Raw genomic sequence first — 54,681 nt, forward strand, 5'->3', positions numbered from 1 at the left:
TCACCTTCATGCTGGGTGGGACCCCGGCGGTGATGAACAGGTCGGAGCCGCCTTTCTGTACCATCAGTTTGAGGAGCTCTTCGAATTCCATCTGTGTTCTCCTCGTTAGATTGAGTCCGGGCTCTTGGCTTTTTCCCGGGCTATGTCGCGGGCCACGAGGCCTTTATTGACCAGCCCCTGCAGGCACTGATCCAGTGTCTGCATGCCCAGCGCGCCGCCGGTCTGGATGGCCGAGTACATCTGCGCCACCTTGTCTTCGCGGATCAGGTTACGGATCGCCGGAGTGCCCATCATGATTTCGTGGGCGGCCACCCGGCCGCCGCCGTTTTTCTTCATCAGGGTCTGGGATACCACCGCCTGCAGGGATTCCGACAGCATGGAACGGATCATGGATTTTTCTTCGGCGGGGAATACATCCACCACCCGGTCAATGGTCTTGGCAGCGGAGGTGGTGTGCAGGGTGCCGAATACCAGGTGACCGGTTTCCGCGGCGGTCAGCGCCAGGCGGATGGTTTCCAGATCCCGCAGCTCGCCCACCAGAATAATATCCGGATCCTCCCGCAGGGCCGAGCGCAGGGCTTCGGAGAAGCCCAGGGTATCGCGGTGGACTTCCCGCTGGTTGACCAGGCATTTTTTCGATTCGTGCACGAATTCGATGGGATCCTCAATGGTGAGGATGTGCTCGTAGCGCGAATCGTTGATGTAGTCGACCATGGCCGCCAGGGTGGTGGACTTACCGGAACCGGTGGGGCCGGTAACCAGCACAATGCCCCGGGGCATGTCGGAGATTTTCTGGAACACCTTGCCCATGCCCAGGTCTTCCATGGTCAGTACTTTCGAGGGAATGGTCCGGAATACCGCACCGGCACCGCGGTTGTGGTTGAAGGCATTCACCCGGAAACGGGCCACGCCGGGCACCTCGAAGGAAAAATCCGTTTCGAAGAATTCTTCGAAATCCTTGCGCTGCTTGTCGTTCATGATGTCGTAGATCAGCGCGTGGACTTCCTTGTGTTCCATGGCCGGCAGATTGATGCGGCGCACGTCGCCGTCCACGCGGATCATCGGAGGCAGACCGGCGGACAGATGAAGATCGGACGCGCCGTTTTTGGCGCTAAAAGCGAGCAGCTCGGTAATATCCATGGGTTTCTACTTGCGTTGTCTGGTATTGAAAGGGAGCCCGAAGCCCCCTTTTGTTATTATGGCGAGCGCCGGAAATTGGCTTCCTCAGAAATTCGTCGCATGCCTAAAGTAACCCGACCTCTTGAGCCGTTCAATAATGACAGACTCCAAAAGCCCACTGATAGAGATCAATGCGCAAATTAGTGCATTTTGTGAGCAATCCGGCCGTAATTCCGACAGTGTGCAGCTTTTGGCGGTCAGTAAGACCCGCACACCGGACGAGTTGGCCCGCCTGGCTGACCAGGGGCAGCGGCATTTCGGCGAAAACTATCTGCAGGAAGCCCTGGACAAGATAGCGGCACTGCAGGGCCGCGGCCTGGTGTGGCACTTCATCGGGCCGATTCAGTCCAACAAGACCCGCGATATCGCCGCTCACTTTGACTGGGTGCACTCGGTGGACCGGCTAAAAGTGGCTCGCCGCCTCAGTGAGCAGCGCCCGGCGGATCTGCCCCCGCTGAATGTCTGTATTCAGGTGAACGTGGACGACGAAGACAACAAGAGCGGTATTGCGCTGGAGGCGGTGCCCGCCCTGGCCGCCGAGATCGTCACTCTGCCCAACCTTCGTCTGCGTGGCCTGATGGCCATTCCCCGGGCGGGCAGTGAGGACAGCAGCCGGGGGGCTTTCCGACAGCTCGCCATGACACTGTCACAATTGCGCAATACAATGCCGTCCCTCGATACGCTCTCCATGGGCATGAGCGCGGATTATGGCGTGGCCATCGAAGAAGGCGCCACCATCGTTCGGGTGGGCACCGCCCTGTTTGGTCCGCGCACCGCCTGACGACACCTGCAAGTATCGTCAGCGCATCGAGACACCGTACGCGTTACAACACAAGACAAGGATTGCGCAGTTATGGCACAGCAAAGCATCGGATTTATCGGCGCCGGTAACATGGCCACCAGCCTGGCCGGCGGCATGGTGGCGAAAGGAATTCGCCCCGCCCGCATCTGGATGAGTGACCCCTCCCGGGATCGCCTGGAAGAAGTCTCCCAGCTGCACCGTGTGCACGTGAGCACCGAGAACCGTGATGTGGCCGGCCGGGTGGATGTGCTGGTGCTGGCGGTGAAACCGCAAATGATGCAGGCCGTGTGTGAAGATCTGCGTGACCTGATTGCCGATCGCCAGCCGCTGGTGATCTCCATCGCTGCCGGTGTCACCGTGGCCAACCTGCGCAGCTGGCTGGGGGAGACGCCGATTGTGCGTTGCATGCCCAACACGCCGTCGCTGGTCCAGGCCGGTGCCACTGGCCTGTATGCTGCCGAGGGCGTGAGCGATGAGCAGAAAGCCATGGCCAAGGACATCCTCGGCTCCGTGGGGCTGACCTTCTGGTTTGCCGAGGAAAAGGAACTGGATGCGGTCACCGCCGTCTCCGGCTCCGGCCCGGCCTACTTCTTCCTGTTGATGGAATCGTTGATCGAAGCCGCCAAGGCGCAAGGGCTGGACCCGGCCACGGCCCGCCAGATGGTGCTGCAGACCGCCTGGGGTGCGGCGCAACTGGCTATCGCCAGCGAAGCGGGCCCGGATGTGCTGCGCCAGCAGGTCACCAGCCCCGGCGGCACCACCGCTGCGGCGCTGAATGTCTTCGAGGAAGCGGGCTTCCGCGAACAGGTCCAGGCCGCCGTCGCCGCGGCGCGGGAGCGGTCGGAAGAGCTGGCGGGGTAAGAGCAGCTACAAGCTTCAAGCTACAAGGCGCGTGAAAGGTAGTCAGGTCTTGGCATGCTGTGCCCGCGTAGGTCGTTTGAGCGCGGGCACGGCCTTGTTGAAAAGAGGGGATATGACGTGTTGCAGCTTGCAGCTTGTAGCTTGCCCCTCGCAGCTTGATTTTCCTGTCCCAAGCCCCAAACTCTTCCCCTGTTGCGAACCACGGAGTAATCCATGAACCCCCAGGGCGCCCTGTTTTTCCTGCTGGACTTTGTTTTCAGCGCCTACATCTTCATCGTACTGACCCGCTTTGTGCTGCAGCTGGCCCGGGCGGATTTCTATAATCCCATCTCCCAGTTCGTGCTCAAGGCCACCAACCCGCTGCTCAAACCCCTGCGTCGGGTGATTCCCGGTTACGGTGGGCTGGATATTGCCGCGCTGGTACTGGTGGTGGTGCTGATCATCCTCAAGACGGTGATCCTGTTGAGCATCCAGGTGGGAGGCTTCCCCAGCGGTATCGGTGCCGCCCTGGTGCTGCATGCCTTGCGGGAACTGGCCAGCCTGATTCTCAATTATGTGTTCTGGACGGTGCTAATCCGCGTGCTGCTCAGCTGGGTGGCCCCGGACCCCTATAGTCCGGTGGTGCGGGTGATCGTGCAGATCACCGAGCCGATCATGGCGCCGGTACGCAAATTGCTGCCGCCCATGGGAGGCTTCGATTTGAGTCCGCTGTTTGTGTTGCTGGGCATCCAGCTGTTACAGATCCTGTTCCAACTGCACTAAGCATAGGGATCCAAGAAGGCGCCTCATGGCGCCTTTTTCATGTCTGCATAAGAAATATTGTGCAAGGTTTTTACTTGCACCTGACAAGCGTATAAATAACGTCTGCGAAAATGTTGCCTGGAAAAGGAACGATGATCATGGAAGAGGGGGTGGACCTGCGTCTGGTGGGCCTGAAGGAACTGCATCGGTTGTCATTGCTGGATGGTGCGGATAGCCGCGAGTTGTATCGACAGTATCTGGAAGTGGGTTGCCGCCTGCTGGGGTTGTCTGTCGGCATCATCAGTCGCGTGCAGGGCCAGGACTATCAGGTGCTGGCGGTGCAGTCTGGCAACGACGCCATCCGCACCGGTGACCATTTCGCCCTGGGCGATACCTATTGTGCTGAAGTGCTGGAAAAGCAGGGCTCAGTGGCGCTTTTCGATGTGGGCGCTCTGGAATCCATGCGCTCTCACCCCAGCTATACCGGCTTGAACCTGCAGGCTTATATCGCCACACCCATTCGGGTACAGGGTGACGTTGTCGGCACCCTGAACTTCAGTGACACCCGGCCCCGTCCGGAGCCCTTCAGCATGGAGGAAATGGAATTCCTGGAACTGATGGCCCTGTCTCTGGGCCATGGCCTGGAACGTTCCTGGCTGGAAACCCAGCGGGTGCGGGCGGTGGAAGACATGGAAACCAATGTGGCGCTGTTCGAGGGGGCATTCCGCCACGCCGCCATTGGCATGGCCATCGTCGCTCCCAATGGCCGCTGGTTGCGAGTCAACGAGGCGGTGAGTCAGATTGTCGGCTACAGCGATAGCGAGCTGCGCGAGATTGATTTCCAGGCCATCACCCATCCGGATGACCTGGAAAAGGATCTGGAGTATGTGGACAGCCTGCTGCGTGGCGAAGCCACCACCTACCGGATGAAAAAACGTTATACCCACAAGGATGGCCGCGAAGTGTGGGTATTGTTGGCGGTCTCGCTGGTGCGCAACAGTGATGGCACTCCGCGCTATTTCCTCTCCCAGCTCGAAGACATCACCGCCCAGGTGAACGGCGAAATTGCCCTGCGCGAGCAGCGCGACGAATTGGAACAGCTCAACCGCGAACTGGCCGGCCTGGCCCGCCAGGATTCACTCACCGGCCTGAGTAACCGCCCGGTGATTCTGGAGCAGCTGCGCCAGCATCTGAAGCTGGGCCTGCGAACCCGCGAGCCCCTCTCGCTGGTCCTGGTGGAAGTGGGCAACCTGGACCAGCTGAACCAGCAGCATGGCCATGCTGCCGGCGATGATGCCCTGGTGGCAGTATCCGAGGCGTTGGACACGCTGGGTGGAAATCATGCCTGCCTGGGGCGCTTCACGGGTAAACAATTTCTGATGCTGCTGCCGGAGGCCGGTCTCAATCAGGCGGAGAGTGTGGCAGAGGATTGTCGCCAGACGGTGTTGTCTTTGCCCGAGGTGCCGGTACCCCTGACGGTGAGTCTTGGTGTGGCTACCCTGATGCCGTGTGACGCGGATCAGGAAGACTACGGCTCTACGGACACTGCCCTGCAGGCGGTGGAGACCGCCCTTGCCGCCGCCCGTGAGGCGGGCAGGAACTGTTTCCGGACGGTGACGTTGTAGGGCGAAGATCAGCTACTAGCTGCGAGTTGCGAAGAGCAAACCGGTTTTGCCTTTCGCTTCTCGTAACTCGCGAAACCACCTGCGTGAAGTCTCAGCCCTTGATGGCGGGGCCATCCCTTTCCGATCCCCCTTTCTGTTTTTTTGCCTGATCTGTTCCTGCCGTTCGCCGGGATACGCCCTGTATCATATTGTAAGTTCCAAAAAGGAACCTACAATGACTGGCATTCCCTACCTAAGGCAAACAGGACATTCCCATGAACATTGCGACTCTGACCGGCCTGGAAATCATGCAGGCCTTCGCCGCCGGCAAACTGCCGCGCCCACCCATCTCCGAGACCATGCCCATGGAACCGGATCGGGTGGAAGAGGGCCGGGTGGTTTTCCTCGCTACCGCGGATGAACGCCACACCAATCCCCTGGGGGGCGTGCACGGCGGCTTTGCTGCCACGGTGCTGGACTCGGTCACTGGCTGTGCCACCCACACCGTGCTGGCCGCTGGCGAGAGTTACGGCACCACCGATCTGAACATCAAGATGTGTCGGCCGCTGCCGTTCAACAAGACCCTGCGCGCGGAAGGCCGGGTGATCAATGTGGGCCGCAGCCTGGTGATCAGCGAAGGGCGCATCGAAGACGAAGACGGCAGACTCTATGCCCACGCCACCGCCACCTGCATGGTGATCCGCCAGCGCTGAGTGCCCGCCCCCGGGTTGTCTCTGCGCCTCGGCGGTGTAGCCTGAAGGCAGGGTCCGGCGACCCTGCCGGGCTTGTACCGGAAGGAGGTGCTATGGAGACACAGTGGTTTGATCAGGGCTGGGGCCGTCTGGAGGACGATGGTCGGCTGGCCCGGGAAATGGAGCTGCGCAGCCGTCTGCTGATGAACCTGCAACAGGGCATCACCGACAAGGGCTGGAATCGGGATCATGCCTGCCGCTGGCTGGATCTGCCCGGCACCCGGGTGGACGCGCTGCTGGCCGGCAAGATCGGGGCCTTCAGTCTGCACGAGCTGGCGACACTGATGGAGCAGGCCGATATCCACTGGCGGGTGTCAACGCGGGATCGCGCCCTGCTGGATCACCTGATCCGCGAGCAACAGGCCGGTGTCGGCGCCTGATCCGAGCCTGCCTGCAGGCTCCTGTGGGGCTGAATAATAAGGTCGCTAGTCGGCTGGTGCGGGTCTGCCACTGTCACCACAGGCAGGGCGTCTTGCCCTGTTTCTCCTGGGAGGCCATCCAGTCGAGGATGCGCCCGCCCAACGGGCGTTGGGTGGCGTCGGCGGCCAGTGCCACGGCCTCGCGCAGGCCTTCAATATCGATGCCGGTGTTCAGGCCACAGCTTTCCAGCAGGTAGACCAGGTCTTCCGTGGCCATATTGCCGGTGGCACCTGGCGCGAAGGGGCAACCGCCCAGGCCGCCCACCGAGGCATCGAATTTTCTTACCCCCAGATCCGCGGCTTCCCAGGCCATGGCGGCGGCCAGCCCGCGGGTGTCGTGCAGGTGCACATAGAACCGTTCGGCCCCGAAGTCGCGAATCAATGGCGTCATGATGGCCTTCATCTGCTGCGGGTTGCCGGCGCCGATGGTGTCGGCAATGGCCACCTCGTCACTGCCGGCGGCGAACATGCGCTCGGCCAGCTGCCGGGGCAGGCTCTCGGGCACCGGGCCGTCGTAGGGGCAGGCGAAGGCGCCGGAGATATAGGTGCGCGTGGCAATGCCGTCTTTCCTGGCCGCCGCAATGATGGCCTCGCAGCTCTGCGCCGCCTGTTCCAGGCTCATGCGCAGGTTGCGTTCGTTGAAGGAATCCGTGGTGGACAGCACCAGCGCCACCGTGGGGTAGCCTGCTTCTTTGGCAAGCTGGTAGCCCTTCAGGTTGGGGACCAGGGCGGTGTAGTGCAGGTGGTCGCCCTGCGGCAGCAAGGGGGTGAGCGCGGCGGCGTCGGCCATCTGCGGAATGGCCTTGGGGCTGACAAAGCTCACCGGTTCCAGATAGCGCATACCGGCATCCACCAACAACCGGGCCAGCCGGGCCTTGGTGTCCGTGTCCACGGTCACCGGTTGGTTTTGCAGGCCGTCGCGGAGCCCTACTTCGTTGATGATTGCCTGGTCTGCCATTTGCGTTGCCGTGCTGCCAATTAAGGGGCGGACAGTTTGCCATCGTCGCCGGTCTGGCGCGAGTGGCCAGAACTGACAGGTTCTTGGTGGTTTCGGTTTTCAGTTCCCGGCCAGCCTGTGACAACAATAGCCCCCGAATACAAACAACAATCGGGAGCCAACCATGAGCAGCCTGCCGGATTGCGCCATGCTCAAGCATGTGCACCACAGCGCCTACCGCTGCCGCGATGCGGAGCAGACCCGCTGGTTTTACGAGGATGTACTTGGCCTGCCGCTGACCCTGGCCATGGTCTTCGATGAAGAGCCGGGCACCGGGCGCAAGATCGACTACCTGCACCTGTTCTTCAAAATGGGTGACGACAACTTCATCGCCTTCTTCGATGCCCCGGAAGGCGCCGACGAAAAACTGTTCCGCCCGCGCAGCGCCTTCGACCTGCACCTGGCCTTTGAAGTGGACACCCGGGAAGAGCTGAAAGCCTGGCGTCGCCGCATCAACCAGGCCGGCCGCCCCTGCTTTGGGCCCATCGACCACGAGTTCATCCATTCCATCTATTTCTTCGACCCCAACGGCATCCCGCTGGAAATCACCATCAAGGACGCCAGCTATGAGGAAGTGGTGGCGGAAGACGCGGCCAACGCCCACAGCGTTCTCAAGGCATGGACCGAAAAGACCCGTGCCCTGAAAGAGCAGACCTTCGGTGCCGACGCCCTGGATCTGCGCGGTATCGACATGAGCAAGACGGACTTTTCAAAACTGAAGGGCTCCAGCAACAAGGACGCGCCGCAATGAGCAAGCATTATGACCGCACCCCCTATCTGGTGACCTTCACCGAACCATCCCGTTTCAAGGATACCTACGCCGGCCCCATGGATATGGTGGCGCTGGAGTCCCACCTGCTTACCCCGAAAAGCGGCCCGGGTAACACCGTGGTGATCTTCATGCACCCGGTGGGCGGCGGCGCCTACCTGCCCATGGTTTCGGCGCTGGCGAAAGCGGGGTTGTCGGTGATCTATTGCAACAGCCGCTACCGGGGCGCCGACAGCGCCCTGTTGATGGAAAAGGTAGTGGCGGACCTGGGCGCCTGCGTGCGAAATGCCAAAGAGCGACTGGGCTTTGAAAAGGTGGTGCTGGCGGGCTGGTCCGGCGGTGGCTCCCTGAGCCTGCTCTATCAGGCGGAAGCGGAAGACCCGCAGATCACCGAGACCCCGGCCGGTGACCCCTATGACCTGACCGCCCGGAAACTGATTCCCGCCGACGGCATCATGCTGCTGGCCGCCCATGTGTCCCGGGCCATCACCATGACCGAATGGCTGGATCCGTCCGTGCTGGATGAGAACAACCCGGAGCAGCGGGACCGGGACCTGGATATCTACCATCCGGACTGCCCCAACCAGCCGCCCTACAGCGAAGATTTTGTGGCCCGCTTCCGCCAGGCGCAGATCGACCGCAACCGGCGCATCACCGACTGGGTGAAAAGCAAGCTGGCGGACTTTCGTGCCCGGGGCCTGGCCAACGAGGAGTACGGCTTTATCGTCCACCGCACCATGTGCGACGTGCGCTGGCTGGACCCGCAGCAGGACCCTAACGAGCGTACCCCCGGCACCTGTTATCTGGGCGACCCGCAGACCGTCAACAACGGCCCGGTGGCCCTGGCCCGCTTCAACACCCTGCGCGGCTGGCTGAGCCAGTGGAGCTATGACGATTCCCGCGCCAACGGCCCGGCCTGCGCCGGGCGCATCCGCGTGCCCGCCCTGGTGATTGGTAATACCGCAGACAATGCCTGCACCCCCAGCCATACCCGTCGGCTCTTCGACGGGTTCCAATCAGGTCAAGCCACCCTGCGCGAGGTGGCCGGGGCTAACCACTACTACTTCGGGCAGAACGACAAACTGGTTGAAGCGGTGGAGCACTGTACGACCTGGCTGCAAGAGCAGGGGCTGCTTTCCTAGCCAGACAAAGCTCCAACAGGTAAGGGCGCGGCCAATTGTGAATTCTCTTCACACCTTGTCTGACAGTCATACCAGCGCCGCTTCATCCGCCCCGGCACTGGCCTAGCGTCGGTAAAAACAACAACGGAGTAATTACGGGATGGGTCTGATCATTTTTCTTCTGGCACTGGCGGTGCTCACCACGGTGTCCATCACCCTGCTGTTCTATATGTGCTGGTTCTACGACCGTCGCAGCTTTCCCGAGCAGGCACAGCTTCCCGATGAGCAGCCGCTGCGGCTGTTGCCGACAGTGGTGGGCATCATCAAGGAAGCCGCCAGCCTTACCGTGCTGGTGTTCAGCTACCCGCTGCGGCTGATTCACGATGCCTCGCCGGTGCGCAGCCGCCACCACGGGGAAACCCCGCTGATTCTGGTGCACGGCTACGGCGGCAACAGCGCCAACTTCCTGTTCATGCAGTGGCGGCTGAAATGGCGCGGCTGGGGCAATGTGTACTCAGTGAGCTACACCCCCCCGCACATCAACGCCCGCAAACTGGCCCAGCAGGTCAACGATCATGTGGAGCGTATCCTCGCTTCCACCGGCGCGAAAAAAGCCCATATCGTCTGCCATTCCATGGGTGGCCCGCTGACACGCTACGCCCTGAAAAACCTGGGCCTGGCCGGCAAGATCGACCGGGTGATCACCCTGGGCAGCCCTCACTACGGCTCGCGCATCGCCGGCCTGTTCCCGGCCCAGGGTTCTGCCGCGCAGATGCGCTACCAGAGCCCCTTTGTGCAGGAGCTGGCGGAAGGTGGCGGTTGCCCCGGCGGCGCCCGTTTCTTCTCCATCTACTCCAACCTGGACAACTTTGTATTGCCAGTGTCCACCGCTGTTCTGGAGGGGGCGGAAGCCAATATTAACGTGCCGTATCTGGGTCACTGCGCCCTGTTGTACAGCAATCGCGTGCTGGATCAGGTGGAGCGTTGCCTGTTATCGCCGAAGCCGGAGATTTGATCCGTGACAATGTTGCATTAGCGATTGGCTGGGATCATGGTTAAAGCAGGAGAACAGAAAACCGTGATGCAACAGAGGGAGCGAATCATGAGTGAATACGGTGCAACGGTTGCCTGGCATCTCAAGCCGGGCGCGTCGTTCGATTACGAACACTTCAACCGGGAACACGAGTGGACCTTCGCCGGTGGCGAAGTGGTGCAGGCCTCGGCCTCACCGGAATACTTCGGCTGCGGAAACCGGGTGAACCCGGACGAGGCGGTCATTGCCGCCACCTCCAGCTGTCACATGCTCACCTTCCTGTCGATTGCGGCCAAGCAGGGCCTCAAGGTGCTCAGTTACATCGACCAGCCTGTCGGCACTGTGGAAAAGGCCGGCGATGGACACCTGGCCATCACCCGCATCGTGCTGCGCCCGCGGGTGGTGTTCGATGATGGCCAGGAACCGGATGCCGCTGCGATGGACAAGCTTCACGCCAGTGCCCACCGCAACTGTTTTGTGGCCAATTCCCTCAAGGCCGATATCCGCATCGAGCCGATCTGACCTAACCCATCGCTCCTGCAGCGGGAAAGTCCGTTGCAGGAGTGTCTTTAGAAAGGCGCGACGCGACGTTAGCGCCCGGGAAAACGGTATACAGCGGACCGGACAGTCACTCGCGGATGATGTTGCCTTCACACCGTGCCGCTAGAATGTTGGCCATAGTTTCGCTGGCCCCCTGCCCGGGGGCGGCGCCGTTGACCAACAGGACTGTCTGAAATGCTTGATCAAAACGAAATCGAACTGTTCCGCGACAACGTCAAAAAATTCCTCGAAAACGAAGTGGCTCCGCACTACGACCAGTGGGAAAAAGCCGAGATGTTCCCCCGTGAGCTGTGGAACAAGCTGGGCGAGAATGGCCTGCTGTGCGTGGACGTGCCGGAAGAGTACGGCGGCTTCGGCGCCAACTTCCGCTTGTCTGCGGTGATCGTGGAAGAAGCCTCCCGCGCCGGTTACGGTGCCCTGGCCTCCAACATCTCCGTGCACTCCGATATCGTTGCCCCCTACATCCTGCACCTGGGCACGGAAGAGCAGAAACAGACCTGGCTGCCGAAAATGGTCAGCGGTGAAGCCGTGGGCGCCATCGGCATGACCGAGCCAGGTGCCGGTTCCGACCTGCAGGGCATGAAAACCCGTGCCGACAAGGACGGCGATGGCTACAAGATCAGCGGCCAGAAAACCTTTATCACCAATGGCCAGCACTGCGACGTTATCGTGCTCGCCACCAAGACCGACCCCAACGCCGGCTCCAAGGGCATGACCCTGTTTACCGTGGATTGCTCCCTGCCGGGCTTCGCCCGTGGTCGTAACCTGGAAAAAATGGGCCATCACGCCGCTGACACCTCCGAGCTTTTCTTCGAAGACGTGAAAGTGGGCGCCGACCAGATTCTCGGCGGTGAAGGCAAAGGCTTCGCCAACCTGATGAACGAACTGCCCCGCGAACGCCTGATCCTGGCCCTGGGCGCCATCGCTGCCTGCGAAGGCATGATCGAGCGCACCATCGAATACACCAAAGAGCGCCAGGCTTTCGGCAAGCCGATCTCCAGCCTGCAGAACACCCGCTTCGTGCTGGCAGACCTGCACGCCCAGGTGGTGGTTAACCGCGCCTACGGCGAGCAGTGCATCGACCAGTATGACCGTGGTGAACTCACCGCCACCAACGCCTCCATTGCCAAGCTCACCACCACCGAGCTGCAAGGCGTGGTCGCTGACAAGTGTCTGCAGCTGTTCGGTGGTTACGGCTACATGCAGGAATACCCCATCTCCCGCGATTACGTGGATGCCCGCATCCAGCGTATCTATGGCGGCACCAGCGAAATCATGAAAGAAATCATCTCCCGGGAAATTATCGGGCGATAAATCCTCAGGATTTCAGCACCAAAAAACGCGGCCCCGGCCGCGTTTTTTTATGCCTTCTCGTTTCTGTAGGAGCACCTCTTGAGGTGCGAACCTAATGTAGCCAAACCCTGACTACCCCTGTGCTCAACAGATGGCTCTTCCTGGCTTGTAGGATATGTCTTACAGAAAATGCTAACGGGTTGATATAAAGTGGATTTGTAAAGGGGGGGGGGGCTTTGCCAAAAAGCACGCTCGTACTGGCATTATGTCGAACGTTCGCGATTTGTCAGTTGGGATAAATTCTCAACCTGGTGGTAAGTCACTAACCAATATCAAATTATTCGTGGCCAATGTGATAAGCCCAAAATAATTATGTCGAATTGAGTTAAGTCGATTCGTTCGTCCTAATACGCTGTTAATGAGCCTATGAAAAAGTTCAGCTCCAGAAATATGGTTAGTTTCGTATGCGATCATGTCTTTAAGAATGAGAGACCTATCCTTCTCGTAGCCCATGAGGATGGCGATTGGCAGTTTCTGTGTGGTGTTGGAGATGATGATTTCGAGTCACCGGATAGCCTGCATGTAGTCGGTGTGGGGCATTTAATCGACCGAGACCCAAGTATAAATCTGTGTGCTGACTTGCCGAATGGGTATGAGGCAGAACGTAGCGAAATCAACGAGCCCTGGGTACGAACCAAGATCGATGGAGAGGCTCATTAACAAGCGCATGTTGTCGGACTGGTTTTCCGCTGCGCTCCAAATCAGCCGCAAATACGGGCGTTATGTGGTTTAAATGACGATGAATCTACTTTTTGTATGTAGTGAAAACCGCTTGCGAAGCCCTACCGGAGAAGAGGTTTTTTCTAAGTATGAGGGCGTTAATGCAATTGGTGCTGGCACAAATGCCGATGCCGAGACTACGGTAAGTGGAGACCTCATCGAGTGGGCGGACGTTGTCTTCGTTATGGAGAAGTCCCATAGAAATAAGGTCTCAAAGAAGTTCAAAGAGCTTCTCAAAGGCAAGAAGCTGGTGTGCCTGGATATACCTGACAATTACGACAGGATGGACCCTGTCCTTATCCGGCTACTTAAAAACAAAGTGGCCAAGCATGTTCGCTTTAGGTAGGCCACCTGGTATCAATTTTGAACCGTGACAGAAAACATCTTAACTAAGGCTACGACGTGAAAAAGAGAGAATTTCCCGAAATGATGAAGCCTGCGTTACTTCCCCTTATTCTGGCTGTGCTCGTCGGCTGCACAAATGTGACCGGTGATACCCCCAGGACCATTTCCTCACAGGAAGCAGAAAATCTGAGCGCTGTGCGCCTCTTCTCAGTAGCAGATACATTTTTCTCCGAAGCGGGCTATGCGTGCAGTGCTGATGCGGACGCTGGCCAATTTCGCTGTTCCAGAGCACTTCGGGATCTTTATATTCATCAGACAACCGCCGAGGTGAACATTTACCCCGGTGATGAGGGTAACAAAGCCCACAGGATCATCGCGACCCGCTGGGATGAGGGGTTGATTCCCAGTGAGCTGATTTCCAATACCTATGCCAACGATGACGTTGAGGCGTTCTGCGCTTATCTTGCCAGCGCCAAAGTTGCGTTATGTAGTGAATATAAAGGTTAAAGGCTGGTCTCCGATTACTTAATTTCCGCATTTTTTCTGATTGCCCGTTGGCACTCTTCAAGCAACGCTCCAACGGGATCCGGTTGAGTCTTCTGAAAGTGCCGCCCAGGCAAAAGGTCTGTATGAGACTGGGATCGCGCCGCCATTCACGTTATTTGCTGCCTTCACCCTTTGGAGTGACCTTGGTTCGTTGCTCCGTCTCGCTGCGTTTCATCAGGGTAAGTGTGAGCGGCTACGACGTAGCGTAAGGGTCCGCCGGGGGTGATGGCGTCGAAGGGGTAGCAGGTGATCAACAGTAGCTGTTGGTCGTCCAAGGGGATGTGCAGGGGCTGCTTTTGGCTGTTGATGACCTGCTGGGCGGCGACCTGAAACTGGTGTCGTGAGCCGTCGGTAAATTGCACGGTGAGGGCTTCGCCGGTGTTCAGTGTTTCCAGAAAGGCAAAGTGGGTGTCGCGGTGACCGGCCAGGGTGAGGGCCTGGTCGCTGCCGATGCCGCCGGCCAGTCGGCCGGGGCCGAAGGCCAGGGCTTCGCCGCTGGTGCTTTCCAGTACATAGAGGTTTTTTCCGGCGGGGGTGGTGAGCCGCGCCACCGGCCAGGTGTCCGCCCAGGGCCAGGGGCGCTGGGGGGCGCCCTGGTCCAGGGTGGTTTGCCAGGCGTGGGCGATCAGGTGCTGGGCCAGCCAGGCCTTGCCGTCCAGCCAGCTGGCCCAGCCTGCCAGCCCCAACAGGGCGACCAGGCTCAGTACCAGCAGGCCGCGCTCATACCGCGCCATGGGCCTGTCTCCGCTGGCGCAGCCAGAGCAGCAGGGTGACGATCAGCAGCACGCCGGCCAGCCGCCATAACAGGGGCGCCGGGGTGGCGGTGCCGGGCCAGGCGGTGCTTTGTTGAGTGCCATGGGGTGCCTGGTTGCGGACGGTGTCGTGCAGCAGGGGTTCATGGGCCGGGCGGGAGACGGTTTCTTCCACGGCGATAAAGCTGGTGTAGCGGCTGACCAGTTGATGGCGCAGGGCCACCTGGGTGACCAGAGGGGCGATATCCGTTTCCGGGGCGCCGAGGGTGATGCGGTCCATCAGGTCGGCGATCTTGCGACGGGCCCACAGGCTGGCGGTGCCCGGATGGTTGCTGTTGTTCGGCAGGGTGACCGGCTGTTGCCAGTGTTTGTCACTGTAGCCGCTGACGGTGATCTGGTCCGTGGGGCCGGAGAGTTTCATGGCCACCAGCAAGGGCTCACCGGCGTACAGATCTGGCAGCTTTTGTGGCCAGCGTTCAGCGACGATGCCCTGCGGCAGTTGCACCTGCAGGTTGCGCATCAGCGGAGATTCCAGGCGGCGGAACAGGGTGTCCATGCCTTGCTGTACCTGGTTCTGGTCGTTGATATAGGTAAAGCTGCCGCGCCCGAATTGGGCGGCGCGGGTCATGAAGTGGCTGTTGGGGGCGGAGCCGATGCCCACGGTGAACAGGCGCGCTTCGCCGAGCTGTTGATGCAGGGCCCGGAAGATGCCGTTCTCGTTACCCACGGCGCCGTCGGTGATAAAGATCACCTGGCGCAGGTAACCGTCGCTGGCGGGTTGGCTCAGGGTGGCGCTGAGTGCCGGTAGCATGTGGGTGCCGCCGCTGGCCTGCAGGCTGTCCACGAAACCCTGGGCCTGTTGGCGACTGCTGTCGTTGACCGTGGCCGGCGCTTCAAACAGCAGGGTGTGCTGGCTGTCGAAGTCGGTGATGTTGAAGCGGTCGCCGGGCTTCAGGCGTTGCAGGGCCAGTTGCAGGCTGGCCTTGGCCTGGCGCATGGGGGCGCCGCCCATGGAGCCGGAGCTGTCGATGATGAACAGGGTTTCCCGGGGCAGGGCGCTCGCTTGCTCGGTTTCCGGGGGAACCACCATCAGCAGGGCATAGTGCTCGCCGTCGATTTCCTCATAAAAGCTGGTGGCTAGCGGTTCGCCGGTGTCTTCCAGTTCCCAGTTGAGCAGCAGATCCCGGTCCATGGGCACGGGGCCGGCTTTCGGGGTGATGGTGTAGCGTCGACCGTGGCGTTGCGAGTGGATGGCATGGCTGGGGCTGCCCAGGGTTGCCAGGCGGTTGCCGGCGTCCAGATCAATATGGATGGACGCGGTGCCGGCCTCGGCGGTGCCGCCGGGGTTCGCCACCGTATTGCGCAGCAGGGAATCCAGCGGATGGGGCGTTTCCGTAGCTGGGGTGAAGCGAGGCGTCAGGGTAAGCGGCAGGCGCAGCTGGAAGCGGCGTCCGTCCACGTCCAGAGTCTGCTGGTAATGCAGCTCCACCTGAATGGTTTCGCCGGGGGCGATATTGGCCACGGCGGTGGTGAACAGGTTGGGGCGCTGCTGGCTGACCAGGCTGGCTTTCTTGCCGCTGGCGCGGGCCTGCCGATACGCCTGTTCCGCTTCGGCTTTCTTGTCGATGCGGCCGACAATGCGCCTTTCTCCAATGGTCAGCACCATGCCGTCCACGGCGGCGTTTTCCGGTAGAGGAAACAGGTAGCGACCCTCACGAAACTGCTGGCTGGCATTGCGAAAGCGTTGCGTCAGAGTGACCCGCGCCAGAGGTCCACTGGCGGTGATGTGAGCGTCAGTGTCGAGCAGGGTGGCGGCGGAAATATTTCCCCGGTCATCCGCCAGCAGCAAGGCGCCGGTGGCGGCTTCGTCCTGCCAGTCCGCCCGGGCGGTGAATGTCAGTAGCAGTAGCGAGAAGAAAAGCGTCAGTTTCATGGTGGCCTCCTTGTGATGAGGGCCAGCATGGCAAGGGGAGAAGGGGGCTTTGTGGGGATTGTGTGGGGAGGAACCAGTGAACAGTTAATAGTGGACAGTTAACAGCGCGCGACCGGTGTTGTGTCTGGTTTTAAACGTGGAAAGCCGCGCTCAGGGGCTTGGGCGCGGCTTTCAATGCTGGCAGTTGGCTGAGAAATCAGTTCGCGAACTATTAACTGTTCACTGTTAACTATTCACTGCCTATTAAGCTGCGTTGCGGCGTTTAGCGATGGCGCGCAGGACGATCTGGCACTGGTTTTCGCCGTATTCGCGAATGTCTGCTTCGGCATCAGCGGTGTTGCGGCCGACCACGTTGATCAGCAGGCGCTTGAACAGCTGCAGGGAAACGTCGAACTCGGAGGTGTCTTCCTGCAGGGCGATAAACGTATAGCGCTTGAGCAGGGGGATCAGGTCGACAATGTCATCGGCCAGGTAGCGGTTGTTGGCGAATCGTTCGGTGGCGATTTCCACAAAGCGGAAGGCCAGCTGGTGGGCGGCGGGCAGGTCGTTGCCCTGATAGTGCTGCTCCAGTTGCGGCAGCATTTCCACCATGTCCTCGATCTGGCCGGGCATCCAGTTGCTGGCAGCCTGGCCTGCCAGTCGCGACAGCAACATGAACAGGAAGTCGTAAAGGTCGTGAACCTGCTCATCAGTGACGTCGCACACCCGTGCGCCCTTGCGCGGCTGCAGCTCGATCAGGTGCTGCTTTTCCAGCACGCGAAAGGCCTCCCGAAGTGAGTTAGTGCTCACATCAAGTTGCTTGGCCAGATCATTTTCCGGCAGGCGGGCCCCGGGTGCCAGGGTGCCAGTGATGATCTGCTCGGCCAGGTGCTGGGCGATTTGTTCGCTCAGGCTGACGGCTTTCAACGACATGACAACGGTCCTTTTCAGCTTCGGCGGGAATTATCCTCCGAGGTTGTTACTATGTCACTAAATGAGTTGTTTGACAATTCAAGAAATCAGGGATAGCCTAACCGTCACATTGAAGACTGTTACTTTTGGCTTGAACTAGCGAGGTATGAGCCATGTTCGAGAGCATGAATGCTGACGTAATGCTAAAAATGAAAAAATACGGTTACCTGACTTTCTGGGCCTTGATGGTGCCGCTGGTGCCGTTTTCTGCCTTTGTGGGTGTAGAGAGCGGCACACAGGACTACTGGGCGTGGTTCATGTATGTCTTCATCTTCGGGATTATTCCGATCCTGGATTTCCTGGTGGGTAAGGACCCGAGCAACCCGAACGAGGAAGTTCAGGTGCCGACCATGAGCGAGGAAATCTTCTATCGGGTGTCCGCCATCGCCATGGGCTTTGTGTGGATCGCGGTGCTGTTCTACGCCGGCCACGTTTTCATGACCAATGATTACGGCCTGCTCGGCAAGATCGGCTGGATCGTGTCCATCGGTACCGTGGGTGGCATCATTGCCATCAACCTGGGTCACGAGCTGATCCACAAGGATCCGAAGGTGGAAAACTGGATGGGTGGGCTGTTGCTGTCCACTGTGACCTACGCCGGCTTCAAGGTGGAGCACGTGCGTGGTCACCATGTCCATGTATCTACGCCAGACGATGCGTCTTCCAGCCGCTACAATCAGAGCCTGTATGACTTCCTGCCCAAGGCGTTTGTGCGCAATTTCAAGAATGCCTGGAGCCTGGAAAAGAAATACCTGGAGCGTAAGGGCAAGAAGAACATCAGCGTTCATAACGAACTGATCTGGTGGTACAGCATTTCTGCCTTGTTCGCGGTGACCTTCGGGCTGCTGTGGGGCTGGCAGGGTGTGGTGTTCTTCCTGGGCCAGAGCTTCTTCGCCGCACTGGCACTGGAGATCATCAACTATATCGAACACTACGGTCTGCACCGTCGTGTAAACGATAAAGGTCGCTTCGAGCGGGTAACGCCGGCCCACAGCTGGAACTCCAACTACCTGCTGACCAACCTGGCCCTGTTCCAGCTGCAGCGTCACAGTGATCACCATGCTTACGCCAAGCGTCGTTATCAGGTGTTGCGTCACTATGACGAAAGCCCGCAGCTGCCGGCCGGTTACGCCACCATGTTTGTGCTGGCAATGATCCCGCCGCTGTGGAAGAAAGTGATGAACCCGCGGGTGGAAGCCTACTACGAAGGTGAGCTGGACCAGCTGTTCCGCGAATCCAAGCGGGTTAACAATATCGCGTAAGAGCAGTTAACAGTTAATAATTAATAGTTAACAGCTAGAACAAGAAAGCCCCGGCATTGCCGGGGCTTTTTCGTTTCTGCGAAGCTTACTGTGGGAAGCGATGCTTGCATCGCGAATAGCGGCGTTTCTGTGAATCCTTTCGCGTCTCAAGTGGCGTATTCGCCACGCTCACCCTTCGGGCTGCACTTCGTGGGTTACTCCGCTACGCCCCGTTCCTACACCGGGGGCCGTGGGTTCGTGCCGTTCTGTTGGCGCGGGCAAGCCCTCTCCGTTGGCAGGGCACAGCCCCGCGCAACTATTAACTATTCACTGTTAACTATTAACTGCTTTCATTGTCGCCAGAACATGGGCGTAAACAGCACGAGCAGGGTGAATACCTCAAGTCGCCCGGCAACCATCAGTACCGTCATCATCCACTTGGCACTATCGGTAATGTTGGCAAAGCCGCCGCCAACCTGGCCGATACCGACGCCCAGGTTATTGAGGCTGGCAGCCACGGCGCTGACGGCGGTGGTCAGGTCCATGCCGGTCATGGTGAACAGCAGGGTGAAGATGACCGACAGGGTGATATAAACCCCGACAAAGCCCCAGACCGCCTGTAAAACCCGATCCGGCACCGAGTGGCGGCCAAAGCGCAGGGCAAACATGCCGTTGGGGTAAATCAGCCGTCGCAGTTCGCGCACGCTGTGGTGGAACACCAGGGCGGCGCGCACCGCTTTCATGCCGCCACCGGTGGAACCGGCGCAGCCGCCGATGAAGCTGGTGAAGATCAGCAGGTAAGGAATAAAGCCCGGCCAGGCGGCGGCGTTGGTGCTGGTGAGCCCGGTGCCCGTGCTGAACGACGCCACCTGGAAAGCGGAGTGGCGCAGCGCATCATCGGCAGTCACATCGACTTCGAAAGCCAGCAGGCCCACGGTAATCAGCCCGGTATAAAGCAGGAACAGGGTCATGAAAAAGCGGAATTCCGGGTCTAGTACATAGGCCATTAGTGAGCGACCGCGCCAGACAGCAAAGTGCAATGCGAAATTAAGGCCGCCAATAAGAATAAACAGGGTGGCAGTCCAGTCGATCCAGGGGTTGTCCCAGTAGGCCATGGAGGCGTCGTGGGTGGAGAAGCCGCCGGTGGCCACGGTGCTGAAACTGTGGCAGATGGCATCAAATATGGTCATGCCTGCCGCCCAGTAGAGCACGGCGCAGGCCATGGTGATAAACAGATAGAGCAGCCACAGAGCCTTCGCGGTTTCGGCAATACGCGGGGTGAGCTTGGCATCCTTCATGGGGCCGGGAATTTCTGCCTTGTACAGCTGCATGCCGCCAACGCCGAGCATGGGCAGAATCGCTACCGCCAGTACCACTACGCCCATACCGCCCAGCCACTGCAGTTGCTGGCGATAGAAGAGAATGGATTTGGGCAGGAAATCGATGCCGGAAAGAATGGTGGCGCCGGTGGTGGTCAACCCGGACATGGATTCAAACACTGCATCGGTAAAGCCCACCGGCACGTCATCGCTGATATACAGCGGCAAGGCCCCGATCAGCCCCAGTACCGACCAGAACAGGGTCACTACCAGAAAGCCGTCGCGGGTTTGCAGCTCTTCCTTGTGCTTGAAGAAGGGCAGCCACAGGGCCAGCCCCAAAAGCAGGGTGATGACGAATGACACTAGGAAGGGGCCTTCGCTACCTTCCTGATACCAGTAGGAGACAGCGACGGGCGGCATCATGGTGAAGCTGAACACCACCAGTAGCAGGCCGAGAATTTTCGAGATCAGTGCAAAGTGCATGCGCTGGCGTGGCCTCGGCCGTCAGAAGAAGGTAAACCCGACCTGGAACAGTTTTTCCACGTCCCGGGTGCGGCGTTTGTCGATCAGGAACAGGATCACATGATCATCGGGTTCGATGACCACATCATCGTGGGCAATCAGCACCTTTTCACCGCGCACGATGGCACCGATGGTGGTGCCTTCCGGCAGGTCGATGTCTTCAACAGCTCGGCCCACTACTTTGGACGATTTGCTGTCGCCGTGAGCGATCGCCTCGATGGCTTCCGCGGCACCCCGGCGCAGGGAATAGACGTTGACCACATCGCCCCGCCGCACATGGCTGAGCAGGCTGCCGATGGTGGACTGCTGGGGCGAGATGGCGATATCGATATCGTGGCCCTGGACCAGATCCACATAGGCCGGGTTGGAGATCAGCGTCATCACCTTGCGCGCGCCCAGTCTTTTGGCCAGTAATGAGGCCATGATGTTGGCCTCGTCATCGTTGGTGAGGGCGCAGAACACGTCGGTGTTTTCGATGTTGGCCTTGAGCAGTTCGTCCCGGTCCGTGGCGAGCCCTTGCAACACCACGGTCTGGTGCAGTTTTTCGCCGAGCCATTCCGCGCGGCCGGGGCTGCGCTCAAGAACTTTCACGTTATAGCGGTGCTGGATGCTCTTGGCGAGCCGGTAACCGATGTTGCCGCCGCCGGCGATAAGAATGCGTTTGTAGTTATGTTCCAGGCGACGCAGTTCGCTCATCACCGCACGGATATCGTTCTTGGCGGCGATGAAGAAGACCTCATCATCTGCTTCGATCACCGTGTTGCCTTCGGGAATGATGGGGCGGCCGCGGCGGAAAATGGCCGCCACTCGGGTGTCCACATTGGGCATGTGCTTGCGCAGTTCGCGCAGCTCGTTGCCTACCAGTGGCCCACCGTAATAGGCGCGCACCGCCACCAGCTGTACCCGGCCACCGGCAAAGTTCACCACCTGCAGGGCGCCGGGGTGCTCGATAAGCCGTTTGATATAGTCGGTGACCACCTGCTCGGGGCTGATGATCACATCAATGGGCAGGGCGTTTTCGTTGAACAGCTTGTCGGCGCGGCTGGTGTAGTGAGCGGTGCGGATGCGGGCGATTTTCGAGGGGGTGCGGAACAGGGAGTAGGCCACCTGACAGGCGATCATGTTGACCTCGTCAGAGTTGGTGACCGCGATCAGCATGTCCGCGTCTTCGGCGCCGGCATCCTTGAGCACCGCCGGGTAACAGCCCATGCCGCGCACGGTGCCGATATCCAGGCGGTCGCCCAGTTCGCGCAGACGTTCCGCATCGGTATCGATGACGGTAATGTCGTTGCGCTCGTTGGCCAGGTTCTCGGCCAGGGTGCCGCCCACCTGGCCGGCACCGAGAATAATGATCTTCATGCGCTTTGCTGTCTCTCCAGTCCCCGAACAGCGCGATTTCCTTCCCTGTACATACCAGGGGAGGGGTAGCGCCTCGAGCGGCGCTCTTACACGACTTTTCTCACAAGGGAGAAAAACGCTGCCCGCTCAAGTGTCCTTTCGCAGGCACGCCAGATAAAAACCGTCTGGCCCATGGTGTTGCGGGAACAGCTGCCACCCCGCGCTGACCATTGTGGCCTCTTCCGGCCGTGGCGTCACATCCCGGGCCTGTGGCTGGCGTTGCAGGAAGGCGCTGACCTGATGATCGTTTTCGTCCCGCAGTACCGAGCAGGTGGCATATACCAGCATGCCGCCGGGTTTGAGCAGCGGCCATAGTGCATCCAGCATGCGCGCTTGTAAATCAACCAGTGCGCGGATGTCGGACGCTTTGCGGTGCCATTTCACATCCGGCTGGCGGCGCAGGATGCCGGTGGCGGAGCAGGGGGCATCAAGCAGGATGGCGTCGAAGGGTGTGCCATCCCACCAACTCGACGGGTTGCTGGCATCGCCTTGCAGCAAGGTAACGTCGGCATTGAGGCGGGCCAGGTTTTCTTTGATGCGTGCCAGCCGTTTGCCTTCCAGTTCCAGGGCGACCAGCTCCGCGTCGGGGAATTTCTCGCAGAGCTGACCGGTCTTGCCGCCGGGGGCGGCACAGGCATCCAGGATGCGGCCGGTGGGTGGGCATTGCAGGACTTCGCCGGGTAACTGGGCGGCTTCGTCCTGTACCGACAGGGCGCCCTGTTCAAAACCGGGCAGCTGGAAGACCGGCCGCGCCGGACTCAGGTAGATGCTCCAGGGGGACAGCTCGCCGGCGCGGGCGCCGTCGCCGAGGGCGGCGATGGCGCCGGCGCGCTGCTGCTGGCGGCGGTTGACGCGAAGGGTGAAGGGTGGCGTTTGCAGGTTGGCCCGGGCCATGGCTTCCGCGTCGGCGGGCCAGTCCTGTTGCCAGCGCTTGAATAGCCAGTCCGGCAGGCTGAGGCGGATGTTGGGGCTGGCGTCGGCGACGGCATCGTCAATCGTCAGCTTGCTGGCCTTGCGCAGAATGGCATTGCTGAGCCCGGCGGCCCAGGGGGCTTTCAGTTTGCGACACAGCTGGGGGTAGGCGTTGACGATGGCGTGGGCGGGCCGCTCGCTGAACCACAGTTCGTAAAGCCCGGCGAGTAACGCCAGTCGCACCGGCTGGGCACTGGCCTTGAGGGGTTTGCCCAGTTGCTGGTTGAGCCAGTGGTTGAGTGGGCGCAGGTGGCGGCAGACGCCGAAACAGATGTCGCGCATCAGGCCGCCGTCGGCGCCCTGCAGGGGGAAGTCGCGCAGCACTTCGCGCAGGCTTTCCCCGTCGCCTTTACCGGGCAGCACCCTGTTGAGGACACGTACCGCGGTCAGGCGCGGGTCAGACGTTGTCAATGGAGTCACCCAGCGGTTCGCCTGCCTTGAACAGATCCGGGTTGCCGCGAAGCAGGTCGGCCACGGCCATGCGTCGCTTGCCGGGCAATTGCAGTTCTTCAAGAATCAGCATGCCATCGCCGGTGGCCACGTGGATGCCGCTGTCGTCCACGTTGAGGATATGGCCGGGTTCATCGCTATCCCGACCGGGCTGGGGGCTTTCGCTGGCTTTCCAGATACGCATGGGCTGGCCGTTCAGTGGGACCCAGCTCACCGGAAAGGGATTGAAGGCGCGAATGCGGTTGTAGAGGGCACGGGTGGGCAGGCGGAAATCCAGCCGCGCTTCGGCCTTGCTCAGTTTGTGGGCGTAGGTGACGCCGTCGTCCGGCTGCGCGGTGGCGTTGGCCAGGTAGTGCTCAAGATCGTTCAGTACGGTGACCAGCAGGCGGGCGCCCTGGGCGGCGAGCCGGTCATGCAGTTCGCCCCCGGTTTCGTTATCACCAATCGGCAGGCTTTCGCTGAGCAGCATGGGGCCGGTGTCCAGGCCTGCTTCCATCTGCATGATGGTGTTGCCGGTTTCGGTGTCGCCCATGGTGATGGCGCGCTGGATGGGGGCCGCACCGCGCCAGCGGGGCAGCAGGGAGCCGTGCACGTTGAGGCAGCCCAGGCGCGGCATATCCAGCACCGCCTGGGGGATGATCAGGCCGTAGGCCACCACGACCAGAGCATCCAGATTCAGGTCACGCAGCTGCTGGCGGATCTCGTCGCCCTTGAGGTTTTCCGGCTGCAGTACCGCAATGCCGTGGCTTTCGGCCAGCACCTTGACCGGGCTTTGCTGCACTTTCTTGCCGCGCCCGGCGGCCCGGTCCGGCTGGGTGAGTACCGCAACCACCTCGTGGTTACTGTCCAGAACCGCCTGCAGGCTGGCGGCGGCGAAATCCGGGGTGCCGGCGAAGGCAAGGCGTAAGGGTTTCAAGGTGAACCTCTGATGAGTTGTGAGCGGCAAGCTTCAAGCTACAAGGTGCAAGGCGCGGATCAGGACGGTGCTAGCTGATATGCGCCCTGCCCGCGTTTAAAAGGACGATTCGCGATGCGAGCATCGTTTCCCACAACGGTGGAAGGTGCTGGGGCGCGAAGATTTTGCCTTTCCTTGCGGCTTGTTCCTTGTGGCTTGGAGCTGTCTTTAAGCTTGCTGGCGGTGGATCTTTTCCAGTTTCTTCTTGATGCGATCGCGCTTCAGCCGGGACACATAGTCCACGAACAGCTTGCCATCCAGGTGGTCGATCTCGTGCTGGATACAGGTGGCCAGCAGTTCGTCGGCTTCTTCCTCGAAGGTATTGCCGTCACGATCCAGCGCCTTGATACGTACCCGGGCCGGGCGTTGTACCTTCTCGTAGAAGCCGGGCACGGACAGACAGCCCTCTTCATAAGGGGCCACCTCATCGGTGAGCGGGGTGATCTCCGGGTTGATGAACACGCGGGGCTGGGTCTGGTCCTCGGACAGGTCCATCACGATCAGCCGCTGATGCACATCCACCTGGGTGGCGGCCAGGCCGATGCCCGGGCAGGCGTACATGGTTTCGAACATGTCGTCGATCAGTTTGCGAAGCTCGTCATCTACCTTTTCCACAGGCTTTGCTACCGTGCGTAGCCGGGGGTCAGGGAATTCCAGTATTTCCAGTTTGGCCATGTACCTTCTCGGAAGTTGCGATAGCACTCGAATTTCGGTTGCTAAATATATGATCGCATTGCTAATATCCAAAAGAAACCGTGTCCGTGAAAACCGGTCCACGGCCGCTCTCGGGGATGAGTCCAATAATGATAAAAGGAATCCGATGATGATGAAATCGGTCCAGCGCGCCCTGGCCTTCGGGCTGTTAGTGTCTTTATCCGGCCTGGCGGCTGCCCAGGTCATGCTCAAAGAGGGGCATCCCGGCAAATATTTCGTCAAGAATGGCGATACCCTTTGGGATATCAGCGCCCGTTTTCTGCAAGAACCCTGGCAATGGCCAGAGATCTGGCAGATCAATGAAGAAATCAGTAATCCCCATCTTATCTATCCCGGTGATGAAATTCGTCTCACCTATGTGGATGGAGAGCCCCGGCTGTCGGTCAAGCGTGGTGTGGAAGAGAAGACCCTGCCCAACGGCACGGTCAAGCTCACTCCGAAAGTGCGCGAGATTGCCAATGATGAGGCTATCCCTGCCATTCCTGCCGGCGCCATTGCTGCTTATCTGAAGGAAGGCTTGGTGGTCAGCCGCCAGGAGATTGCCGAGGCTCCCTACATTGTCGGGGGGCGTGATCGCCGGGTGATCTACGGCGAAGGCGACACCGTTTATGCGCGTGATGCCCTGACTCAGTGGGAAAATCTGGATCAGAGCTATGGTATCTACCGTACCGGTGAGCAGTATGTGGACCCGGATACCAACGAAGTGCTTGGCTATGAGGCCCGGCAGATCGGTCTGGGTCGGGTGGCTGGTCAGGAAGAGGATATGGTGACCCTCAGGGTAACCAAGTCCAACGAAGATCTGCGTATCGATGATCGGCTGTTCTCTACCGAAGATCGCCGGGTTCGCTCCGTGTTGTACCCGTCGGCGCCGGATACCAAGATCGAAGCCAAGATAATCCGCTTCTTTGATCGCATCAACAGCGTGGCCCGTAACGATGTGGTGGTGATCAACAAGGGTCTGCGTGATGGTCTGGAAGAAGGCAATGTGCTGGATGTGTTCGGCCAGGGTGAGGTGGTCCGTGATCGCCAGCGTGGCGACCGGGTGCAGCTGCCCCGGGAAAGAACCGGTTCCATGGTGATCTTCCGTGTCTTCGACAAGGTCAGCTATGGCTTGATCATGGAATCCCAGCGGCCTATCTACATGAATGATGTCGCCGAAAGCCCGGCGGGCAGCTACTGATTTATTAAATCGCGGTAGCGCTCACCGCCGGAGTTTCGGCTCCTGACAACCCGTCAAACGCACACAAGGAGGTGGGCGATGGACGGACAATACAAACGCCTGCTATTGCAGGCGTTGTTTTCCCCGTCTTCCGCGGCCCTGGGCCGTGCTCTGAAACAGCAACCCATCGACCGCACTGCGCTGGCCGATTACCTTCCCCTATTGCCGGCTGGCCTGAAAGCGCGGCGCAAGCTGCTGGATAATACCGGTTCCCTGACCGCGCATTACGAGCATCTGCGTGAGCAAGGTTGGTACTGGCTGGCGCTGGGAGATGCGGGTTACCCATCCCTGTTGGCCCAGCTCGGGGATGCCCCCGGGGTGCTGGCGGTGCGCGGCAGTGTGGCGGCGCTGAATGCGCCCGGTCTTGCCATCGTCGGTGCGCGCAATGCGTCAGCGGACGGGCTGGACAACAGTCGCCGTTTTGCCCGGGATCTTGCTGGCAGTGGTTTCGTGATCGTCAGTGGTCTGGCTCTGGGGGTCGATGCGGCGGCGCATCGGGGGGCGATCAGCAGCGGACGTACCGTTGCGGTGCTTGGTAGTGGTCCGGATCGCATTTACCCGCCCCGCAATGCGGTACTGGCTGGCCAGATCGTGGCGGCCGGTGGTGCTCTGGTCACGGAGTTTGCCCCCGGTGCACCGCCACTGCCGGCCCAGTTCCCCCAGCGCAATCGGGTGATCAGCGGGCTGAGTCTGGGCACCATTGTGGTGGAAGCTGCCATCAAGAGCGGTTCCCTGATTACCGCTCGCACGGCTCTTGCCCAGGGTCGCGAGGTATTCGCCATTCCCGGCAGTATTCACAATCCCTTGAGCAAGGGCTGTCACCAGCTATTGCGTGATGGTGCCAGCTGGTTGGAATCCCGAGAGGATATTTTCCACGCCTTTGGGGACTTCCGGCGCAGTGTGGAAGCGGCCGGGGTTGATGAGGCGGACTTGCCTGCGCTGCTCCAGTACCTGACCGGTGGCCTCAATTCCCTGGATGCCCTGCAGGAGCGCACCGGGATGCCAATCACTGACCTGGCCGGGCAGCTTTCAGAGCTGGAACTGGAAGGCTGGGTAGAGCGAGTGGCCGGCGGTTATCTGAAGCGCAGCGGTGCGGCCTAGCGACGATCACCCTGCAGGAGCCGCCCGAAAGAATCGTTCCTGAAGGAGGCTTCCCGGATTTGACCTTTGCGGGCCAGGGGCGGAATGTTGAAGGTGTCAGGGAGTCTGTATTCGAGGTGTGCCATGTTCGAGATCTATGTGCCCCTGCTGCGAGGACAAGGAGAGTGGCGTGTGGTGGATGCGGTCCATGTGGGTGGTATGCGCTACCGGATTATCGGCACCATGCCAGACGGTGAGGAGTGGGCGTTCACACCGGGTGAGGAGGTGGAGTGTGAAACCACCGAGGTGAAGAAAGGCAAAAAGGCGCTCACGGCAAAACGCCTGTCACCGGTGCCACTTTAGCCAGGCAATCATTAGCTCTCCCTTGAGCCGGCATCCCATGCAGGGTATTTTCCCGTCTTTCTTTCAGGGCGAGTTCGTCATGTACCAGCATCTGCATAGCGCCGCACAGATCATTCAGGCCGGTGGTGTGGTGGCTTATCCCACCGAGTCGGTCTATGGGCTGGGCTGTGACCCTTTCAATGAAGAGGCAGTATTGCGGCTGTTGGCCATCAAGGAGCGCCCGGTGAGCAAGGGCCTGATTCTGATCGGCGCAGACCTGGCACAACTGGAGCCCTATATCCGCCTTACCGACAGTCAGCGTAAGCAAGTGTCAGGACAATGGCCGGCACCGCTGACCTATCTGATTGACGCCGACGATAGCGTGCCCGCCTGGGTACGCGGCGCCTTCAGCAAAGTGGCGGTGCGGGTGCCGGATCACCCCCTGGCCCGGGACCTGTGCCGGGCGGTGGGTCAGCCGATCATCTCCACCAGTGCCAATATCAGTGGTCGCCCGGCGGCCCGTAATCAGTTCCAGGTGGCCCGCCAGCTTGGCGAGCGGCTGGACTTTATTGTCAGTGGCGCCTGTGACCGGGCCGCCAAACCCTCTACCATTATTGATCTGGAAAGTGGCCGCACCTTGCGCGCTTAAGCCAAGTATTCGAACCGGGAGACGGCATGTCAGAGGTATCACTGCAGGCGGTGAAGGACTACCTGCTGGGCCTTCAGGATCGCATTTGCGCGGAATTGGCCGAGGAAGATGGCAGCGCCACCTTCCGTGAAGACAGTTGGGACCGGGAGCAGGGCGGCGGCGGCCGCAGCCGGGTGCTGGAAAACGGTGCCGTGATTGAAAAGGGCGGGGTGAATTTTTCCCATGTGTTCGGCAATCAGTTGCCGCCGTCCGCCACCGCCGCCCGCCCGGAATTGGCGGGTCGCAGTTTTCAGGCCATGGGGGTGTCGCTGGTGATTCACCCGAAGAACCCCTACGTGCCCACCAGCCATGCCAACGTGCGCTTTTTTGTCGCCGAAAAAGAGGGCGAAGACCCGGTGTGGTGGTTCGGCGGCGGTTTTGATCTAACGCCTTTTTATGGTTTCGAAGAGGATGTGGTGCACTGGCACCAGACCGCCAAGGAGGCCTGTGACCCTTTCGGTGACGATATCTATCCGGAGTTCAAAAGCTGGTGCGATGACTATTTTTATATAAAGCATCGCGACGAGCCACGTGGTGTGGGCGGATTGTTTTTCGATGACCTGAATCGCTTCGATTTCGATACCAGTTTTGCGCTGATGCGCAGTGTCGGTGATGCTTATATCCAGGCCTATCGGCCCCTTGTGGCCCGGCGTAAAGACCATGATTATGGCGACCGGGAGCGCCAGTTCCAGCTCTATCGGCGAGGGCGTTATGTGGAATTCAACCTGGTCTACGATCGCGGCACCATCTTCGGGTTGCAATCCGGCGGGCGCACCGAATCCATCCTCATGTCCCTACCGCCACTGGTGCGCTGGGATTATGACTGGCACCCGCAGCCGGACAGCGCGGAGATCGAGCTCTACCAGAAATTCCTGATTCACCGGGAGTGGTTATGACAGCCCTGTATTGTGTGTTCGGCAATCCGGTGGCCCATTCCCGCTCCCCGGATATTCATCATGCCTTTGCTGCCCAGCGCGACGATGATCTGCGTTATGAAAAGCGCGAAGCGCCACTGGATGATTTCGCCGGCACGGTAAACGCCTTTCGTGAAGAAGGAGGCCTGGGCGCCAATGTGACCGTGCCCTTCAAAGAGCAGGCCTTCGATCTGTGTGATGCGGTCACCGAGCGCGCTGGCCAGGCGGGTGCGGTGAACACCCTGTGGTGGGATGGCGATCAGCTCCATGGCGACAACACCGATGGTGCCGGGCTGGTGAAAGATATCCGCGACAATCTTGGCTGGTCCATTCAGGGCAAGCGGGTGCTGGTACTCGGTGCTGGCGGTGCGGTGCGTGGTGTCATGGGGCCGTTGCTGACGCAAGCACCGACGCTGGTGCGCATTGCCAACCGCACTGAGGAAAAAGCCGCGGTTCTGGCTCGCGGTTTTATGGATGGAAAGAACCCGCCGGTACTGGGTAGCGGACTGGATAACCTGACCGGGCAGTTCGATCTGGTGATCAATGCGATCTCTGCCGGCCTTCATGGCGAGATGCCGCCTTTGCCGGAGGGACTGCTGGCAGCAGGCGCCGTGGCTTATGACATGGTGTACGGCAGCGAGCCCACGCCTTTCATGCGCTGGGCGCAACAACAGGGCGCGGCAGCCACCGCCGATGGTTTGGGCATGCTGGTGGAGCAGGCCGCAGAAGCCTTTGAAATCTGGCGTGGCTGGCGCCCGGACAGCGCGCCGGTAATTGCAGGGCTGCGCTAGCGTTATGGCGGAAAGTGCGGTGATGAGTGAAGTGCTGTTTGCCTCCATGGTCAGTCTGGCCATGGTGCTCACCACCGTGACACTGCACTACTGGGCCCTGGCGGGTTTGTCCACATTGCTCAAGCGCTGGTCGAATTTCCGCGGTGAGATCCTGCTGGTGGTAATGGTCATGTTTATCGCCCATATGGTGGAGGTAACGCTTTATGCCTGGGTCTATCTGATTCTGGATCGGGGCGATACCGCCATGGACCTGGCCGGTGCGGTAGATGGCAGTTTCCTGGATCACCTGTATTTCTCCACCGCCTGCTACACCTCACTGGGGCTGGGTGACCTGTATCCTCTTGGGACGTTGCGACTGATTGCCGGCGTAGAGGCGCTGAACGGACTGATACTGATCACCTGGTCCGCATCGTTCGCCTTTCTGGTCATGCAGCGGCGGTGGCGTTTTTGATGTTGATCGCGGGGAACGTCATTTTACCGAGAGGAATGGCCATGCCCCCGCGTGTTCTGTTGGCCCTTTCCTGCTTGTTTCCTCTCTCTTGCCAGGCGTCCACCTTCGGTTTTTCCTGGGATAACGATCTGTTTGTCGGTTCCGACGGCCAGTACACCAATGGCGTGCGCATCAGCTGGGTGGGTGATGCCCATGACCGTTGTGATCGCAATGGGACGTTTACCTGCGGTCTGGCCGCTGCGCTGGACCCACTGCCCGGCATCGGCCTGGATGATGAAAAGCATGCACTGACCCTGAGCCTGGAACAGATCATGATTACGCCGTCTGACATTGCGCGTGAGACGCCGGACTTCAATGATCTGCCCTACGTGGGCTACAGCAATCTGGAGCTGGGGTTGTTCAGCTGGAATGGAAATAGTTTGTTCGGCTATGGCGTGCGTGTTGGCGTTGTGGGGCCTGATTCAGGCGCTGAGCAGTCGCAGAAAGTGGTACATAAAGTGACGGGCTCCACGGAGCCACAAGGCTGGGATAACCAGCTTGGCTCAGATTTGATCGGGGGAGCCTACTTTATCAATGCCCGTCGTCTGATGCGCTATTCCGGTCGCTCGTTGGAAAGTGAAGTGGGTTACGCCTGGGGAGTGGATGCCAATAACTTCAACGGCACCGCCAAGGTTGGCGGGTTCTGGCGTATCGGTCAGAACCTGCCGCGTAACTTTATTCCTGATTATGCGGGCATTGGTACCGCCGGTTCCCTGGTGGGGTTGTTCGATGGTGAGGGGTTTGGCTGGGAAGTCTTTTTCGCCAGCTTTGGCGAATACATCGGTTATTCCTATCTGGAAGAAAACAGTGGCCCTTATGATGTTGAGTCCCGTGACGGTATTCTCGGGCTGGTTCTCGGCGGCGGCATCCGTCTGGATGATTTTTCCTTCACGCTGACCTTGCAGGGGTCTTCATCGCCGATTCGTGACAGCGACGATATTCTGAGTTTCGGGAATATGTCGTTTATGTGGAGAATTTAGCTACGAGCTACGCTGGTTGGATAGGGAAAGGCCAAGAAGTTCCCACGAAATCCGTGTTCTCTACGAAGCCGCTGTAGGAGCTATGCTTGCATGGCGAACCGCGCTTGCGCGGAAATCGCCCGCAGGGCGATCAGGAATCTCAGAGCTCGACAGGTTTCAGAAATAACAGAACGACGGCTAGATTGATCTTCATTCCCCTCGCTACGCTCGGTTCGCGGCTCTAGTGCAGCTGCTACAGTTAGTCTCTTTACCCCTCCTCACCCAGATACCGATCCTTCAGCCGCACATAATTCCCGGCCACATAAGGCAGAAATTCCCGCTCTTCCTCGGTGAGGGCACGCACCTGCCGGGCCGGCTGGCCGCGGTAGAGGTAACCACTTTCCAGCCGTTTCCCTGGCCCCACCAGGGAGCCGGCGGCGACGATGACATCGTCTTCCACCACGGCACCATCCATGATGATGGCCTGCATGCCTACCATCACCCGGTTGCCCAGGGTGCAGCCGTGCAGCATGGCCTGGTGGGCGAGGGTCACATCGTCACCGATCTGCAGGGCGAAGCCGCCCGGGTTGAAACGGGAATCGTGGGTGATGTGCAGCACCGCGTTGTCCTGGACGCTGACCCGGGCGCCGATGTGGATGGCATGCATATCCCCGCGAATCACCGCCCGCGGCCAGACGGAGCAGTCATCCCCCAGGGTCACGTCACCGATTACGGTGGCATCCGGGTCGACAAATACCCGTTCGCCCAACTGCGGGGCCTTGTCTTCAAAGCGGCGAATCCCCATCACTGATAAACTCGATAGCTGAATGTCATCGTCAGGGAGGCCCATGAACAAGCCCCCCACCCGTATACTGATTGCCATACTGATCTTGCTTGGCGTTTTCCTGCTGAGCAAGTGGCTGATTTTCCAGACGCTGCTGCAGCCGGACGAGAGTGCTCGTCAGCGCTTGCCGGCAGCGCAGACAGAACCAGGACAGGACACCCATGAGCAACAACCCGCTGATTGACTACCCGGAACTGCCGCCGTTTTCCAAAATCCAGCCGGAGCATGTATTGCCCGCCGTGGAGCAACTGGTGGCGGATGGCCGCGAACGCATCCAGCAGGTGCTGGCCCAGGGCAAGTTCGATTACGCCCATCTGGTGCAAGCCCTGGATGAGGAAGACGACCGCCTGGGCAAAGCCTTTGGCCCCGCTGGGCATCTCAATGCGGTGGCCCAGAATGAAGCCCTGCGTAATGCCTACAACAGCTGCCTGCCGCTGCTCAGCGAGTATGGCACCGAAGTGGGTCAGAACGCGCAGCTGTGTGCCGCCTACCAGGCGCTGCGTGACAGTGATGAATGGAGCTCGCTCAGCGAAGCCCAGCAGAAAGACATTGAAAATACCCTGCGCGATTTCCGCCTCTCCGGGGTGGATTTGCCGGATGACAAGAAAGCGCAGTACATGGCCAACTCCAAGCGGCTCTCTGAACTGACCAGCCAATTTTCCGACAATACCCTGGATGCCACCCAGGCCTGGACCAAACACATCAGCGATGAGGCGGAACTGGATGGCCTGCCGGACAGTGCCAAAGCCGGTGCCGCCGACCGGGCAAAGGCTGACGGCAAGGACGGTTGGTTGCTGACGCTGGATGCGCCGGTCTTTATTGCCGTCATGAGCCACTGCAAGAACGCCGAGCTGCGCAAGGAAATGTACGTGGCCTGGACCACCAAGGCCTCTGATCAGGGTCCCCAGGCTGGCCAGTTCGACAACACCGCCATCATGGATGAGATCCTCAAATTGCGGCACGAGCAGGCGCAACTGCTGGGGTTTGCCAACTTTGGTGAAGAGTCCCTGGCCACCAAGATGGCCCGTGATGTGAACGAAGTGATTCAGTTCCTCGAAGACCTGGCCAAACGGGCCAAGCCCCAGGCGGAACAGGAGCTGGCGGAGCTGAGAGCCTTTGCGGCCGAGAAGGGTGCCGACGATCTGAACCCCTGGGATATCGGTTTCTGGAGCGAGCGGCTGCGTGAAGAGCGCTACAGCATTTCCGAGGAAGAGCTGCGCCCCTGGTTCCCGGCGGATACCGTGATTAACGGCATGTTTGCCGTGGTCGGCAAGCTGTTCGGGATTCAATTCCGGCAACGTGACGATGTGGACCTGTGGCACGAGGATGCGGGTTTCTACGAACTGGTGGACGATGATGGCAGCGTGCGTGCGGCCTTCTATCTGGATATGTATGCCCGCACTGGCAAGCGGGGTGGTGCCTGGATGGATGACGCCCGTATTCGCCGCCGTCGCCCGGACGGTAGCCTGCAAACGCCGGTGGCCTACCTGACCTGTAACTTCGCACCGCCCGCCGGTGGCAAGCCCGGCCTGCTGACCCACGATGAAGTGGTCACCCTGTTCCACGAGTTCGGCCATGGCCTGCATCACATGCTTACCGAACAGGACGTGTCCGGTATTTCCGGCATCAACGGTGTGGCTTGGGATGCGGTGGAGCTGCCCAGTCAATTCCTGGAAAACTGGTGCTGGACGGAAGAGGGCATTGCCCTGATTTCCGGCCACTATGAGACCGGTGAACCCCTGCCCAAGGAAAAGCTGGACAAAATGCTGGCGGCGAAAAATTTCCAGGGCGCCATGCAGATGGTGCGGCAACTGGAATTCTCCCTGTTCGACATGCGCATCCATGCCGAGTACCGGGAAGGGCTGGATATCTATCAGGTCCTGAACGAAGTACGTCAGCAGGTGGCAGTGATACAGCCGCCCTCGTTCAACCGTTTCCCCAACAGCTTCGGGCACATTTTTGCCGGCGGCTATGCGGCGGGGTATTACAGCTACAAATGGGCAGAAGTGCTTTCCGCGGATGCCTATTCCCGTTTCGAGGAAGAAGGCGAATTCAACGAAGACACCGGCCGCGCCTTCCGTAGCGAAATTCTTGCCAAGGGAGGCAGCCGCGAACCCATGGAGCTGTTCAAGGCCTTCCGCGGCCGCGAACCCAGCGTGGAACCCTTACTGCGCCATTGCGGTATTAACGGTTAGAAAATTTCACCGCAGGAGCGGCTCGAGCGCCGCTCTTGCGGAGGGATAGGGAGCAACCATGAAACGCCAATTTATCGCCGGTGCCACCTGCCCGGAATGTGGGCAGATGGACAAGATCCAGCGTGTCATCGACGGCGACACACAGTGGATGGAATGTGTTTCCTGCGGGGCGACAAAAGATCTGGATGCCAAGCCACCAGAAGCTAGCGATGCCCTGGCTAAACCGGTCACCCTGCAGCCGGCAAAAAAATAAGGTTTTCGGGTCGTAGCAACGATCGAGCGCTTGGTCCGCAGGAAAACGACCAGGAACCAAAAGACTTCCAGCACAGTAGGGCACCCTCTTACATTTGAAGGCGCCGGAGACAATCGGCAGCTGGCTTCTATCCTTTCCCCTTCAGCGGGTGCCAGTGGTGTTATTAATCTGCCGCCACTGGCGGTCACTGCATCACATCCCTTCCCCCCGCTGACATCGCTTATCCCGACCTGCGACAGGCAGTTTCAATGCCCTCGTGCGTATCAACGGTCGACCGTTTTCCCGGCCAGTGCGGGGGGGGACCCATTGCTCATAGCTAGAGGCATATAAATATCGAATCATGTTCATATTTTAATGGGTTTTAATAATAAAAGCGTAGTCACTAAAAAATAAAGTAGGTGCTAATAACTATAAAAGTGACATCAGGGTGATTAAACGTTATTAGAGTGTGTAAAAAAGTAAGCAAAGGTATCCAATTTTACAAATAACTTTTCTCGAGTCGTGCTAAGTTCCATTCCGCTGTCTGTTATGTGAACTATTTCACTAAAACAAATGGCGAACTCAGTTGCGATCACCCAAAGAGGGAACTTTTCATGCGCGTGAACAAGCTTATTCTGGCTTCTGCCATCGCGGTATTGTCTGCACCGGCCCTGGCGGTAGACGGTACTATTACATTCAATGGCCTGGTGACTGATCAGACCTGCGAAATTACCACTCCTGCGGGCAAAGACTTCACCGTCACCCTGCCCACAGTGTCTGCCAGCACTCTGAACGCGGCCGCTCAAACTGCCGGTCGTACGCCTTTTTCCATCAATCTGTCTAACTGCAGCAGCGATGGCAAAGTAGCAACTTACTTTGAGCCGGGCCCCACTGTTGATTTCGATACTGGCCGTCTGGTTAACCAGGCAAACGCTGCCGATGCCGCCACTAACGTACAAATCCAACTGCTGGGCGAGAACAGCCTGTTCATCCCTGTTCAAGCTGCTGGTGCTGGCGGTGCGCAGGACAACTCCCAGTGGGTTGACGTAACCGCGGGCGGTGCTGCTGATCTGAACTACTATGCTGAATACTATGCTACCGCTGCAGCGACTGCCGGTACGGTTAATACCTCTATTCAGTACACCATCATCTATCAATGATGACGTGATGGCAGCTCTCGTTTCCTGGGGGCTGCCAACTCTCTGAGCTGGGTAATTCAATGTTATTAAGAGTGAAACTGTTCTTGCTGAGCGGCTTTCTGCTGTCAGCAGAGTGGGCGAGTGCCAGTGTGATTATTGACGGCACCCGTGTGGTTTATCCACAAAAAGCCCGAGAGGTGACTGTGCAACTTCACAACACAGGTGAATCACCGTCGCTGGTGCAATCGTGGGTAGACGAAGGCGATAAGGATGCAACACCGGATTCCAGTTCGGCGCCATTCATCATTACACCGCCTATTTCCCGTATAGAAGCAGGCTCTGGGCAGGCATTGCGATTGACCTTTACCGGTAGGGATTTGCCCTCTGACCGGGAATCCTTGTTCTGGCTGAACGTTCTTGAAGTGCCCCCGGCACCGGAAAGCGCCGAGGACAAAAACCTTATGCAGTTGGCATTTCGTTCAAGACTGAAGATTTTTTATCGACCTGCTGATCTTGCAGGTAGAGCGAACTTATCAAGTCACTCTCTAGAGTGTGATTTTAAATCAGAAAAAAGAGTAATGAGTTGCACAAACCCGACGCCCTACCACATAAGCGTGGTCAAGTTGGAGCTGGCTCATGAAAGCGGAGAAACGGATCAGGTTGAGACAGGGCTGATGTTTTTGCCTTTCTCAACGCATGATTTTGATATCGGTTTCAAAAAAGATGTCAGGCAGGGAACAAAAGCCGTTTTTACATCGATAAATGATTTTGGTGGCGCAGTAGAAATCAGCATCGATATATCCCAACGATAACGAAATAAACGGCCTAGAGGTCTGGTAAGGATGCCAATGCTGTCGGCGTTATCAATCAATAAAAGCTTAGCTATCGTTATGGCTACCCTGGCTGTCGGGGCTTGGTGTGGTAATTCCTATGCACAGGATAAGCCGGCATCGTTCAACTCATCTTTCCTGATGGGTTCAGCAAGAGACATGGATACCTCCTTGTATAGTCACGGCAATCCTGTATCGCCTGGTGAGTACCGGCTTGATATGTATGTGAATGGCCAGTGGTTTGGCAAACAGGATATTGTTTTCAAGTCAGTACCAGGAGGAAAAAGCGCAGAAACCTGCTTTGGCGCTGAGGATCTTGAGTTCTATGGTGTCGATTTTGAATCTATCGGGGCGCCAGTTAGTGAGATAGAGAAGTGCAAGCCCATTTCCGAATGGATTGGGCAGGCGCAATCTCGTCTCGAGATTTCCTCGCTACGCATGGACCTGACAATTCCTCAAGAAAATCTGCGTCGCGAAGCGAGGGGTTACGTGAATCCTGAGCTATGGGATCGTGGTATTAATGCCGGGTTTATCGGCTATGATCTGAATGCGACAACTATCCGTGCTGACGAGTCGGGATCTGGCATTTCAAACAGTGACAATCTTTATCTTGGTCTGAATTCCGGTGTCAATGTTGCGGGTTGGCAGCTCAGGCATAACTCCAGCGTATCGCGGCGATCCGGTGAAGGATACGATTTTCAGAAGACTTCAACATTCGCACGTCGTGCGTTCTCGGAAATTCGCAGCAACCTGACCATTGGTGACAGCTTTACCAGTGGTGAGTTATTCGATTCCGTAGCGTATCGAGGCATGAACCTTTCCAGCGAGGATCGCATGCTGCCCGATTCCATGCGGGGTTATGCTCCAGTGATTCGGGGCGTGGCTTCTACCAATGCCCGTGTCGAAGTTCGCCAGAACGGTAATCTCCTCTATAGCACCACGGTATCACCCGGAAACTTTGTTATTGATGATCTTTACCCCACAGGGTTCGGGGGGGATCTGGATGTGCTTGTCACCGAAGCTGACGGCCAGCAGCGCTCCTTTAGTGTGCCCTATTCCTCCATTGCGCAATTGCTGCGAGAAGGAATCAGCCGACATAGCGTTACCGTGGCGCAGCTGCGTAATGACGAACTGGAAGATGAGCCGCTGTTCATGCAGGCCACTTACCAGCGCGGTCTATATCATGACATTACCGGTTACCTGGGTAGTACAGTCAGTCAAGGTTATCGTTCTGTTTTGGTGGGTGCCGGCCTGGCCACAGAGCTGGGTGCCTTTTCGTTTGATGTCACCCGCTCACAAACAGAATTCAGGAATAATGACGACAAGTTTGGCAACAGTGTTCGCATCAACTATTCGAAGATGCTGAATCAGACCAATACCAACTTTACGCTTGCCGCTTATCGTTACTCCACAAAAGGGTTTTATGGCCTGTCGGATGCCATGTTTGCCAGAGAGTTTGATGAGCAACAGTTGAGTCTGGCCGCCCTGAGAAGCCAGAAGAGTCAGTTTCAGCTGACATTGAATCAGGCCCTTGGTCGCCGCTACGGGTCTTTGTACTTCACCGGATCCGTACGTGATTTCTGGGATGTTGAAGGGGAAACCAAGCAATATCAGATGGGCTACAACAACCGGTTCCGATCTGTTAGCTATGGCGTTTCTGCAATCCGAACCACGACCCAGGAAGGCGAGGCAGATAATCAGTTTGATCTTTCTTTCACCATGCCTATCGGTGGTGGTTATAGCGGGCAATATATTGATGGCGGCGTTTCACTGGATGATGACGGCTATACATCCAGCCGGGCCGGTATCAATGGCTATGGCGGTGACCGGAACCAGTACAACTACGGTATGCGGGTAACCGACAACGAACAGAACGGTTCCACCGTTGGGGTAAATGGTGAGTACCGTAGCCGCTTTGCTTCTGTAAATGGTTCTTACAGTTACAGCGACGATTATCAGCAGGCCTCTGCCGGTGCACGGGGTGCCTTTGTCGCGCACAAGGATGGCATCACCATGACGCCGCAACACGGCGACACCATGGTGCTTATTGAAGCCAAGGATGCCAAGGGAGCCGGAGTGGTCAGTGCCTCTGGTGTGGAAGTCGATGATTTTGGTTATGCGGTATTACCTTATGTGACCCCTTACCGGATGAATCGAATCACGCTGGACCCCAACGGCATAGACAGAAATGTTGAGCTGAAAGGAACGAGTCGCAAGCTTGCTCCTTACGCCGGCTCAATCACCAAGGCGACATTCGAGACAGAAAAAGGACTGCCGATACTGATAAAAGCACATCGCCGTGATGGCATCAGCCTGCCTTTTGCTGCCCGAGTCTTTGATATGTCTGGCAATGAAGTGGGTGTGGTTGGCCAGAGTAGTGTCATTTTTGTCCGCAGTGAACAGAGACAAGGAATGTTGACGGTGAAGTGGAGTGGGGAGCAATGCAGGTTGACCTATCAACTTGGTGATGCGTCTCCGGAACAGGAGTTCGGTTTTGAAAAAACCAATGCGATTTGTCACTGAGCGCCTTGATAGGCTGGCAGCGTACTGTTTGTCGATCAGTATGTTGTGTTTGCTGAGTATTACAGGTCATGCGGCTTGTTTTGTATCATCCGGATTTAGCGCGCAGGATGTGCGGATGGAATTGGGCCGTGTTCTGATCCAGCCGGACTTGCCCGTGGGGGCGATCATTCAGACGCTGCAAGTGCCGATTACCGCAAAAAACAATGCCGGGTCTTGTAACTTCGGGGGCTTTTCCAGAGGCGAGCTGGTGCGCAATCCTGCCGCTGTCCCCGGGTTTTCGAATGTCTATCAAACGGATGTGCCAGGTGTGGGGATCCGGCTTTACCGGGAAGCGGGTGATATCTCGACCTACTACCCTCACCAGATAAATTTCAGCGGCAACCGGCAGTTAAACCTGATTGGCGGGTACTTCAAAGTGGAGCTGGTGAAGACGGCGGCGGTTACCGGCTCCGGCCCTGTTGGCCCACCGGGATTGTTTTCAACCTATTACCTGGATGGCTCTGGTATTAACCGGCCGGTTCTCACCTCCACGCTGACGGGGCAGGGGATCACGATTGTGACATCATCCTGCCAGGTTGAGGCGGGATCCAAAAACATTGCCGTTAACTTTGGCTCGGTTTCCAACCGTGATTTTAGCGGGGTAGGGTCGAGGGTGAATCCGAGAGATTTCGAGATCCGCATGCGCTGCCAGGGCGGCAATGTCGTCGGCCTGGATCAGGGGCTCATCAAGGTAAGGTTTGATGGAACCCAGGATTCATCAAACATGCCGGGCGTGCTGGCCATAGATGGTGGTCCCGCATCAGCTAGCGGCATTGGTATTCAACTTAACCAGACCCTGGGTGGCACCGAGCAGACGGTTTCACTCGGTGAAGGCGTTGCCCTTGGCCGTACTCCTATTAACGATTCGGCCGAGTTTATCCTGCCCATGCGCGCTTACTATATCCAGACCGAGCTAGGCACCGTGGGCGCTGGAACCGGTAATGGCAGGGCCACATTCACCATTGAGTACCATTAATGGTACTCAATGACATAGCGCATGCTGGCCGGCTTCGCACCAGAAGACGCAATACGCTCCTGAAGGTGGCCTGACTGGCTCTCAACCACAACAGATTGGGCGTGGCTCTCTCCGACAACAGGTTCCAGGTAAGTCTTGGCAATGTGCTGGGCGGCTGATAGCCCCTGATTACCGCAGGAATTTACGACTACCTCTGTATAGCCGGCCTGGCTCTGCGCGGCCGTTTGGCAGGACGCATACACAACCGCTCCCTGGAATGAGATCGTATTGCTGGCCATGGCTGCGGAGGTAGAAAGTGCGAGTAACGCGGCGATCCCTGTGCGGCGTGCAGTGTTCATAGTGCCCCCTTCGATCACTGATTAGTTATTTTGTCTAAGTGCGAAGGTTTACTTCTAGTACTTTTTCATTGGTTTTATGTAGTAATTGTCGTGCTCTTTTACATTTTTGGCACTTAAAGGTGGAAAATGGAGGATGACCGGTTACGGAAGAATGATCAGTCGAGGAGGGAGTGTTTCAGACCCGCCACCGTCTTTGCCATCTGCATCCGCAGCCATGGCACTCTCTCCATGACAGGAAAGAACAGGTCTCGCCCGGTGGATACCGTGCGGCTGTGGGATTGAAACGCCGGTGTCAGCCAGCGGCTCATGCGCTGGTAGAAGCGGATCTGTGGTTCGCGTTGACGATGGTAGTGCGCCCAGGCCTGGGGCCAGGTGTCCGACGCTGCAACGGCCTGGCCGAGAGCCCGGGCATCCAGCAGGGCCATGTTGGCGCCCTGGCCCAATTGCGGGCTCATGGCATGGGCGGCATCGCCAATAATACCCAGCCGGTTTTCCCCCCAGTGATGCATGATCACATCCCGATAGGTGGCGGGTAGCAGTTGTTTCTGGTGTGTCAGGGGCGCCAACAGCGTTTCCAGCTGAGGCCAGAGCATGAGTGCCTCCTGACGCCAGGCGGAAAAATCAAAATCCGGCTGCTGCCATTCGTTCATCTGCGCCACCGGCAGACTCCAGAAAAAACTGGCCAGCGCCTGGTCTGGCTGATCCGGGCGGCAGCCGGTGGGCAGGATACCGGCCATCTGGCCAGCCTGGTGGTAGCGCTGTTGCAGCAGCGGTGCCGCAAACGACGCCACCATGGGCTGCATGGCCCACATGGCTCCCCAGGGGTAAAGCCGGTCATAGCGGGTCCAGGCGGCCGGGCGAAGATGGCTGTGGCTGCCGTTGGCAATCAATACCGCATCAAAGGACAGCCGGCAGGGCTCGCCTGCCTGCTCGGCGATCACGGTGGCGCGATCCGCCATGGTGTCCACGGCACTGACCGTGCAGCCCATCCGTCGTTGGTGTGGCAGTGTCTGCAGGTGCTGGTCCAATAGATGACAGAGGCTGGCGCGATGCACGCCCAGGCCGTGGCTGTGAGTGTCCAGGCTGCGGTAGGCGGTGTTCATGATGCGCCGATCGTCGCGGGTGTGGCCGACCAGCGCATCGATGCGGGCGCCGTAACCGAGCATCGCGTGATAGAGGCCCATTTCCTGAAGCACTGCCAGCCCGCTGGGCTGCAATAGCAGCCCGGCACCGACTGGCGTTAGTGCCTCAGCCCGTTCTATCAGGGTAATGCGGTGGCCTTGCCCGGCGAGCAGGGCGGCCGTGGCCAGGCCGGCGGTGCCGGCGCCGATAATGGCGATGGTTTGTGGTTGCACAGATGGGTATCCCTTCCCCGAAAAAGCCAGCCCATGCTAGCAGGCCAGCTCGATATGGTTGGGGACGGGGTCAAAAAAACGGGCCGCAAAGGCGGCCCGTAGCGTACTGAATGAAGCGTGTCTTGTTACTTCTCCACAAACGCTCGCTCGATCACATACTCACCCAGCTCGCCGCCGCGGGTTTCCTTGAAGCCCCAGCCATCGAGAATCGCCTGGGTATCCTTGAGCATGGCGGGACTGCCGCACAGCATGAAGCGATCGTTCTCCAGGCTCGGCGTGGGCAGGCCGAGATCCGCGAAGATCTTGCCGCTGGTCATCAGGTCGGTGAGCCGGCCCTGGTTGCGGAACGGTTCGCGGGTCACCGTCGGGTAATAGAGCAGCTTGCCTTTGACGAATTCACCGAAGAATTCGTTGTTGGGCAGCTCGCTCTGAATGGTGTCCTGATAGGCCAGCTCGGACACATGGCGCACCCCGTGGGTGAGAATCACCCGGTCGTACTGGTCGTAGACCTCCGGGTCCTTGATGATGCTCATGAACGGCGCCAGACCGGTGCCGGTGGACAACAGCCACAGGTTCTTGCCCGGCAGCAGGTGGTCGGCTACCAGGGTGCCGGTGGGCTTGCGGCTCACATAGATCTTGTCACCCGGCTGGATGTTCTGCAGCTGGGAGGTGAGCGGGCCGTCCGGCACCTTGATGCTGAAGAACTCCAGTTCTTCCTCATAGTTGGCGCTGGCGATGGAGTAGGCACGCAACAGCGGGCGGCCGTTGTCCTGTTCCAGGCCGATCATGGTGAAGTGGCCATTCTTGAAACGGAAACCCGGGTCCCGGCTGGTGGTGAAGCTGAACAGGGTGTCGTTCCAGTGGCGCACGCTGGTGACGGTTTCAGTATTCAAATTAGACATAATTAATTCAGCGCTTATTCCAAAACTCCAGATGATGGAAATTTAATCGAAATGGGTTTATCGGTAAAATGGGTAATTCCGATGTATTATATCGGCATTAACGATATAGGAGTCTGATTCGACTGTAGGGAGCCCCCGTGAAATTTACTCTGCGACAGCTACAGGTGTTCCTGGCCACGGCGCACCACGAGAACATCAGCAAGGCGGCGGAGAGTCTGAGCATGAGCCAGTCCGCCGCGTCCGGGGCGCTCAAGGAGCTGGAATCCCTGTACGATCTGAAGTTCTTCGAGCGGGCCGGCAAGCGCCTCAAGCTCAATGAGCTGGGGCGCCAGTTCTGGCCGCGAGCTGAGGCGTTACTGGCCCAGGCCCGGGATCTGGAGGCGGACCTGCTCTCGCACCGGGATCTGGGGCGTCTCAATGTGGGCGCCACCCTGACCATCGGCAATTATCTGGCGGTGGGCATCATGGCCGATTACATGGCCGAACAGCCCGGCGCCCGGGTGCATCTGGAGGTGGCCAACACCCGAACCATCGTGGAGCGTGTGCTGGCGTTCGAGCTGGATCTGGGGCTGATTGAAGGTGAGCTGAACCACCCAGATCTGGAGTTATTGCCCTGGCGGGAGGACGAGCTGGTGGTGTTCTGTAGCCCGAATCATGCCCTTGCCGGTAAGGAAGCACTTACCGACGAAGACTTGCGGGCGGCCCACTGGATTGTCCGCGAATCTGGCTCCGGCACCCGGCAGACCTTTGAACGTGGCCTGCATGGCCTGGTGCCGGAGTTGGATCTGGCCCTGGAGCTGGAGCATACCGAGGCGATCAAGCGGGCGGTGGAAGCCGGGCTGGGCATCAGTTGCCTGTCGCGGGTGTGTCTGCGTGAGGCCTTCAAGCGCGGGTCGCTGGTGGAATTGCCGGTGCCCCAGCGGGATTTCAGTCGTGATTTCTACTTTGTGCTGCATCGTCAGAAATACCGCAGCCCGGGCATTGAGAGGTGGCTGGAATTATGTCGCGCTTCCGCCGGATAACCGGTTACAGCCTGATCGGGCTGGCACTACTGCTGGTTCTCGGGTTGCTGCTGCCGGAGGGACGGCAAGTTCCCGTGCAGGGCGCCGATAGCAAAGACTGGCATCCGCAGACGTTCTGGTATCACCCCTGGGGCCAGTCCGGAGTGCACAAGGGCGTGGATATTTTTGCCCCCAGCGGCACGCCGGTGTTGGCCAGTAGTGGCGGTCTGGTGCTATTTCGCGGCGAACTGGCTCGGGGCGGCAAGGTCGTTCTGCTGCTCGGCCCCCGCTGGCGGCTTCACTATTATGCGCATCTGGCAGACATAGCCGAGACCGGGCCCTGGTTATGGGCCGGGGAACCGGTGGGCTCCGTGGGCAGTACTGGCAATGCGACAGGTAAGCCGCCCCATCTGCATTATTCGCTGGTCAGCATGCTGCCGCTGGTGTGGCTGGCAGATGGTGCTCCGCAGGGCTGGAAGAAGATGTTCTACCTCAACCCACTGATGCATTTCGATGTTCAATAAGGAGTTGCCGTGAAACAGGAGTGGCAGGCCTTCTGGCTGGCCCTGGGCTTTCTGACCCGGATTCCCATGCCGGTGAAGATCGACTATTCACAGACGTTGATGAACCGCTCAAGCCTGTATTTTCCGTTGGTGGGGCTGTTGCTGGGCGGTCTTTATGCGGCCCTTTTTACGGGCCTGGCCGCGTTCTGGAGCCTGCCGGTCTGTATCGGTCTGGTGTTGGCCTTCCATCTCTGGATTACCGGTGCCTTCCACGAGGATGGCCTGGCGGACAGCATGGATGCCCTGGGCGGTGGCTACACGGTGGCGTGGCGGCTGGAGATCATGAAGGACAGTCGTATCGGCACTTATGGTGCGGTGGCGCTGGTAGTGGCGCTGGGCCTGAAAGCGGTATTGCTGATGGATGCCGAGCCGGTCTGGCTGGCCCTGCTGGTGACGCCCGCCATCGGGCGGCTGACGCCCTTGCTGCTGATGCGTTTTCTGCCCTACGTGACCGACCCGGATACCAGTAAAAGCAAACCGGTGGCGGAAGCCTTCAGCGGACAAAGGCTGCTACTGGCCACACTCTTCACCGTGGTTGTGGCGCTGTTGTTTTCGGTGTGGCTGCCAGCCTTGCTGGCGGTGGGGGTGGTTGCGTTGCTGTGGGGCGCCAGCCTGAAGCGGCAGCTTGGTGGTTATACCGGGGATGCATTGGGGGCCAGCGTGGTGTTTACCGAGTTGGTGTTCCTGTTGGGCCTGACTTTGTAGGGTGGATTAGCCGCAGGCGTAATCCACCCTGCGTTTTCATCAGGGGTTCAGGTATTCATCGCGCACAATGCCATCGAGTTTTTCATAGGGAATCGTCAACTCCGGCTGCCCCATGGCGTAAGGGGCAATGTGGTAGACATTGTAGTGCAGCACCAGGCCGCCCTTGCCGAAGTAGACATTGTCGGTGCGATCGAAGGGCCAGCTGTCGCGAAAGGTCTGGTCCAGCTTTTCCTTGTCCAGCCATTGCTGGTGCTGGTTTCGGGCCAGCTCCCAGAACGCCTGTTGTTTACCGGGTTCCAGCAGGTCAGCAAGGGCCAGTTTTTGCTTGCGGGCCAGGTCCCAGTGAAAGTACTGCACGCCGGGCTGGCCATGGGCGCCACCGGTGTATTCGTAGCTGTCCATGCGCAGGGTGAGCAGGTCGCCCCGGCGGGTCTGGCGCTTGATGGTGGCATTCAGCTCCCAGCCTTGTTGGGACGCCATGGCCATGTCTGACGCATCGGCGAGGAAGGCATCTACCAGGCTTTCGATGGTGCCGTCATGGGGAGTGCTACCCTGGTTCTGAACGAGCATGCCGGCAAGTTGGGTGGTGATCGCGTCGTTGAGGGTCGGCTGGTTTTCAAAGGTTGGCCAGGCCAGATCCACTTTCGGGCAGCCGTCGCCCTGGCATTGTTCATCCGTTTTTTCCAGGGTATGGAGAACGCGCACCAGCTCACCGGTATGCCCCTGCCCGTCACCAGACTGTGGGTCGGCGGTGCCCTGCTGCGCGCCAGCCGGGTCGGTATCCTGATTGTTGTTATCACAACCTGCCAGCAGTGCGGCTGCGAGCAGGAACACAAATGTCATGCGCATGAGATAGCCTTTCGGAAAATTCGGGATGCGGGCATTTAACGGCAGGCGCCTTGCCTTTTGCAACCATGGACCTGGCAGGCTACTGAAAAACCCGTTGCATGCTCAGCGTGGCCTGAAGTGTGCAGCTGTTGTGTCTTGTCTTGACGGGCAGGGTGGCTCCCTTTCCTAGAGACAAGGCGCAGCAGATGTACGCTTCAGGCCGCGCCCTTCGGGTCTTCCAGGCTGGCCCGTACTCGTCGTTGCCGTTCTTTGAAGGTAGAAGGATCGACAGGCAACCAGCATGCCATCAAAATTGCGCCCTCTGTGCCCTGCGGGTATAGATTACGAGCCAGCCTGAAAGACTGAGCACGCAACGGGTTTTTCAGTAGCCTGCTATGCTGGCCGGGCTTACTGACACTGTTATTGATGGGAGAAATGCAATGAGCTTCTGGACGGTTTACCTTTCCGGGGAAATCCACACCGATTGGCGCGAGCGGATCATTCAGGGGTGTGCCGAGAAAGAACTGGATATCGAATTTAGCGGTCCGGTGACCGATCACGAAGCCAGCGACAAGGTGGGAGTGAATATTCTCGGCGCGGAAGAAAAGCGCTTCTGGGAAGACCGCCTGGGTGCCGGAATCAACGGCATCCGAACTCGCAAGCTGATCGATGAGGCAGATCTGGTTATTGTCCGTTTCGGCCCCAAATACAAGCAGTGGAATGCGGCCTTTGATGCGGGTTACACCGCTGCTCTGGGCACGCCCATGATCATTCTTCACGATGAAGAACACGACCATCCCCTCAAGGAAGTGGATGCCGCCGCCGATGCCGTGGCGCGCACTCCCGAGCAGGTGGTGGAGATGCTGGTTTACATCCTCAACGCCTGACGGGGCGCGGGGTCAGAGCTTCCTGGCAATGGTCAGTTCGGGCCCCGTTTTACCCCATTTTTCATCTCCTCAGGAGCATTTCCTGTGTTCTGCTTGTCCTATCGGATGACAGGCATTAACAGGCAATACTAAGGAGTGCTCCGATGACACACCGTTTACTCGCCGCCGCCGCATTCATGTTGGTAACCACGGCCACCTCCTGGGCGGACACCCAAGGGGTGCCCAATGTGAAGACCCCGGACCCGGATAAAGTCGCCGTGCAGATGGAAGACACCCTGGAGGATATTCAGGAATTCACGGTGGAACAGAAAAACGATGCCATGCGCACTGCCCGCCATGCGCTGGATGATCTGGATCGGCAGATCACGCTGCTGCAGAGCGAAATTGACAGCGGCTGGAAAGAGCTTTCCCAGCAGGCCCGCCTGGACAAACAGTCCGCCATGGCAGCCCTGAAAGAGCAACGCGCGGAGCTGGAAACCCGTTACCAGGCATTGCAGCAGGCCGGTGCGGATAACTGGGAAGCTGCCAAGGCGAAATTTTCCCAAGGTTGGGAAGCCGCCAAACAGAGCTGGCAGGCGTTGAATGCGCCCGTGGCTGAAGGCACGGATAATCCTGAGTAAAACTGAGGGCCGTGCAGCACACAAGGAGGAGCTGGCATGCTGACGTTGATTCCGTTCGAGGATGACCGGGTGGTTGGGGCAAGAATTTCCGGCAAGATCACTCGCCCGGAATTCGATGCGGTGGCAGAGGCTCTGGAAGCGGCGCTGGCGAAACACGACAAGGTGCGCTTCTATGCGGAAATGGAGACCTTTGGTGGTGTCGCCATGGATGCTCTGTTCCAGGACCTGAAGTTCGGTTTGCGTCACTGGCAACAGTTCGAGCGTGAGGCCGTGGTCACCGATCGGGACTGGATGCGGCGTCTGGCGCTGCTGGCCGACAAGCTGTTGCCTTCCATCGACGTAAAGGTTTTTGCCGGTGATGATGTGGACAGTGCCAGGGCATGGATCTGCGCGGACTGATCGCACCATTTTGTTGCCGCACCCGCAGATAAAAAAGAAGGGCCATCCGGCCCTTCGTTGATTTCTCCTTCCTGTGCATCCGGCAGGCGCACCTGCAGGTCCTCGAATTCGTCCAGCGCCTGGCGCCAGTCCATACGGGGCCGGGTCTGTTCCCTGGCGGTTTGATGAGCGCCGCCCTTGCGCATCAGTGGATCCATTGCCGCCCAGTTGCGCAGCGGTTTGGGGCCTTTTGCCATTGCCGTTTTCCTTTTTAAGTCAGACAGTTGCTGTCTGGTAGTGGAAATCCTCCCGTATCAGTCTGGCTGCATCTGGAAGGCGGCGCGATATTACGCCGCGGCTGCGCGATTCACTAGCGTCGGCAGATAAAAAAAGCGTTATAAATAATGGCTGACAGGGTTGTCAGCCGCTTGCCGCCCGAGGCCGCCGTGGCGGGCCATCCGGGCCGAGGATTTTTGGCCTGTGAGGGAGGTGGTACCGGTCTTCGGTTATGGGGATACTGGACGTTCCCGGCCGACAGGCCACGCCTGGCCACTATCTACCGCCGGGCCGACCAAGGAAGAGGATAGCCAATGACAGGGGTGTCACCGGCAGAGCGGCGCAGGATCAGTCTGACGGCAATCGGCGAGTTTCTGCTGGTAGTCTTGTTTGTTGTCAGCCTGCCGGTGCTGTTTATCTGGACCCTGTGGTTGTTCTGGGCTGTGCTGGCCGCCGCCCTTGTAGTGGGTTTGCTGGTGCGCGGTCTGGCATTGCTGTTAATGGGGACGGAGCGTCGTGGCCATACCCTGGCGACCCTGATTGTTACCTTCAGCCTTCTCACTATCGCCGTTGCCTTCCCCATTTACTACCTGATCTACAAGGTAGAGGCGGACCCGCCTCTGTTACCCAATGTGGTGCTCACCAATGGAGAAAAGACGGTAGTTTTCCAGGGTATGGTTCATGTGGGCATGGAAAGTTTCTTTAAATCCGTGGTCTATGACCTGGAATCCGCCATGCAGTCCGGCTATCGACTCTACTACGAAGGCATTCAGTCTTCGCCGGGGGAGGGGGACGATTGGTACAACGCCAATCAGGCTGGTGGCGGTGACCTGGCGGAGCATTTCAAGGCATTGGCGGATGCTTGTGGTGTGACGTTTCAGATGGACTATTTCTCGCTGATGGAGGAGTCCGCCCGGCGCAATCCTGGCCGTCATGTGGTGGCCGACGTGACGACCCTGGATATGAAGCAGGAATACCAGCGTCTGATCATGAACGATCCGGAATTCGATGAACGCATGCGCCGCCGCGGCAAGCTCCCCACGCCTCGCCCACCGAATCTGGTGGACCGTCTTCTGGACTGGCATGGTCAGGCCAACGATTCCCAGCGGGAACTGATCGGTGTGCTGTGCCGGGGTTTTATTTCCATTGCGCTTGATGAAGATAATATCCGTGACCGGGATCTGGACAAGGTGGTGCTGGATTTCCGCAATCGCAAGCTGGTGGAGCGGCTGCTGGCAGATCCGGCAAACAAGATCTACATCACCTATGGCGCGGCGCACCTTCCCGGCGTAGTTGCCTTGCTTCGCGAACAGGATCCCGACTGGCAGATTCTCTCGGTAAAATGGGTGCGGGGGCTGGCGACGCCGGAAAACTGGGAGGGTTCCCTGGATATTCCGTTACTACCGGTACAGGCGGATAGTGGCAGCAATTAAGCACGCTCAGATATCTGCGTAATCCTGCCCGCCCTTGAGCCAGCGACGCAGTAGCGGCTCCACGCTTGCCGGGCAACGTTGCAACAGACTGTCTGCCACGTCCCGGGCGGGCTCCATCAGCGCTTCATCGCGCATCAGATCAGCAATGCGAAAGGCCATATCGCCGGTCTGGCGGGTGCCCAGCCACTCGCCGGGACCGCGCAATTTCAGATCTTCCTCGGCAATCACAAAGCCGTCGGTGGTGTCGCGCATCACTGCCAGGCGTCGTTTGGCGGTGAGCGACAGGGGCGTCTGGTAGAGCAGCAGGCAATAACTTTGCTCGCCGCCCCGGCCCACTCGACCACGCAGCTGATGGAGCTGGGCAAGGCCCAGCCGTTCCGCATTTTCCATCACCATCAGGGTGGCGTTGGGCACATCCACGCCCACCTCGATGACGGTGGTGGCCACCAGTAGTTGGGCCTCGCCACTGGCAAAACGGGCCATGCGTTCGGCCTTTTCCTTTGCCTTCATGCGGCCGTGTACCAGCTCCACGGTGAGATCGGGCAGGGCGGCCTGCAGCTCTGTGAATGACGCTTCCGCCGCCCTGGCCTGAATTTCCTCGGACTCCTCAATCAGCGGGCATACCCAGTAGGCTTGCGTACCCTGCTGGCAGGCGTCGTTGATGCGCTCGATCACCTGGGGGCGGCGCCCTTCCGGCAGCACCAGGGTGTCGATGGGTTTACGCCCGGGGGGCATTTCATCGATCACCGAGGTATCCAGATCACCGTAGACGCTCATGGCCAGGGTACGGGGGATCGGCGTGGCGGTGAGCACCAGTTGGTGGGGCACCTGGATGCCATGGCGGGTATCGAAGCGGCCTTTTTCGCGCAGGGCCAGGCGCTGTTGCACGCCGAAGCGGTGCTGTTCATCGATGATGGTCAGGCCCAGGCGATGGAACTGCACCGCCTCCTGGAACAGGGCATGGGTACCCACCACGATAGGGGCGCGGCCATCAGCCAGCGCCGCCTGGGTGTCCCGGCGGGCCTTGGCCCCCAGGCTGCCAGCCAGCCAGTGCACCTCAATGCCCAGCGGCGCCAGCCAGTGGTGGAAGTTGTCCCGATGCTGCTCGGCGAGCAGTTCCGTGGGCGCCATCAGCGCCACCTGGTAGCCGGATTCAATAGCGGCCAGCGCTGCAGCCGCGGCGACCAGGGTCTTACCCGAGCCCACATCCCCCTGTACCAGTCGTAGCATGGGGTGGGGCTGGCCCATATCGCCAAGCAACTCTCCAATCACCCGCTGCTGGGCCCCGGTGAGGGTGAAGGGCAGGCTGGCCTGTAGTTGTTGGAATAAATCATCCGCGTGCAGGCGCGGGGCGTGGAAGGCTTTCTGACCCGCCCGTTTCTGCAGCATGCCCAGCTGGTGGGCCACCATCTCTTCCATGACCAGTCGCTTTACTGCCGGGTGCTTGCCGTCCAGCAGCAGGTTGACCGGATCATCCGGGCGCGGGTTGTGCAGCTTGCTCAGCGCGTCGGTGAGTGACGGCAGGCCGCGTTGATCCAGCAGCTCCCCGGGGATCAGTTCCGCCGGCGGGTGACCCTGCAGGTACTGCAGGGCCTGACCGGCCAGGTTGCGCAGCAGTTTCTGGCTGACACCTTCGGTGGTGGGATAAACAGGAGTCAGTGCTTTTTCCAGCGGAGGCAGGCTGGTGCCGATTTGATATTCGGGGTGATAAAACTCCAGCCCGGCGGCCCCGGGGCGCGGTTCGCCATACACGCGAATGGGCTTGCCCCGTTCCATGTTGTTCTTCTGCGCGGCGCTGAAATGATAAAAGCGCAGGGTCACCATGCCGGTGCCATCGGCCACCTTGCACAGCAACGAGCGCCGGCGCCCGAATACCACATCCGCCGCCATCACTTCGCCTTCGATGACCACCCCGGTTTCCGGGCGCAGGCTGCCGATGGGGGTAATCCGGGTGCGGTCTTCGTAGCGGAACGGCAGATGGAACAGCACATCCTCCAGGTTGTGCAGGCCCAGCTTGGCCAGCCGTTCGGCAGCAGCGGGCCCGACGCCTTTCAGGCGGGTGATGGGTAGGGATGCGAGATTGTCACCGGACATCAGTCAGCCGTTGATTCCTGTGCGAGTAACGAGGTTCGAGTTGCGAAAAGCAAAAAGCGGTTCGGGTTTTCGCAACTCGAACCTCGCTTCTCGTTCCTTATCAGCCGGCCAGTCCTTCCTTTGGCACCGCCTGGCGTAGCACCTCGATGGCTTTCGGCCGCGGGAAGCTGTCCCGCCAGATCAGGGCGATGGTGCGCGCCGGAACCGGGGCCTTGAAAGGGCGCACCGCGAAAGTGGCCTTGTCATAGCCATGCTGGTGGAGCGCCGAGTTGGGCAGCACGGTGATGCCCAGGCCACTGGCCACCATATGGCGGAGGGTTTCCAGGGAGCCACCTTCAATTTGTACCAGATTGCGTTGTCGCTGGGAGTCGATGGCCGGGCACAGCTCCAGCACCTGATCGCGGAAGCAGTGGCCTTCGCCCAGCAGCAGCAAGGTTTCGTCGAGCAGTTGATCCGGCGCGATTTCCGTCTGGCTGGTCCAGGGGTGATCGCCGGGCAACAGCACCGAGAAAGATTCCTCATACATGCGTGCCCGTACCAGCCCGCCGCCGGAGAAGGGCAGCGCGACGATAATGGCATCCAGGTCGCCTTGTTCCAGCTTGCGACGCAGCACGTGGGTGTAGTTTTCTTCGATGAACAGGGGCATTTCCGGGGCCGCGGCGCGAACCTTTGGCACCATGGTGGGGAACAGATAGGGGGCCACAGTAAAAATGGCGCCTACCCGTAGTGGCGACCCCAGTTGATCCTGCTGGCTCATGGCCATCTGCGTCAGCAGGTCTGCCTGTTCCAGAACCCGTTGGGCCTGGGCGACAATGGGCCCCGCCTGGGGTGTCACCACCACTTCCCGAGGGCGGCGTTCGAACAGCGGCATGCCGAGCTGGTCTTCCAGCTTCTTGATGGCTGCACTGAGGGTGGGCTGGCTCACGTTGCAGGCCTGGGCGGCGTGGCCGAAATGGCGCTCCCGGGCCAGGGCGACGAGATAGCGTAGTTCTGTTAATGTCATGGCACTGATTCGCTTATCCAATTACTGCTCATTGTGCCTAGAAAAAAAGGCAGTGAATAGTTAACAGTGAATAGTTAATAGCGTGCGAGAAAGGCTAGGGGAGTGCGGTCATGGGAGATGCGTGTGAACCTGGGATTAAGGGTGTCTTTCGCTGTTAACTATTCATTATTAACTATTAACTGGTTGTGCATTTATGTCCCACATTCTGATTGCCGGTCTGGGTGACCTGGGCACCGGCCTGGCGGAGCAATTTCTGGCCGAGGGTCACCGGGTCAGCGCCATTCGACGGGGCAGCCGCTGTCCCGCCGGTGTGGAGCTATACAGCCAGGATTTGCTTGCAGGCGCCGCCATGCTGCCACCGGACCCGGTGGATCTGGTCATTATCATCATGACGCCGTCTGAATACAGCGAGGAAGGGTATCTGAAGGCCTACGTGCGGGCGCCGCAGACCCTGCTGGATGCCCTGGCGGCCCAGCAGCCGCTGCCGCCGGTGGTGTTCGTCTCCAGCACGGCGGTCTTTGGTGACGTTGAAGGCGACGTGGACGAGCTGACGCCGCCAAAGCCGTCTCGCTACAACGGCAAGGTGCTGCTGGCCGCGGAAGAGGAGCTCAGCATCCGCTCCCATTGCACAGTGGTGCGCTTCTCCGGCATCTACGGGCCGGGTCGTTATCGTCAGATCGACAAGGCGGCGCGCCTCGCCCGGGGGGAGGAGGCACTGCCTCGCGCCCAGTGGACCAATCGCATTCATCGTGACGATTGTGTGGGCTTGCTGAAGCAGGTCGCCGATGGCTGGTTGGCGGGACAGGACATGCCGCCGTTGGTGATCGGTACCGACAACGTGGGCGGACGCAATCTGGACGTGCTGCAATGGCTGGCTCAGCAACAGGGGCTGACTCTGGCGGTGCCCGGTGACGCGCCTGCTGGCAAGCGGATCCGCAGCCAGTACATTCGCCAGGGGCATTACACCCTGCGCTATCCGGGTTATCAGGATGGGTACAGCCAAGTGCTGGCGGAAAAAGAGTGGCAGGTTAAACGTTGAAAATGGAAAACCGCGTAGGTTGGGTTGAGTGCAGCGAAACCCAACAATGCCGGGCGTTTGACCGATATCTGGTTGTGATGTTGGGTTTCGCAGAGCTCAACCCAACCTACGCCGCCCTGATCAGCCGATAAACGGCGCGATCCATCAAAACCGGGGGAAAGTGCTCAAATGATCGGTAACCAGTTGAATTTATAGTTTATTTTTAACTTTTAACTATTAACTATTCACTGTTAACTATTCACTGCCTCTAAAGCGGACTTGCCTCCCGCGCACGCGCTAGTAAAGTGTGCGCCTCAATTTTTTCTGTGGCGGGCCCTGGGTCCGCAAAAGCCCGTGGTGGGCGCGATGGAGTGAAGCGAATGAGCACACCGGTTGCCGTGGTAATGGGCTCCCAGTCCGATTGGGAAACCATGAAAGAAGCCTGTGACGCCCTGACCCAGTTCGGTGTGGGCTGGAAGGCGGAAGTGGTGTCTGCCCACCGGACCCCCCAGCGCATGTATGACTTCGCCAAAAGCGCCCACGACAATGGCTATCAGGTAATCATTGCCGGCGCCGGTGGCGCCGCTCACCTGCCCGGCATGATTGCGTCCCTGACTCCGCTGCCGGTGCTGGGCGTGCCGGTGAAAAGCCGCACCCTGTCCGGCTGGGACAGCCTGCTGTCCATCGTGCAGATGCCCAAGGGCGTGGCCGTGGGCACCCTGGCCATCGGCGCCGCCGGCGCCTGGAATGCGGGCCTGCTGGCGGCGCAGATGCTGGCCGCCGGCAACCCGGAGCAGTTGCAGAAGATCGCCGACTGGAAAGCGTCCCGTGCCGACGATGTGCTGGCCAACGCCGAGCTGGGTGAAGGCTGATGAATCGTGTACTCGTTCTCGGTGGTGGCCAGCTCGGCCTGATGATGGCGGAAGCAGCGGCGCGTCTGGGCCTGGTGGTGGATCGTTACGACCCGGAGCGGGCCCTGCTGCTGCCCGGTACCTCGGATCTGGCCGTG

57 protein-coding genes (2 of these 57 running past the window's edge) are annotated in these 54,681 nt (G+C 59.2%); 39 read left to right on the forward strand and 18 right to left on the reverse strand.

The window, feature by feature from the left end; all coding sequences use genetic code 11:
- Window positions 1-91: the 5' end (the start) of a PilT/PilU family type 4a pilus ATPase gene (locus tag Q0Y02_RS10765; RefSeq protein ID WP_297767888.1), read on the reverse strand. Its footprint begins 1,031 nt before the window's first position; only the first 91 of its 1,122 coding nucleotides appear in the window; the start codon lies at window positions 89-91; its stop codon lies beyond the left edge, outside the window.
- Between the two features lie 14 nt (window positions 92-105).
- Window positions 106-1,140: a type IV pilus twitching motility protein PilT gene (locus Q0Y02_RS10770; protein ID WP_297767892.1), complete on the reverse strand. Its 1,035-nt coding sequence runs from the start codon at window positions 1,138-1,140 to the stop codon at window positions 106-108.
- A 136-nt stretch (window positions 1,141-1,276) separates the two neighbouring features.
- Here Q0Y02_RS10770 and Q0Y02_RS10775 point away from each other — a divergent pair, with 136 nt between their 5' ends.
- From Q0Y02_RS10775 to Q0Y02_RS10800, 6 genes are all read left to right on the forward strand, one after another.
- Complete coding sequence (locus Q0Y02_RS10775) at window positions 1,277-1,960, forward strand: YggS family pyridoxal phosphate-dependent enzyme (RefSeq protein ID WP_297767895.1); 684 nt, start codon at window positions 1,277-1,279, stop codon at window positions 1,958-1,960.
- A 72-nt stretch (window positions 1,961-2,032) separates the two neighbouring features.
- Entirely contained in the window at window positions 2,033-2,842 is an 810-nt protein-coding gene (gene proC, locus Q0Y02_RS10780) for a pyrroline-5-carboxylate reductase (protein ID WP_297767898.1), read from the forward strand.
- A gap of 213 nt (window positions 2,843-3,055) precedes the next feature.
- A complete protein-coding gene (locus Q0Y02_RS10785) occupies window positions 3,056-3,604 on the forward strand; it encodes a YggT family protein (protein WP_297767901.1) in 549 nt (182 codons plus the stop codon).
- A gap of 131 nt (window positions 3,605-3,735) precedes the next feature.
- Window positions 3,736-5,208: a PAS domain S-box protein gene (locus Q0Y02_RS10790; RefSeq protein WP_297767903.1), complete on the forward strand. Its 1,473-nt coding sequence runs from the start codon at window positions 3,736-3,738 to the stop codon at window positions 5,206-5,208.
- A gap of 254 nt (window positions 5,209-5,462) precedes the next feature.
- Window positions 5,463-5,900 (forward strand): PaaI family thioesterase, encoded by a 438-nt coding sequence (locus Q0Y02_RS10795; protein ID WP_297767905.1) that lies wholly within the window; start codon window positions 5,463-5,465, stop codon window positions 5,898-5,900.
- A gap of 92 nt (window positions 5,901-5,992) precedes the next feature.
- Window positions 5,993-6,319, forward strand: a complete 327-nt coding sequence (locus tag Q0Y02_RS10800) for a hypothetical protein (RefSeq protein ID WP_297767907.1) — start codon at window positions 5,993-5,995, stop codon at window positions 6,317-6,319.
- 73 nt (window positions 6,320-6,392) lie between these two features.
- Here the strand turns inward: Q0Y02_RS10800 and Q0Y02_RS10805 are convergent, their stop codons facing one another.
- Window positions 6,393-7,316, reverse strand: coding sequence for a hydroxymethylglutaryl-CoA lyase (locus Q0Y02_RS10805; RefSeq protein WP_297767909.1), 924 nt, complete (start codon window positions 7,314-7,316; stop codon window positions 6,393-6,395).
- Between the two features lie 163 nt (window positions 7,317-7,479).
- Between Q0Y02_RS10805 and Q0Y02_RS10810 the strand changes: the two genes are divergently transcribed.
- The 7 genes from Q0Y02_RS10810 (at window position 7,480) to Q0Y02_RS10840 (ending at window position 13,764) form a co-directional block, all read left to right on the forward strand.
- On the forward strand, window positions 7,480-8,106 hold the full coding sequence (locus tag Q0Y02_RS10810; protein WP_297767911.1) for a VOC family protein: 627 nt from the start codon (window positions 7,480-7,482) through the stop codon (window positions 8,104-8,106).
- Window positions 8,103-9,266, forward strand: a complete 1,164-nt coding sequence (locus Q0Y02_RS10815; protein ID WP_297767913.1) for an alpha/beta hydrolase — start codon at window positions 8,103-8,105, stop codon at window positions 9,264-9,266. The genes Q0Y02_RS10810 and Q0Y02_RS10815 overlap by 4 nt, the downstream gene beginning before the upstream one ends.
- 139 nt (window positions 9,267-9,405) lie before the next feature.
- Window positions 9,406-10,260 (forward strand): alpha/beta fold hydrolase, encoded by an 855-nt coding sequence (locus Q0Y02_RS10820; RefSeq protein WP_297767915.1) that lies wholly within the window; start codon window positions 9,406-9,408, stop codon window positions 10,258-10,260.
- An 87-nt stretch (window positions 10,261-10,347) separates the two neighbouring features.
- Window positions 10,348-10,800, forward strand: coding sequence for an OsmC family protein (locus Q0Y02_RS10825; protein WP_297767917.1), 453 nt, complete (start codon window positions 10,348-10,350; stop codon window positions 10,798-10,800).
- A gap of 213 nt (window positions 10,801-11,013) precedes the next feature.
- Entirely contained in the window at window positions 11,014-12,153 is a 1,140-nt protein-coding gene (locus Q0Y02_RS10830; protein ID WP_297767919.1) for an acyl-CoA dehydrogenase family protein, read from the forward strand.
- Window positions 12,154-12,925: 772 nt separating this feature from the next.
- The gene (locus Q0Y02_RS10835; RefSeq protein ID WP_297767921.1) at window positions 12,926-13,258 is read left to right on the forward strand and encodes a phosphotyrosine protein phosphatase; all 333 of its coding nucleotides are present in this window, start codon (window positions 12,926-12,928) and stop codon (window positions 13,256-13,258) included.
- Window positions 13,259-13,314: 56 nt separating this feature from the next.
- Window positions 13,315-13,764, forward strand: coding sequence for a hypothetical protein (locus Q0Y02_RS10840; RefSeq protein WP_297767923.1), 450 nt, complete (start codon window positions 13,315-13,317; stop codon window positions 13,762-13,764).
- Between the two features lie 164 nt (window positions 13,765-13,928).
- Here the strand turns inward: Q0Y02_RS10840 and Q0Y02_RS10845 are convergent, their stop codons facing one another.
- The 3 genes from Q0Y02_RS10845 to Q0Y02_RS10855 form a co-directional block, all read right to left on the reverse strand.
- Window positions 13,929-14,537 (reverse strand): class GN sortase, encoded by a 609-nt coding sequence (locus tag Q0Y02_RS10845; RefSeq protein WP_297767927.1) that lies wholly within the window; start codon window positions 14,535-14,537, stop codon window positions 13,929-13,931.
- The gene (locus Q0Y02_RS10850) at window positions 14,524-16,488 is read right to left on the reverse strand and encodes a marine proteobacterial sortase target protein (RefSeq protein WP_297767930.1); all 1,965 of its coding nucleotides are present in this window, start codon (window positions 16,486-16,488) and stop codon (window positions 14,524-14,526) included. The genes Q0Y02_RS10845 and Q0Y02_RS10850 overlap by 14 nt, the downstream gene beginning before the upstream one ends.
- A gap of 243 nt (window positions 16,489-16,731) precedes the next feature.
- Window positions 16,732-17,400 (reverse strand): GntR family transcriptional regulator, encoded by a 669-nt coding sequence (locus Q0Y02_RS10855; protein WP_297767933.1) that lies wholly within the window; start codon window positions 17,398-17,400, stop codon window positions 16,732-16,734.
- A 152-nt stretch (window positions 17,401-17,552) separates the two neighbouring features.
- On the opposite strand from Q0Y02_RS10855, the gene Q0Y02_RS10860 reads away from it, so the two are divergent.
- The gene (locus Q0Y02_RS10860; protein WP_297767936.1) at window positions 17,553-18,701 is read left to right on the forward strand and encodes an alkane 1-monooxygenase; all 1,149 of its coding nucleotides are present in this window, start codon (window positions 17,553-17,555) and stop codon (window positions 18,699-18,701) included.
- 329 nt (window positions 18,702-19,030) lie between these two features.
- On the opposite strand, the gene Q0Y02_RS10865 is transcribed toward Q0Y02_RS10860, so the two are convergent.
- The 5 genes from Q0Y02_RS10865 to def form a co-directional block, all read right to left on the reverse strand.
- On the reverse strand, window positions 19,031-20,482 hold the full coding sequence (locus tag Q0Y02_RS10865; RefSeq protein ID WP_297767939.1) for a TrkH family potassium uptake protein: 1,452 nt from the start codon (window positions 20,480-20,482) through the stop codon (window positions 19,031-19,033).
- A gap of 21 nt (window positions 20,483-20,503) precedes the next feature.
- Window positions 20,504-21,880 carry a Trk system potassium transporter TrkA gene (gene trkA, locus Q0Y02_RS10870; RefSeq protein WP_297767942.1) on the reverse strand — a complete coding sequence of 459 codons (1,377 nt, stop codon included), beginning with the start codon at window positions 21,878-21,880 and terminating at the stop codon, window positions 20,504-20,506.
- A 126-nt stretch (window positions 21,881-22,006) separates the two neighbouring features.
- Window positions 22,007-23,311, reverse strand: a complete 1,305-nt coding sequence (gene rsmB, locus Q0Y02_RS10875) for a 16S rRNA (cytosine(967)-C(5))-methyltransferase RsmB (RefSeq protein ID WP_297767945.1) — start codon at window positions 23,309-23,311, stop codon at window positions 22,007-22,009.
- Window positions 23,289-24,257 carry a methionyl-tRNA formyltransferase gene (fmt, locus tag Q0Y02_RS10880; protein ID WP_297767948.1) on the reverse strand — a complete coding sequence of 323 codons (969 nt, stop codon included), beginning with the start codon at window positions 24,255-24,257 and terminating at the stop codon, window positions 23,289-23,291. Before fmt ends, rsmB begins: the two co-directional genes overlap by 23 nt.
- 207 nt (window positions 24,258-24,464) lie before the next feature.
- The gene (def, locus tag Q0Y02_RS10885; protein ID WP_297767951.1) at window positions 24,465-24,971 is read right to left on the reverse strand and encodes a peptide deformylase; all 507 of its coding nucleotides are present in this window, start codon (window positions 24,969-24,971) and stop codon (window positions 24,465-24,467) included.
- A 145-nt stretch (window positions 24,972-25,116) separates the two neighbouring features.
- Here def and Q0Y02_RS10890 point away from each other — a divergent pair, with 145 nt between their 5' ends.
- From Q0Y02_RS10890 to Q0Y02_RS10925, 8 genes are all read left to right on the forward strand, one after another.
- The gene (locus Q0Y02_RS10890; protein ID WP_297767954.1) at window positions 25,117-26,190 is read left to right on the forward strand and encodes a LysM domain-containing protein; all 1,074 of its coding nucleotides are present in this window, start codon (window positions 25,117-25,119) and stop codon (window positions 26,188-26,190) included.
- A gap of 78 nt (window positions 26,191-26,268) precedes the next feature.
- Complete coding sequence (gene dprA / locus Q0Y02_RS10895) at window positions 26,269-27,330, forward strand: DNA-processing protein DprA (RefSeq protein ID WP_297767957.1); 1,062 nt, start codon at window positions 26,269-26,271, stop codon at window positions 27,328-27,330.
- A 123-nt stretch (window positions 27,331-27,453) separates the two neighbouring features.
- Window positions 27,454-27,672 carry a hypothetical protein gene (locus Q0Y02_RS10900; protein ID WP_297767959.1) on the forward strand — a complete coding sequence of 73 codons (219 nt, stop codon included), beginning with the start codon at window positions 27,454-27,456 and terminating at the stop codon, window positions 27,670-27,672.
- A 37-nt stretch (window positions 27,673-27,709) separates the two neighbouring features.
- Entirely contained in the window at window positions 27,710-28,300 is a 591-nt protein-coding gene (locus Q0Y02_RS10905) for an L-threonylcarbamoyladenylate synthase (protein ID WP_297767962.1), read from the forward strand.
- Between the two features lie 26 nt (window positions 28,301-28,326).
- Window positions 28,327-29,235 carry an oxygen-dependent coproporphyrinogen oxidase gene (hemF, locus tag Q0Y02_RS10910; RefSeq protein ID WP_297767965.1) on the forward strand — a complete coding sequence of 303 codons (909 nt, stop codon included), beginning with the start codon at window positions 28,327-28,329 and terminating at the stop codon, window positions 29,233-29,235.
- Complete coding sequence (gene aroE / locus Q0Y02_RS10915) at window positions 29,232-30,044, forward strand: shikimate dehydrogenase (protein WP_297767967.1); 813 nt, start codon at window positions 29,232-29,234, stop codon at window positions 30,042-30,044. Before hemF ends, aroE begins: the two co-directional genes overlap by 4 nt.
- A gap of 22 nt (window positions 30,045-30,066) precedes the next feature.
- Window positions 30,067-30,495, forward strand: a complete 429-nt coding sequence (locus tag Q0Y02_RS10920; RefSeq protein WP_297767971.1) for an ion channel — start codon at window positions 30,067-30,069, stop codon at window positions 30,493-30,495.
- A gap of 41 nt (window positions 30,496-30,536) precedes the next feature.
- On the forward strand, window positions 30,537-31,514 hold the full coding sequence (locus Q0Y02_RS10925) for a lipid A deacylase LpxR family protein (protein ID WP_297767974.1): 978 nt from the start codon (window positions 30,537-30,539) through the stop codon (window positions 31,512-31,514).
- A gap of 247 nt (window positions 31,515-31,761) precedes the next feature.
- On the opposite strand, the gene Q0Y02_RS10930 is transcribed toward Q0Y02_RS10925, so the two are convergent.
- Window positions 31,762-32,298, reverse strand: coding sequence for a gamma carbonic anhydrase family protein (locus tag Q0Y02_RS10930; RefSeq protein WP_297768098.1), 537 nt, complete (start codon window positions 32,296-32,298; stop codon window positions 31,762-31,764).
- 43 nt (window positions 32,299-32,341) lie between these two features.
- Between Q0Y02_RS10930 and Q0Y02_RS10935 the strand changes: the two genes are divergently transcribed.
- The 7 genes from Q0Y02_RS10935 (at window position 32,342) to Q0Y02_RS10965 (ending at window position 40,271) form a co-directional block, all read left to right on the forward strand.
- Complete coding sequence (locus Q0Y02_RS10935) at window positions 32,342-32,521, forward strand: hypothetical protein (protein WP_297767976.1); 180 nt, start codon at window positions 32,342-32,344, stop codon at window positions 32,519-32,521.
- Window positions 32,499-34,532 (forward strand): oligopeptidase A, encoded by a 2,034-nt coding sequence (gene prlC / locus Q0Y02_RS10940; protein ID WP_297767978.1) that lies wholly within the window; start codon window positions 32,499-32,501, stop codon window positions 34,530-34,532. Before Q0Y02_RS10935 ends, prlC begins: the two co-directional genes overlap by 23 nt.
- A gap of 58 nt (window positions 34,533-34,590) precedes the next feature.
- Window positions 34,591-34,785: a YheV family putative metal-binding protein gene (locus Q0Y02_RS10945; RefSeq protein ID WP_297767981.1), complete on the forward strand. Its 195-nt coding sequence runs from the start codon at window positions 34,591-34,593 to the stop codon at window positions 34,783-34,785.
- Between the two features lie 593 nt (window positions 34,786-35,378).
- A complete protein-coding gene (locus tag Q0Y02_RS10950) occupies window positions 35,379-35,924 on the forward strand; it encodes a fimbrial protein (RefSeq protein WP_297767986.1) in 546 nt (181 codons plus the stop codon).
- A gap of 71 nt (window positions 35,925-35,995) precedes the next feature.
- Window positions 35,996-36,715, forward strand: coding sequence for a fimbria/pilus periplasmic chaperone (locus tag Q0Y02_RS10955; RefSeq protein WP_297767989.1), 720 nt, complete (start codon window positions 35,996-35,998; stop codon window positions 36,713-36,715).
- 30 nt (window positions 36,716-36,745) lie between these two features.
- Window positions 36,746-39,256 carry a fimbria/pilus outer membrane usher protein gene (locus Q0Y02_RS10960; protein ID WP_297767992.1) on the forward strand — a complete coding sequence of 837 codons (2,511 nt, stop codon included), beginning with the start codon at window positions 36,746-36,748 and terminating at the stop codon, window positions 39,254-39,256.
- Window positions 39,228-40,271 carry a fimbrial protein gene (locus Q0Y02_RS10965; protein ID WP_297767995.1) on the forward strand — a complete coding sequence of 348 codons (1,044 nt, stop codon included), beginning with the start codon at window positions 39,228-39,230 and terminating at the stop codon, window positions 40,269-40,271. Before Q0Y02_RS10960 ends, Q0Y02_RS10965 begins: the two co-directional genes overlap by 29 nt.
- On the opposite strand, the gene Q0Y02_RS10970 is transcribed toward Q0Y02_RS10965, so the two are convergent.
- The 3 genes from Q0Y02_RS10970 to Q0Y02_RS10980 all read right to left on the reverse strand — a co-directional run bounded on the left by Q0Y02_RS10970 (window position 40,268) and on the right by Q0Y02_RS10980 (window position 42,866).
- A complete protein-coding gene (locus tag Q0Y02_RS10970) occupies window positions 40,268-40,609 on the reverse strand; it encodes a hypothetical protein (RefSeq protein WP_297767998.1) in 342 nt (113 codons plus the stop codon). The genes Q0Y02_RS10965 and Q0Y02_RS10970 overlap by 4 nt on opposite strands.
- A 155-nt stretch (window positions 40,610-40,764) precedes the next feature.
- Window positions 40,765-41,964 (reverse strand): NAD(P)/FAD-dependent oxidoreductase, encoded by a 1,200-nt coding sequence (locus Q0Y02_RS10975; RefSeq protein ID WP_297768002.1) that lies wholly within the window; start codon window positions 41,962-41,964, stop codon window positions 40,765-40,767.
- Between the two features lie 125 nt (window positions 41,965-42,089).
- Entirely contained in the window at window positions 42,090-42,866 is a 777-nt protein-coding gene (locus tag Q0Y02_RS10980) for a ferredoxin--NADP reductase (RefSeq protein WP_272962814.1), read from the reverse strand.
- Window positions 42,867-43,003: 137 nt separating this feature from the next.
- On the opposite strand from Q0Y02_RS10980, the gene Q0Y02_RS10985 reads away from it, so the two are divergent.
- Genes Q0Y02_RS10985 through cobS form a run of 3 tightly spaced genes read left to right on the forward strand, consistent with a single transcriptional unit; the run spans window position 43,004 to window position 45,135 of the window.
- Window positions 43,004-43,888 (forward strand): LysR family transcriptional regulator, encoded by an 885-nt coding sequence (locus Q0Y02_RS10985; protein ID WP_297768006.1) that lies wholly within the window; start codon window positions 43,004-43,006, stop codon window positions 43,886-43,888.
- The gene (locus tag Q0Y02_RS10990; RefSeq protein WP_297768008.1) at window positions 43,867-44,391 is read left to right on the forward strand and encodes a M23 family metallopeptidase; all 525 of its coding nucleotides are present in this window, start codon (window positions 43,867-43,869) and stop codon (window positions 44,389-44,391) included. Before Q0Y02_RS10985 ends, Q0Y02_RS10990 begins: the two co-directional genes overlap by 22 nt.
- A 9-nt stretch (window positions 44,392-44,400) precedes the next feature.
- A complete protein-coding gene (cobS, locus tag Q0Y02_RS10995) occupies window positions 44,401-45,135 on the forward strand; it encodes an adenosylcobinamide-GDP ribazoletransferase (protein WP_297768011.1) in 735 nt (244 codons plus the stop codon).
- A gap of 39 nt (window positions 45,136-45,174) precedes the next feature.
- On the opposite strand, the gene Q0Y02_RS11000 is transcribed toward cobS, so the two are convergent.
- A complete protein-coding gene (locus Q0Y02_RS11000; protein WP_297768014.1) occupies window positions 45,175-45,984 on the reverse strand; it encodes a DUF3298 and DUF4163 domain-containing protein in 810 nt (269 codons plus the stop codon).
- Window positions 45,985-46,403: 419 nt separating this feature from the next.
- On the opposite strand from Q0Y02_RS11000, the gene Q0Y02_RS11005 reads away from it, so the two are divergent.
- The 4 genes from Q0Y02_RS11005 (at window position 46,404) to Q0Y02_RS11020 (ending at window position 49,557) form a co-directional block, all read left to right on the forward strand.
- Window positions 46,404-46,850 carry a YtoQ family protein gene (locus Q0Y02_RS11005; RefSeq protein WP_035249837.1) on the forward strand — a complete coding sequence of 149 codons (447 nt, stop codon included), beginning with the start codon at window positions 46,404-46,406 and terminating at the stop codon, window positions 46,848-46,850.
- 143 nt (window positions 46,851-46,993) lie between these two features.
- Window positions 46,994-47,470, forward strand: a complete 477-nt coding sequence (locus Q0Y02_RS11010) for a hypothetical protein (RefSeq protein WP_297768019.1) — start codon at window positions 46,994-46,996, stop codon at window positions 47,468-47,470.
- A 36-nt stretch (window positions 47,471-47,506) separates the two neighbouring features.
- Window positions 47,507-47,869 (forward strand): STAS/SEC14 domain-containing protein, encoded by a 363-nt coding sequence (locus Q0Y02_RS11015; protein ID WP_297768022.1) that lies wholly within the window; start codon window positions 47,507-47,509, stop codon window positions 47,867-47,869.
- A gap of 569 nt (window positions 47,870-48,438) precedes the next feature.
- Window positions 48,439-49,557, forward strand: coding sequence for a hypothetical protein (locus Q0Y02_RS11020; RefSeq protein ID WP_297768025.1), 1,119 nt, complete (start codon window positions 48,439-48,441; stop codon window positions 49,555-49,557).
- A gap of 6 nt (window positions 49,558-49,563) precedes the next feature.
- Here Q0Y02_RS11020 and recG read toward each other — a convergent pair whose 3' ends face one another.
- Window positions 49,564-51,651: an ATP-dependent DNA helicase RecG gene (gene recG / locus Q0Y02_RS11025; protein WP_297768027.1), complete on the reverse strand. Its 2,088-nt coding sequence runs from the start codon at window positions 51,649-51,651 to the stop codon at window positions 49,564-49,566.
- Between the two features lie 100 nt (window positions 51,652-51,751).
- Complete coding sequence (locus Q0Y02_RS11030) at window positions 51,752-52,654, reverse strand: hydrogen peroxide-inducible genes activator (RefSeq protein ID WP_297768101.1); 903 nt, start codon at window positions 52,652-52,654, stop codon at window positions 51,752-51,754.
- A 193-nt stretch (window positions 52,655-52,847) separates the two neighbouring features.
- Between Q0Y02_RS11030 and Q0Y02_RS11035 the strand changes: the two genes are divergently transcribed.
- The 3 genes from Q0Y02_RS11035 to Q0Y02_RS11045 form a co-directional block, all read left to right on the forward strand.
- Window positions 52,848-53,693, forward strand: a complete 846-nt coding sequence (locus Q0Y02_RS11035) for an NAD-dependent epimerase/dehydratase family protein (protein WP_297768030.1) — start codon at window positions 52,848-52,850, stop codon at window positions 53,691-53,693.
- A gap of 359 nt (window positions 53,694-54,052) precedes the next feature.
- Window positions 54,053-54,544: a 5-(carboxyamino)imidazole ribonucleotide mutase gene (gene purE / locus Q0Y02_RS11040; RefSeq protein ID WP_035249853.1), complete on the forward strand. Its 492-nt coding sequence runs from the start codon at window positions 54,053-54,055 to the stop codon at window positions 54,542-54,544.
- Window positions 54,544-54,681: the 5' end (the start) of a 5-(carboxyamino)imidazole ribonucleotide synthase gene (locus Q0Y02_RS11045; protein ID WP_297768034.1), read on the forward strand. The gene runs 969 nt beyond the window's last position; only the first 138 of its 1,107 coding nucleotides appear in the window; it begins with the start codon at window positions 54,544-54,546; the stop codon falls past the right edge of the window. The genes purE and Q0Y02_RS11045 overlap by 1 nt, the downstream gene beginning before the upstream one ends.

This window comes from uncultured Alcanivorax sp. (assembly GCF_947258575.1).
In the GTDB taxonomy this organism is placed as follows: Bacteria; Pseudomonadota; Gammaproteobacteria; order Pseudomonadales; family Alcanivoracaceae; genus Alcanivorax.

Excerpts from the sequence above, each read along its gene's own strand:
- Q0Y02_RS10770 (WP_297767892.1), bottom strand. The coding sequence starts at position 1,140 with ATGGATATTACCGAGCTGCTCGCTTTTAGCGCCAAAAACGGCGCGTCC.
- Q0Y02_RS10775 (WP_297767895.1), top strand. The coding sequence starts at position 1,277 with ATGACAGACTCCAAAAGCCCACTGATAGAGATCAATGCGCAAATTAGT.
- proC (WP_297767898.1), top strand. The coding sequence starts at position 2,033 with ATGGCACAGCAAAGCATCGGATTTATCGGCGCCGGTAACATGGCCACC.
- Q0Y02_RS10785 (WP_297767901.1), top strand. The coding sequence starts at position 3,056 with ATGAACCCCCAGGGCGCCCTGTTTTTCCTGCTGGACTTTGTTTTCAGC.
- Q0Y02_RS10790 (WP_297767903.1), top strand. The coding sequence starts at position 3,736 with ATGATCATGGAAGAGGGGGTGGACCTGCGTCTGGTGGGCCTGAAGGAA.
- Q0Y02_RS10795 (WP_297767905.1), top strand. The coding sequence starts at position 5,463 with ATGAACATTGCGACTCTGACCGGCCTGGAAATCATGCAGGCCTTCGCC.
- Q0Y02_RS10800 (WP_297767907.1), top strand. The coding sequence starts at position 5,993 with ATGGAGACACAGTGGTTTGATCAGGGCTGGGGCCGTCTGGAGGACGAT.
- Q0Y02_RS10805 (WP_297767909.1), bottom strand. The coding sequence starts at position 7,316 with ATGGCAGACCAGGCAATCATCAACGAAGTAGGGCTCCGCGACGGCCTG.
- Q0Y02_RS10810 (WP_297767911.1), top strand. The coding sequence starts at position 7,480 with ATGAGCAGCCTGCCGGATTGCGCCATGCTCAAGCATGTGCACCACAGC.
- Q0Y02_RS10815 (WP_297767913.1), top strand. The coding sequence starts at position 8,103 with ATGAGCAAGCATTATGACCGCACCCCCTATCTGGTGACCTTCACCGAA.
- Q0Y02_RS10820 (WP_297767915.1), top strand. The coding sequence starts at position 9,406 with ATGGGTCTGATCATTTTTCTTCTGGCACTGGCGGTGCTCACCACGGTG.
- Q0Y02_RS10825 (WP_297767917.1), top strand. The coding sequence starts at position 10,348 with ATGAGTGAATACGGTGCAACGGTTGCCTGGCATCTCAAGCCGGGCGCG.
- Q0Y02_RS10830 (WP_297767919.1), top strand. The coding sequence starts at position 11,014 with ATGCTTGATCAAAACGAAATCGAACTGTTCCGCGACAACGTCAAAAAA.
- Q0Y02_RS10835 (WP_297767921.1), top strand. The coding sequence starts at position 12,926 with ATGACGATGAATCTACTTTTTGTATGTAGTGAAAACCGCTTGCGAAGC.
- Q0Y02_RS10845 (WP_297767927.1), bottom strand. The coding sequence starts at position 14,537 with ATGGCGCGGTATGAGCGCGGCCTGCTGGTACTGAGCCTGGTCGCCCTG.
- Q0Y02_RS10850 (WP_297767930.1), bottom strand. The coding sequence starts at position 16,488 with ATGAAACTGACGCTTTTCTTCTCGCTACTGCTACTGACATTCACCGCC.
- Q0Y02_RS10855 (WP_297767933.1), bottom strand. The coding sequence starts at position 17,400 with ATGTCGTTGAAAGCCGTCAGCCTGAGCGAACAAATCGCCCAGCACCTG.
- Q0Y02_RS10860 (WP_297767936.1), top strand. The coding sequence starts at position 17,553 with ATGTTCGAGAGCATGAATGCTGACGTAATGCTAAAAATGAAAAAATAC.
- Q0Y02_RS10865 (WP_297767939.1), bottom strand. The coding sequence starts at position 20,482 with ATGCACTTTGCACTGATCTCGAAAATTCTCGGCCTGCTACTGGTGGTG.
- trkA (WP_297767942.1), bottom strand. The coding sequence starts at position 21,880 with ATGAAGATCATTATTCTCGGTGCCGGCCAGGTGGGCGGCACCCTGGCC.
- def (WP_297767951.1), bottom strand. The coding sequence starts at position 24,971 with ATGGCCAAACTGGAAATACTGGAATTCCCTGACCCCCGGCTACGCACG.
- Q0Y02_RS10890 (WP_297767954.1), top strand. The coding sequence starts at position 25,117 with ATGATGATGAAATCGGTCCAGCGCGCCCTGGCCTTCGGGCTGTTAGTG.
- dprA (WP_297767957.1), top strand. The coding sequence starts at position 26,269 with ATGGACGGACAATACAAACGCCTGCTATTGCAGGCGTTGTTTTCCCCG.
- Q0Y02_RS10900 (WP_297767959.1), top strand. The coding sequence starts at position 27,454 with ATGTTCGAGATCTATGTGCCCCTGCTGCGAGGACAAGGAGAGTGGCGT.
- Q0Y02_RS10905 (WP_297767962.1), top strand. The coding sequence starts at position 27,710 with ATGCAGGGTATTTTCCCGTCTTTCTTTCAGGGCGAGTTCGTCATGTAC.
- hemF (WP_297767965.1), top strand. The coding sequence starts at position 28,327 with ATGTCAGAGGTATCACTGCAGGCGGTGAAGGACTACCTGCTGGGCCTT.
- aroE (WP_297767967.1), top strand. The coding sequence starts at position 29,232 with ATGACAGCCCTGTATTGTGTGTTCGGCAATCCGGTGGCCCATTCCCGC.
- Q0Y02_RS10920 (WP_297767971.1), top strand. The coding sequence starts at position 30,067 with ATGAGTGAAGTGCTGTTTGCCTCCATGGTCAGTCTGGCCATGGTGCTC.
- Q0Y02_RS10925 (WP_297767974.1), top strand. The coding sequence starts at position 30,537 with ATGCCCCCGCGTGTTCTGTTGGCCCTTTCCTGCTTGTTTCCTCTCTCT.
- Q0Y02_RS10930 (WP_297768098.1), bottom strand. The coding sequence starts at position 32,298 with ATGGGGATTCGCCGCTTTGAAGACAAGGCCCCGCAGTTGGGCGAACGG.
- Q0Y02_RS10935 (WP_297767976.1), top strand. The coding sequence starts at position 32,342 with ATGAACAAGCCCCCCACCCGTATACTGATTGCCATACTGATCTTGCTT.
- prlC (WP_297767978.1), top strand. The coding sequence starts at position 32,499 with ATGAGCAACAACCCGCTGATTGACTACCCGGAACTGCCGCCGTTTTCC.
- Q0Y02_RS10945 (WP_297767981.1), top strand. The coding sequence starts at position 34,591 with ATGAAACGCCAATTTATCGCCGGTGCCACCTGCCCGGAATGTGGGCAG.
- Q0Y02_RS10950 (WP_297767986.1), top strand. The coding sequence starts at position 35,379 with ATGCGCGTGAACAAGCTTATTCTGGCTTCTGCCATCGCGGTATTGTCT.
- Q0Y02_RS10960 (WP_297767992.1), top strand. The coding sequence starts at position 36,746 with ATGCCAATGCTGTCGGCGTTATCAATCAATAAAAGCTTAGCTATCGTT.
- Q0Y02_RS10970 (WP_297767998.1), bottom strand. The coding sequence starts at position 40,609 with ATGAACACTGCACGCCGCACAGGGATCGCCGCGTTACTCGCACTTTCT.
- Q0Y02_RS10980 (WP_272962814.1), bottom strand. The coding sequence starts at position 42,866 with ATGTCTAATTTGAATACTGAAACCGTCACCAGCGTGCGCCACTGGAAC.
- Q0Y02_RS10990 (WP_297768008.1), top strand. The coding sequence starts at position 43,867 with ATGTCGCGCTTCCGCCGGATAACCGGTTACAGCCTGATCGGGCTGGCA.
- Q0Y02_RS11000 (WP_297768014.1), bottom strand. The coding sequence starts at position 45,984 with ATGCGCATGACATTTGTGTTCCTGCTCGCAGCCGCACTGCTGGCAGGT.
- Q0Y02_RS11005 (WP_035249837.1), top strand. The coding sequence starts at position 46,404 with ATGAGCTTCTGGACGGTTTACCTTTCCGGGGAAATCCACACCGATTGG.
- Q0Y02_RS11010 (WP_297768019.1), top strand. The coding sequence starts at position 46,994 with ATGACACACCGTTTACTCGCCGCCGCCGCATTCATGTTGGTAACCACG.
- Q0Y02_RS11015 (WP_297768022.1), top strand. The coding sequence starts at position 47,507 with ATGCTGACGTTGATTCCGTTCGAGGATGACCGGGTGGTTGGGGCAAGA.
- Q0Y02_RS11020 (WP_297768025.1), top strand. The coding sequence starts at position 48,439 with ATGACAGGGGTGTCACCGGCAGAGCGGCGCAGGATCAGTCTGACGGCA.
- recG (WP_297768027.1), bottom strand. The coding sequence starts at position 51,651 with ATGTCCGGTGACAATCTCGCATCCCTACCCATCACCCGCCTGAAAGGC.
- Q0Y02_RS11030 (WP_297768101.1), bottom strand. The coding sequence starts at position 52,654 with ATGACATTAACAGAACTACGCTATCTCGTCGCCCTGGCCCGGGAGCGC.
- Q0Y02_RS11035 (WP_297768030.1), top strand. The coding sequence starts at position 52,848 with ATGTCCCACATTCTGATTGCCGGTCTGGGTGACCTGGGCACCGGCCTG.
- purE (WP_035249853.1), top strand. The coding sequence starts at position 54,053 with ATGAGCACACCGGTTGCCGTGGTAATGGGCTCCCAGTCCGATTGGGAA.